This window comes from Priestia flexa NBRC 15715, from assembly GCF_001591565.1.
Lineage (GTDB): Bacteria > Bacillota > Bacilli > Bacillales > Bacillaceae_H > Priestia > Priestia flexa.
This window is the reverse complement of sequence record NZ_BCVD01000016.1, coordinates 1-44,169: the sequence shown is the minus strand read 5'-3', so window position 1 is coordinate 44,169 and position 44,169 is coordinate 1. Positions and strand designations below refer to the sequence as shown.

At 38.6% G+C, this 44,169-nt stretch carries 41 protein-coding genes, 1 other RNA gene and 2 other annotated features; of the genes, 5 read left to right on the top strand and 37 right to left on the bottom strand.

The genetic code is table 11. The annotated features are described in order from the left end of the window. Nucleotides 1–14: 14 nt before the first annotated feature. The 4 genes from BFL01S_RS04665 to BFL01S_RS04650 form a co-directional block, all read right to left on the bottom strand. The gene (locus tag BFL01S_RS04665) at nucleotides 15–1,148 is read right to left on the bottom strand and encodes a bifunctional cystathionine gamma-lyase/homocysteine desulfhydrase (protein ID WP_025911690.1); all 1,134 of its coding nucleotides are present in this window, start codon (nucleotides 1,146–1,148) and stop codon (nucleotides 15–17) included. 3 nt (nucleotides 1,149–1,151) lie between these two features. Then, a complete protein-coding gene (locus BFL01S_RS04660) occupies nucleotides 1,152–2,075 on the bottom strand; it encodes a PLP-dependent cysteine synthase family protein (RefSeq protein WP_025911691.1) in 924 nt (307 codons plus the stop codon). A gap of 118 nt (nucleotides 2,076–2,193) precedes the next feature. Continuing rightward, complete coding sequence (gene mtnN, locus BFL01S_RS04655; RefSeq protein WP_025911693.1) at nucleotides 2,194–2,889, bottom strand: 5'-methylthioadenosine/S-adenosylhomocysteine nucleosidase; 696 nt, start codon at nucleotides 2,887–2,889, stop codon at nucleotides 2,194–2,196. An 18-nt stretch (nucleotides 2,890–2,907) separates the two neighbouring features. Then, a complete protein-coding gene (locus tag BFL01S_RS04650; protein ID WP_061785001.1) occupies nucleotides 2,908–3,549 on the bottom strand; it encodes a class I SAM-dependent DNA methyltransferase in 642 nt (213 codons plus the stop codon). Between the two features lie 223 nt (nucleotides 3,550–3,772). Here BFL01S_RS04650 and BFL01S_RS04645 point away from each other — a divergent pair, with 223 nt between their 5' ends. Next, complete coding sequence (locus BFL01S_RS04645; protein WP_025911695.1) at nucleotides 3,773–3,988, top strand: YrzA family protein; 216 nt, start codon at nucleotides 3,773–3,775, stop codon at nucleotides 3,986–3,988. Between the two features lie 20 nt (nucleotides 3,989–4,008). On the opposite strand, the gene BFL01S_RS04640 is transcribed toward BFL01S_RS04645, so the two are convergent. The 20 genes from BFL01S_RS04640 to cymR all read right to left on the bottom strand — a co-directional run bounded on the left by BFL01S_RS04640 (nucleotide 4,009) and on the right by cymR (nucleotide 24,287). Next, nucleotides 4,009–4,638, bottom strand: coding sequence for a YrrS family protein (locus tag BFL01S_RS04640; protein ID WP_061785000.1), 630 nt, complete (start codon nucleotides 4,636–4,638; stop codon nucleotides 4,009–4,011). 114 nt (nucleotides 4,639–4,752) lie between these two features. Continuing rightward, nucleotides 4,753–6,510, bottom strand: coding sequence for a peptidoglycan D,D-transpeptidase FtsI family protein (locus BFL01S_RS04635; protein ID WP_061784999.1), 1,758 nt, complete (start codon nucleotides 6,508–6,510; stop codon nucleotides 4,753–4,755). Between the two features lie 166 nt (nucleotides 6,511–6,676). Then, nucleotides 6,677–7,153, bottom strand: a complete 477-nt coding sequence (gene greA, locus BFL01S_RS04630) for a transcription elongation factor GreA (protein WP_061784998.1) — start codon at nucleotides 7,151–7,153, stop codon at nucleotides 6,677–6,679. 213 nt (nucleotides 7,154–7,366) lie between these two features. Continuing rightward, entirely contained in the window at nucleotides 7,367–8,002 is a 636-nt protein-coding gene (gene udk, locus BFL01S_RS04625) for a uridine kinase (protein WP_025911705.1), read from the bottom strand. Nucleotides 8,003–8,009: 7 nt separating this feature from the next. Continuing rightward, nucleotides 8,010–9,272, bottom strand: a complete 1,263-nt coding sequence (locus tag BFL01S_RS04620) for a peptidase U32 family protein (RefSeq protein WP_035321382.1) — start codon at nucleotides 9,270–9,272, stop codon at nucleotides 8,010–8,012. 56 nt (nucleotides 9,273–9,328) lie between these two features. Next, a complete protein-coding gene (locus BFL01S_RS04615) occupies nucleotides 9,329–10,258 on the bottom strand; it encodes a peptidase U32 family protein (protein ID WP_025911708.1) in 930 nt (309 codons plus the stop codon). A gap of 2 nt (nucleotides 10,259–10,260) precedes the next feature. Further along, the gene (locus BFL01S_RS04610) at nucleotides 10,261–10,911 is read right to left on the bottom strand and encodes an O-methyltransferase (RefSeq protein ID WP_061784997.1); all 651 of its coding nucleotides are present in this window, start codon (nucleotides 10,909–10,911) and stop codon (nucleotides 10,261–10,263) included. A gap of 318 nt (nucleotides 10,912–11,229) precedes the next feature. Continuing rightward, on the bottom strand, nucleotides 11,230–12,330 hold the full coding sequence (gene mltG / locus BFL01S_RS04605) for an endolytic transglycosylase MltG (RefSeq protein WP_061784996.1): 1,101 nt from the start codon (nucleotides 12,328–12,330) through the stop codon (nucleotides 11,230–11,232). A 186-nt stretch (nucleotides 12,331–12,516) separates the two neighbouring features. Further along, nucleotides 12,517–12,810, bottom strand: coding sequence for a DUF1292 domain-containing protein (locus BFL01S_RS04600; protein ID WP_256993314.1), 294 nt, complete (start codon nucleotides 12,808–12,810; stop codon nucleotides 12,517–12,519). Between the two features lie 115 nt (nucleotides 12,811–12,925). Beyond that, nucleotides 12,926–13,342: a Holliday junction resolvase RuvX gene (ruvX, locus tag BFL01S_RS04595; RefSeq protein WP_025911713.1), complete on the bottom strand. Its 417-nt coding sequence runs from the start codon at nucleotides 13,340–13,342 to the stop codon at nucleotides 12,926–12,928. Next, the gene (locus tag BFL01S_RS04590) at nucleotides 13,343–13,612 is read right to left on the bottom strand and encodes an IreB family regulatory phosphoprotein (RefSeq protein WP_025911714.1); all 270 of its coding nucleotides are present in this window, start codon (nucleotides 13,610–13,612) and stop codon (nucleotides 13,343–13,345) included. Nucleotides 13,613–13,696: 84 nt separating this feature from the next. After that, the gene (gene alaS, locus BFL01S_RS04585) at nucleotides 13,697–16,330 is read right to left on the bottom strand and encodes an alanine--tRNA ligase (RefSeq protein WP_061784995.1); all 2,634 of its coding nucleotides are present in this window, start codon (nucleotides 16,328–16,330) and stop codon (nucleotides 13,697–13,699) included. 133 nt (nucleotides 16,331–16,463) lie between these two features. After that, nucleotides 16,464–16,677, bottom strand: a binding site (T-box leader). Between the two features lie 51 nt (nucleotides 16,678–16,728). Beyond that, complete coding sequence (locus BFL01S_RS04580) at nucleotides 16,729–17,793, bottom strand: AI-2E family transporter (protein WP_373688727.1); 1,065 nt, start codon at nucleotides 17,791–17,793, stop codon at nucleotides 16,729–16,731. 127 nt (nucleotides 17,794–17,920) lie between these two features. Continuing rightward, nucleotides 17,921–18,055 (bottom strand): YrzQ family protein, encoded by a 135-nt coding sequence (locus BFL01S_RS19865; RefSeq protein ID WP_076512682.1) that lies wholly within the window; start codon nucleotides 18,053–18,055, stop codon nucleotides 17,921–17,923. Between the two features lie 21 nt (nucleotides 18,056–18,076). Beyond that, on the bottom strand, nucleotides 18,077–18,268 hold the full coding sequence (locus tag BFL01S_RS04575; RefSeq protein WP_025911719.1) for a YrzR-like zinc ribbon domain: 192 nt from the start codon (nucleotides 18,266–18,268) through the stop codon (nucleotides 18,077–18,079). Between the two features lie 129 nt (nucleotides 18,269–18,397). Further along, nucleotides 18,398–20,761, bottom strand: coding sequence for an SF1B family DNA helicase RecD2 (recD2, locus tag BFL01S_RS04570; protein ID WP_061784994.1), 2,364 nt, complete (start codon nucleotides 20,759–20,761; stop codon nucleotides 18,398–18,400). Between the two features lie 28 nt (nucleotides 20,762–20,789). Further along, nucleotides 20,790–21,449 (bottom strand): tetratricopeptide repeat protein, encoded by a 660-nt coding sequence (locus BFL01S_RS04565; protein ID WP_025911721.1) that lies wholly within the window; start codon nucleotides 21,447–21,449, stop codon nucleotides 20,790–20,792. A gap of 111 nt (nucleotides 21,450–21,560) precedes the next feature. Continuing rightward, the gene (mnmA, locus tag BFL01S_RS04560; protein ID WP_061784993.1) at nucleotides 21,561–22,673 is read right to left on the bottom strand and encodes a tRNA 2-thiouridine(34) synthase MnmA; all 1,113 of its coding nucleotides are present in this window, start codon (nucleotides 22,671–22,673) and stop codon (nucleotides 21,561–21,563) included. 28 nt (nucleotides 22,674–22,701) lie between these two features. Continuing rightward, nucleotides 22,702–23,844 (bottom strand): cysteine desulfurase family protein, encoded by a 1,143-nt coding sequence (locus BFL01S_RS04555; protein ID WP_061784992.1) that lies wholly within the window; start codon nucleotides 23,842–23,844, stop codon nucleotides 22,702–22,704. 26 nt (nucleotides 23,845–23,870) lie between these two features. After that, nucleotides 23,871–24,287, bottom strand: coding sequence for a cysteine metabolism transcriptional regulator CymR (cymR, locus tag BFL01S_RS04550; protein WP_025911725.1), 417 nt, complete (start codon nucleotides 24,285–24,287; stop codon nucleotides 23,871–23,873). 201 nt (nucleotides 24,288–24,488) lie between these two features. Between cymR and BFL01S_RS04545 the strand changes: the two genes are divergently transcribed. Continuing rightward, complete coding sequence (locus BFL01S_RS04545; protein ID WP_061784991.1) at nucleotides 24,489–25,754, top strand: replication-associated recombination protein A; 1,266 nt, start codon at nucleotides 24,489–24,491, stop codon at nucleotides 25,752–25,754. Between the two features lie 81 nt (nucleotides 25,755–25,835). Here BFL01S_RS04545 and BFL01S_RS04540 read toward each other — a convergent pair whose 3' ends face one another. The 5 genes from BFL01S_RS04540 to BFL01S_RS04520 form a co-directional block, all read right to left on the bottom strand. Further along, the gene (locus tag BFL01S_RS04540) at nucleotides 25,836–26,603 is read right to left on the bottom strand and encodes a tRNA threonylcarbamoyladenosine dehydratase (protein WP_025911728.1); all 768 of its coding nucleotides are present in this window, start codon (nucleotides 26,601–26,603) and stop codon (nucleotides 25,836–25,838) included. Nucleotides 26,604–26,808: 205 nt separating this feature from the next. Further along, nucleotides 26,809–26,988: non-coding RNA, 6S RNA (gene ssrS, locus BFL01S_RS04535), on the bottom strand. Between the two features lie 46 nt (nucleotides 26,989–27,034). Beyond that, complete coding sequence (aspS, locus tag BFL01S_RS04530) at nucleotides 27,035–28,813, bottom strand: aspartate--tRNA ligase (RefSeq protein WP_025911729.1); 1,779 nt, start codon at nucleotides 28,811–28,813, stop codon at nucleotides 27,035–27,037. 12 nt (nucleotides 28,814–28,825) lie between these two features. Next, on the bottom strand, nucleotides 28,826–30,094 hold the full coding sequence (gene hisS / locus BFL01S_RS04525; protein ID WP_061784990.1) for a histidine--tRNA ligase: 1,269 nt from the start codon (nucleotides 30,092–30,094) through the stop codon (nucleotides 28,826–28,828). Nucleotides 30,095–30,161: 67 nt separating this feature from the next. Beyond that, nucleotides 30,162–30,394 (bottom strand) — a binding site (T-box leader). Between the two features lie 130 nt (nucleotides 30,395–30,524). Then, nucleotides 30,525–30,701, bottom strand: a complete 177-nt coding sequence (locus BFL01S_RS04520) for a hypothetical protein (protein ID WP_035321387.1) — start codon at nucleotides 30,699–30,701, stop codon at nucleotides 30,525–30,527. Nucleotides 30,702–30,782: 81 nt separating this feature from the next. Between BFL01S_RS04520 and BFL01S_RS04515 the strand changes: the two genes are divergently transcribed. Then, on the top strand, nucleotides 30,783–31,736 hold the full coding sequence (locus tag BFL01S_RS04515; protein WP_025911731.1) for an N-acetylmuramoyl-L-alanine amidase family protein: 954 nt from the start codon (nucleotides 30,783–30,785) through the stop codon (nucleotides 31,734–31,736). 47 nt (nucleotides 31,737–31,783) lie between these two features. Here BFL01S_RS04515 and dtd read toward each other — a convergent pair whose 3' ends face one another. From dtd to BFL01S_RS04480, 7 genes are all read right to left on the bottom strand, one after another. Then, complete coding sequence (dtd, locus tag BFL01S_RS04510) at nucleotides 31,784–32,230, bottom strand: D-aminoacyl-tRNA deacylase (RefSeq protein WP_025911732.1); 447 nt, start codon at nucleotides 32,228–32,230, stop codon at nucleotides 31,784–31,786. A gap of 16 nt (nucleotides 32,231–32,246) precedes the next feature. Beyond that, nucleotides 32,247–34,445: a RelA/SpoT family protein gene (locus BFL01S_RS04505; protein ID WP_061784989.1), complete on the bottom strand. Its 2,199-nt coding sequence runs from the start codon at nucleotides 34,443–34,445 to the stop codon at nucleotides 32,247–32,249. 193 nt (nucleotides 34,446–34,638) lie between these two features. After that, nucleotides 34,639–35,151 carry an adenine phosphoribosyltransferase gene (locus BFL01S_RS04500; RefSeq protein WP_025911735.1) on the bottom strand — a complete coding sequence of 171 codons (513 nt, stop codon included), beginning with the start codon at nucleotides 35,149–35,151 and terminating at the stop codon, nucleotides 34,639–34,641. A gap of 15 nt (nucleotides 35,152–35,166) precedes the next feature. Continuing rightward, the gene (gene recJ, locus BFL01S_RS04495; RefSeq protein WP_025911737.1) at nucleotides 35,167–37,509 is read right to left on the bottom strand and encodes a single-stranded-DNA-specific exonuclease RecJ; all 2,343 of its coding nucleotides are present in this window, start codon (nucleotides 37,507–37,509) and stop codon (nucleotides 35,167–35,169) included. Between the two features lie 71 nt (nucleotides 37,510–37,580). Continuing rightward, nucleotides 37,581–38,474 (bottom strand): cation diffusion facilitator family transporter, encoded by an 894-nt coding sequence (locus BFL01S_RS04490; RefSeq protein ID WP_025911738.1) that lies wholly within the window; start codon nucleotides 38,472–38,474, stop codon nucleotides 37,581–37,583. 136 nt (nucleotides 38,475–38,610) lie between these two features. Further along, on the bottom strand, nucleotides 38,611–40,845 hold the full coding sequence (gene secDF, locus BFL01S_RS04485; RefSeq protein WP_061784988.1) for a protein translocase subunit SecDF: 2,235 nt from the start codon (nucleotides 40,843–40,845) through the stop codon (nucleotides 38,611–38,613). 113 nt (nucleotides 40,846–40,958) lie between these two features. Continuing rightward, nucleotides 40,959–41,252 carry a post-transcriptional regulator gene (locus tag BFL01S_RS04480; protein ID WP_025911741.1) on the bottom strand — a complete coding sequence of 98 codons (294 nt, stop codon included), beginning with the start codon at nucleotides 41,250–41,252 and terminating at the stop codon, nucleotides 40,959–40,961. Nucleotides 41,253–41,401: 149 nt separating this feature from the next. On the opposite strand from BFL01S_RS04480, the gene spoVB reads away from it, so the two are divergent. After that, nucleotides 41,402–42,952, top strand: a complete 1,551-nt coding sequence (spoVB, locus tag BFL01S_RS04475; protein WP_025911743.1) for a stage V sporulation protein B — start codon at nucleotides 41,402–41,404, stop codon at nucleotides 42,950–42,952. 28 nt (nucleotides 42,953–42,980) lie between these two features. On the opposite strand, the gene BFL01S_RS04470 is transcribed toward spoVB, so the two are convergent. After that, complete coding sequence (locus BFL01S_RS04470; protein WP_061784987.1) at nucleotides 42,981–43,640, bottom strand: DUF421 domain-containing protein; 660 nt, start codon at nucleotides 43,638–43,640, stop codon at nucleotides 42,981–42,983. A 143-nt stretch (nucleotides 43,641–43,783) separates the two neighbouring features. On the opposite strand from BFL01S_RS04470, the gene BFL01S_RS04465 reads away from it, so the two are divergent. Then, nucleotides 43,784–44,167, top strand: coding sequence for a TIGR04086 family membrane protein (locus tag BFL01S_RS04465; RefSeq protein WP_025911747.1), 384 nt, complete (start codon nucleotides 43,784–43,786; stop codon nucleotides 44,165–44,167). Nucleotides 44,168–44,169: the final 2 nt, after the last annotated feature.

Sequence of the window (44,169 nt, the reverse complement as noted above, 5' to 3'; positions counted from 1 at the left end):
TGTCTCAGTCTCTTTTATTTTAAACCATTTGACAAATCTTCAATTAAATCTTCTACATCTTCAAGACCTACTGATATACGTACTAGTCCATCCGTTATTCCTAATTCTCTGCGACGATCAGCTGGAATAGAAGCATGCGTCATTTTAGCAGGTAAAGAAATTAAGCTTTCCACCGCTCCTAAACTTTCAGCTAATGTGAAGTATTTTACCGTGGTTAATAGCTTATTAGCCTGCTCCTCACTACCTACATCAAACGATACCATACCACCAAATCCTCTTCCTTGCTGTTTGGCAACTGCGTGGTTCGGATGATTTTCAAGGCCTGGATAGTAAATTTTTTGTACCGCTGGATGATTGCTTAAATAGTCGACAATTTTCTTTGTATTTGCTTCATGCTCCTCCATACGAATCCCTAACGTTTTCATTCCTCTCATGAGTAACCATGAATCTTGTGGGCCTAAGATACCTCCAGTTGAATTTTGAATAAAATGAAGCTCTTCTGCAAGTTCTTTCGAATTTACAACTGCCAATCCTGCCACAACATCACTGTGGCCTCCTAAATATTTCGTTGCGCTATGGAGAACAATATCCGCTCCTTGCTCAATTGGATTTTGCCAGTATGGCGTGCTAAATGTGTTATCGACAATCGTTACTAAATCATGTTTTTTCGCTACTTGTGCAGCTTCCGAAATATCGGTGATTTTCAATAGCGGGTTTGTTGGTGTTTCAATGTACAGTGCTTTTGTATTTTCTTTGATTTCTTTTTCGATGTTTGTAACATCACTTGTATCAACAAATGTCGCTTCAATGCCAATGCGATTTAACACTTTCGTAATCACGCGATACGTACCGCCATATACATCATCCGTTAAAATAACATGGTCACCGCTGTTAAACAACATCATAACCGCTGTAACTGCAGCCATCCCCGACCCAAAAGCAAATCCCGCTTCTCCTCCTTCGAGGTCTTTAATTAGTTCTTCTAGAGCATGCCTTGTTGGATTCCCTGTACGTGAGTATTCATAACCTTTGTGTTTCCCAACTTCTTCTTGCTTGTACGTGCTCACTTGATAAATGGGAACTGAGACTGCTCCAGTATGTTGATCTCCCGCAATTCCACCATGAATAAGCTGTGTTTTACGCTTCATTATCTAAATACCTCCATCATAAATTTTTTTACTTAAATATCGTTCACTGCTGTCTGGAAAAATAGTAAGGATATTTGTACCAGGCTTAGCTTTTTGTGCTTCTTTTAATGCAGCCATAAAAGCAGCTCCTGATGAACTCCCTACTAAAAGCCCTTCCTTTGCCGCTAACTCTTGGACAGCTTTAAATGCTAAATCATCTTCAATGGTGTGAATGTCATCAAAGTAGCTTGTATTGATATAATCCGGTACAAATTCCATCCCAATGCCTTCTGTTTTGTGAGGACCTGCTTGACCGCCATTCAAAATTGAACCTTCAGGCTCAACAATCACTGTTTTTATTAATGGATTTTGTTCTTTTAAATATTGAGCAGTTCCCATGAATGTGCCACCTGTGCCTGCTCCTGCCACAAATATATCGATATGACCATCCAGCTGTTCATATACCTCTGGACCTAGCGTTTTGTAATACGTTAACGGATTATCAGCGTTTGCAAACTGCTGCGGGCAATATGCGTTTGGAATAGTTTCGATAAGCTCCTTCGCTTTTTGAATAGCTCCTTTCATTCCCTCACTCGTAGGCGTGTGAACAACCTTTGCACCAAGGGCTTTCATAAGCTCTTGTTTTTCAATGCTAAACTTTTCAGGGATACATACAACAACGTTTAAATTGTATGGAATAGCTGCTAAAGCAAGCCCGATTCCCGTATTTCCTGCAGTTGGTTCAACTATTGTCCCACCATCAGTAACTTTTCCTGTAGCTAGGGCTCTTTCAATCAGCTCTTTTCCAAGACGATCTTTAATACTTCCTCCCGGGTTAAAGTATTCAAGCTTCGCAAACAATCGTACATCTTTAGGAAGCGCGAATTTTGTAATTTCAACGATGGGAGTTTTTCCAATTAACTCATGGATACTTTTTACGACTTCCATGATGCCAACACCTCTTTAGCAAAAGTTTCCATCTATAGTTAACTCATCTGTTTAGTGTGAATTAAATCCCAATAGTACCAATACTATAAAATAGTATTGGTACTATTGGACAGATTTATTATTTTAATTTTGATAAAAAGTTTAATACTAAGTTTGTAGAGTTTACAGCTGCCTTTTCAAGGAACTGATCAAACGATACATCTGATTCTTTACCCGCAATATCAGATAATGCACGAATGATAACGAAAGGAACTTTAAACTGGTGACAAACCTGAGCTACTGCAGCAGCTTCCATTTCAGCTGCCATTAGTTCTGGGAATTTGCTTCTTACAAACTCAACGCGAACTGGATCATTCATAAATGAGTCACCCGTTGCAATTAAACCTTTGGCTACTTTCATATCCGTTACTTCTTGTGCACTTTGTTCTGCAATCTCAACAAGTTTTTTATCAGCTTGATATGCAGCAGGTAAATTTGGAACTTGACCGTACTCATAGCCAAATGCTGTTACATCAACATCATGATGACGTACTTCCGATGAAATAATTGCATCTCCAACATTTAGATCTGGATGAAAGCCGCCAGCAGACCCTGTATTAATCACATAGTCAGGCTGAAATCTTTCCAGTAAGATTGCTGTTGATAATGCAGCATTTACTTTTCCAATACCTGACTTTAACAGTACTACATCAATTTCATTGATTGTACCAGTTGAATATTCGCAGCCTGCAATGACTGTTTCTTCTCTGTTTTCTACCTTGTCTCGGAGAATCGTTACTTCTTCCTCCATAGCACCAATGATTGCTACTTTCATTATACGAACCTCTTTCTGTTATTGTTTCGTTGCCTCCACAATCCAAACGAAATGATTGAAGCGTTCAAAAGTTGCTTCAAATCCATTTTGTTCAAAAAGATTTTTTAAGACTGGAATCGTTGTATAATACTCTCTTTCTAAGTCTTCCGCTAAGTTAAAGAATTTATGTTGCTTAGCATATTCAATTGTTTCTTGAAACGACTCGTTTGTTTCAAACATCGTGTCAGCAAACACTATTTTACCATCTGTTTGTAGAAGGTTGCTATAGTTTCTAATCGCAAGCTCTTTTTCTTTATCTGTTAAGTGATGAAAAGCATAAGTACTAACAATTGTATCAACCTGCTCTTTTGGGGCAGGAAACGCTAAGAAGTCGCCATCAGATAAAGTAACCGATTCACCTAGCTTTCCTGCCGCAAGCTTTCGCATTGGACTTGAAGGCTCAATTCCTGTCACTGCTAGACTCTTTTCCAGTAGCTTTTTCGTTAAGTTTCCGGTTCCTACACCGAATTCAATTACGCTTCCCGATGAACGATTTGCAACTGCTTGTAAAATACCTTCATAGTTTCGAAAAACTTCTTCATATTCTTGATCATGTCCTTCAACAGTCGAATCATAGTTTTCTGCCCACTTTTCAAAGATGTTTAAAAACTCTCTACCCATCTTATCTCACCCTCATGTTTAATTTTGTTACTATCTAAGTTATTTTTTCACAATAAAAAATTGTTGTTATTTAACGATTTTATCTTTTCCTTATAATTCTTATAGATATAGTATGATTTAAAGTATTAATTGTTCTTAAGTTATCATAATAAATTTATTTCGGCAAGAATTCCTGCTAAAATAAAGTTTGGTAAATATGGGATGAAGAAGGTGAAGCGAGACGATGAATTTTCAGTTTGATATGATTGAAGACAAAATTGAGTTTTTCGAATCACATGACTTAAAAGATTTAGAGAAACAAATTAATGATAAAGTTGAACAAAATAAAGCCATCTTATTAGGAGTTCAAAGCGTTTCTCATCAAATGGCAGTAGACTATGAACAAGGTAAGAAGCTTTATTCTGCGGTTGTTCATTTCAAACTAAAAAAGCAGCGCTAATGAAAGCGCCGCTTTTTTTATTAAGATAATTTTTCAACAACAGTTGGTTTCCAACCTTCGTTTTCTATCCATTCAATTTCCACTCGATACTTTACCGAGCCTTCACCTTTAGGACTAACTGTTGCCACTGCTTTTTCAGGAGCACCATTGTTGCCTAAACGCCATACTGTCATATCGTTTGGATTAACGCCTACTCCAGCTCCAACTGCTGCAAGCATTTCATTCCAATCAGTTGAACCTTTTTCATACGTAGCTGCTGGCTTTTCACCTTGCTCTGTACCTACAGGCTCCCAGGATGGGTCTACAGTTCGGCTTTCAACACCTGGCTCAGGATTTTCTTCCACTTCTACATCAGAAGACTCCTCTTGCTCTGTTGCTTCATCATCTGTTGCGTTTTCATCTGCTTCTTCATCACTTGCAGGTTCCTCTGTGTTTTCTTCAGGAGTATTTTTCTCCGTATCATTATTGTTTTCTGACTTTGGTGTTTGCTCTGTGTTTTGTTCTGGAGATGTCTCGTCTGATCCTCCTCCAAGAATAAGTGAGCCACCGATAAAGACAATCAATACCGCAACTACGGCAATTAACACATTATATAATCGGTTAACCTTTTTTTCTTTGTTTTGATGTCTTGAAGAACGATTGTTATTCATTGCTACAACTTCCTCCAACTTTTATAATGTTCTATTTTACCATGTGTTTGGAAATTCATGAAGCACATACCTTCATTTGAAGCATTTTTGTAATATTTTTTACATACTTTTTAGTTATTGATGATTTAAATCATACATCTCTTTAACAATATCATAAAAAATCTGATTTGTAGACGATATTGTACTTTTTGTATTCAAATCAACAACTACTAGGGCATACTTAGGTTTATCAGCAGGAAAGTATCCAGCGAACCACTTATTAACGATTTCATTTTCTACATCAATTTCAGCAGTACCAGACTTTCCTGCTACTGAATAAGGAAGATCTTGAAAACGTCTTCCCGTGCCATCCTCACTTTGGACAACTTGGCTTAGTAACTTTTGAAGTTCTTTAACCGTTGGCTTTTTTATACTTTCACCAGACAACTTTTTGTTTTTAAACGTGTAAAGCGAAGTATTGTTTTTATACTGAATTTCATCCACTACTTTTACTTGTCGCTTTTCTCCACCTCTAGCAATCGTAGCCATCATATTGGCAACTGCTAGAGGAGTAAGCTTCACATCTAGCTGACCGATAGCAGTTTGAGAAATGGCGTTGGGAACGCGTTTATTGGCATCCTTCTTCCACACTGTTCCCTTTCCTTCTTGAAGCTGTGTAAAATGATCAAAGTGAAACACATCTCCGCTCCACCCTACCGGGTCCGTTACGCCTAATTTTCGGGCATATTGGTCCAATGAATCAGGTTTTTTCTCACTCATTTGCTTAGCTAGCTGTGCAAACGTCTTATTACAGCTTTGTGCAAAGCTCTCTTCAAAGGATAACATTCCTTTTTGATGATCATTCTCTAACGATTCGTCATATATGCTTTGATTGCAATTAAACGTCATATTCGGAGTAAGAATCCCTTCTTCTACTGCAGCTGCTGCTGTGACGGTTTTAAACACAGATCCAGGGACTTGTGGCATTAGCATACGGTTATAGAGCCCCTTGTTCTTTTCTTCGTACGGATGAGTTTGATTGATATTAGGTCTACTAGCCATGGCTAATATGTTGCTCTTTTCGATATCTAATAGTACTACGCCGCCTTCTTTTAAGTTATATTTTTCTAATAGCTCTTCTACCTTTTCTTGAATTGTCAAATCCAGAGTCGTTTTCACATTTACAGGATAAAAAGGATTAGCATCTCCCGTATACTTAACATCAATTCCAAACATCGGACCTCCAAACCGATCGACGTGATATAACAACTTCGACTCTTGCTGTGGTAGAAGAAATTCGTCAAATGTTTTTTGCATGCCCGTAATGCCAATTGGCGTAGTTGCCTTTAATTCCCCACTTTTCAATTTATCTTCATATTGTGCTACGATTTTCTCCTGACTTTGTCTTACTAATCCAATTACATGCTCTGCAATAGGTACGGGACGCTCATCCTTTAACGGTACCCCAAAAACTCCAGGTATCTTTAATTCATTCACTTGCTTTAACTGATCAATTGTTAGATGATCTCCAACAGCTACCGGAGACTTCGTATCTTTTAGCTTTGTAACCATCTCTACTGTCGAAATCCCCGTAATAGTAGACACCTGTTGCATGGGCCATTGCATTTCATTTAAAAACGGAAACAGCACAAGGCGATTATTCGTAACGGATGTAAGTGATTGACCGTTGCGGTCTATAAATTTACCTCTTCCATCATCTACCACCATTTCTTGTGTGCGCTGATGAACGCTTTCTTCAATTAAATTAACATTATGATTTGAAAATGATTCTGTACTAATAAGCTGTATTTGAACGAGTCTGCCAATAAGTAAAAAAATTAACAACATAATAATAATCAAAATCGATTGCATTCGTTTTCGAACTACTCTCAATGTCGATACACCTCACTCTGTATCATTGTCGCCGACGTAGCTTTTTTTCAAACGAATACAACAGATAAAATTCAGAATTAAACTTCTTTTTTCTAAAAATAGAAAAAAGAAGCGCCAACGAACGGTTTCGTTGGCGCTTCTTTCTAACGAGCTAATTCATTTACATTTATTTTACAGTAACGATTTTAACAGCCATTTCTCCACCTGGAGTTTGAACTGTTACTTCATCTCCAACCTGTTTGCCCATTAGGCTTTTAGCAATTGGAGAGTCATTTGAAATTTTACCTTCAAATGGATCTGCTTCTGCACTACCTACAATTGTATACGTTTCCTCGTCTCCGTCTGGTAGTTCAATAAACGTCACAGATTTACCTAGAGATACAATTGAAGAGTTCTCTACATCTTCTTCAATAATTTTCGCATTGCGAATCATGTTTTCTAGCGTTGTAATGCGCCCTTCAACGAAAGCCTGTTCATCCTTTGCTGAATCATACTCAGAGTTCTCTGATAAGTCACCAAAACTACGAGCAATCTTAATGCGCTCTACTACTTCTTTACGCTTTACCGTCTTCAGATATTCTAATTCTTGTTCTAATTTTAGCTTTCCTTCTTCCGTCATTGGAAACACTTTTTCTTGTGCCATAACCCTTCACTCCTTTATAAAATCGAAATACATTAGTGCCTTATACAGTGTTTTCTGTATGTACTAAAAGGTTTCATATTCTAAAATCTCAGTGAATAGAGAAATGACAGCTTCAAATTAGAAGCTGCTCGTTTCTCTACTATATGTGAAGACCTTGTTTATAGAATATGACGATTTTATTTTCAAAAAAATCCCTGTATCTATGCTATGTTATTATAAAATCGCATTTTGTTCAAGAATTGTTTGGATTTTCGTTACCATCAAATCAATTGCTACGTGATTTTGACCGCCTTCTGGGATAATAATATCAGCGTATCGCTTAGTTGGTTCAATAAACTGATTATGCATTGGACGTACCACTGAAATATATTGATCGACTACGGATTCTAGCGTACGCTCACGCTCGTTAATATCTCGCAACATTCTGCGGATAATACGCAAATCAGCATCGGTATCAACATATAGTTTAATATCCATTAAGTTACGCAGACGCTTGTCCTCAAGCACTAAGATACCCTCTAAGATAATAACATCCTTTGGGTCTTCTACAATAACTTCTTGAGAGCGAGTATGAATAGTATAATCATATACAGGTTTTTCAATGCTCTCATAATTTAATAATTTCTGCAAGTGCTCAATTAAAAGGTCATTATCAAACGCTAAAGGATGATCATAGTTCGTCTGTAAGCGTTGTTCAAATGGCAGGTTACTTTGATCTTTATAATAATAATCTTGCTCTAGAAGCATAATTGAATGACCTTTAAAATATTCATAAATTGCTTTTGTAACAGTTGTTTTTCCAGAGCCAGATCCACCAGCAATACCGATTACAACGGGCTTTTTCCCCATCTTCTTATTAAATCCCCTTTCGCATCATGTTGTAAGAAAACAATGGTTTGTCTACCTTAAACGTTACAATTTGTAGCGGATGACGAGCAGCGTCTAGCTCATTGCCTTTTTCATCCCAAATTGTGCCGACTACTTGTGTAAAGTTTTCGATTCCTGGTCCAAAGAACTCCACTTCATCTCCAGGCTTAAAGTGGTTTCGCTGCTGAAGTGTTACCATGCTTGTTTCCTCATCATAGTCTAACACTAATCCAGCAAAATCAAATGTTGTTTTCTTACCGTGAATGCCAAACATTTGCTCATCTACTCCTGGCACACCTTCAAAGAAAGCAGGAGCAGTATCACGATTAGCACATTTATCAAGCTCATCTAACCACTCTTTTTGAATCACAAAGTTTTCTGGATCTGCACAATAGGCATCAATGACTTTGCGATAGACGCTTACAACGGTTGCGATATAGTGGATTGATTTCATACGGCCTTCAATTTTTAAGCTGTCGATACCTAGCTCAATCATTTTTGGAATTGATTGAATTAAGTTTAAATCTTTTGGGCTCATTGCAAACGGACTATCTGACTCATTGAATAAAGGAACTTCTGTTGATTCGCCTTCTAATTTAAATAAGTCATAGTCCCAGCGACATGACTGACAGCAGCCACCGCGGTTTGAATCCCGAGCTGTCATATGATTACTCAACGTGCATCGACCAGAGTAAGCAATACACATAGCTCCGTGAATAAATGTTTCAATTTCAATATCTACTTTTTCTTTCATTTCACGGATTTCTTCAGCACTCGTTTCACGCGCCAATACCACACGTTCTAAGCCTTCTTCTTTCCAGAACTGAACAGCACGCCAGTTTGAAAGCGACTGCTGAGTACTTAAATGTACTTCTAGCTTTGGGGCAACTCGGCGGCATGTTTCAATAATTAACGGATCTGCTACAATGATTCCAGCTACGCCAGCCGTCTGTAATCCCATTAAATATTCATCTAAGCCATCCATGTTTTCATTATGAGCAAAGATATTTGTTGTTACATAAATACGTGCTCCATATTTTTTTGCAAATTCTACTCCCTCAGCCATTTCTTCTAATGAAAAGTTACCTGCATTTGAGCGAAGACCGAACTCTTTTCCACCGATAAAGACCGCATCAGCACCATAATGTACTGCTACTTTTAACTTTTCAAGATTGCCTGCTGGAGCTAACAACTCGGGCTTTTTCGTAATAACACGTTTCCCATTAACAACCGTATCAATTTGCACAGCCATAGTTAGTACCTCCTAATTGTCTACTTTTTCGATTTTTCTTTCCATTCTCATGACACTTAGTAAACAGTTTCTTTAAAGAAGAATCCTGTATCAAGAGGACGATTTGCTGGTTGCATTGCTTCAATTTCTTCTAAAAGCTCGTCTTTTATCTCTTCATACTCTTCACGATTTTCTACGCATAAATCAATGGCTTTGCGATACTTCTTCGTTACTTCAATAATGTATTCTGCGCTCTTTAGCACACCATCAATTTTAAAAACGTCAACTTGTGCATCAATCATTTCTGCAAGCTCGTCGATAATACAAATATCGTTTGGACTCATGATATGTGTACCGTTCTCATCTTCGTAAATTGGATATTTGTTATCGCGTTCTTTATCAAATAAAAACATGTCTTGTTCAAGCTTTCGATTTCCAACTTCCATTACTTTACCTTGATATTCAAAATAGTTACCTAATAAAGAGCGCTTCGATTGAAACATACATGTCATTCCATGAACCTGTACTTCCACTTCTACTTCTGCATTCTCTTTAATATCAATGATACTGTCCATGCTAAGTTCACGAGCTAACACCGCACGCTTAGCACCTTTTCGTCCCCAGTAATTACATGTATACCAGTTGGTTGCAGTCGTCTCTGTATTCCAGTGAAGCTTCATTTTCGGAGCAACTGCGCGAGCAGCCATTAATACTGCTGGGTCTCCAAAGACAATGGCATCTACGCCTGCTTCTTGTAAAAACAAGATATATTCATCTAATTCTGCTACTGTATCATTATGAAATAGCGCGTTCATAGCTACATAAACTTTTGTATGATGAGCGTGTGCAATATTAACTGCCTCTACGATATCCTCACGCTTAAAGTCTCCTGCAAGTCGTAACCCATATCGCTGTTCACCAATTACAAATGCGTTTGCACCGGCTTCTATTAATGGTTTAATATTTGAAACAGCAGTTGGTGTTACTAATAGTTCAGGTTTTTTCATTGTCAATCACCTCTTTTTATACTAATTGCAATTCCATCCCCAATTGGTAAAATGGTGGTTTGGAAATCTGGATGTTTCATTAGCCATACGTTGTATGCATCAATTTTTTTAATTAAACTTCGCTTACGGCGCGTTTCAATCTGCGATAAATCGGTTCCTACGTGCCCCTTGAATAAAATATTATCTGAAATGATAATACCTTTTTTATTTACTAATGGTGCATAATGCTCAAAGAAGCGCTGATATTGTCCTTTGGCAGCATCAATAAATACGGCATCGTAAGGGCCATTTTGTTCAATGTCTGCTTGAAGTTCTAAAGCATCTCCAAACAAGGTTTTAATCTGCTCTTTCTTTTCAGCTCGATTAATGAAGAACTGAGCTTGTTTATACCGATCTTCATTACGTTCCACCGTAACGATTTTAGCATTTGGTAATGCTTCAGCCATACGAATAGCAGAATAGCCGATGGCTGTCCCAATTTCTAATATATGTGCTGGCTGATGAAGGCGAAGAATTTGAAGCAATGCTTCAATTCCGATGAGTTCCATAATTGGTACTACATGTTCTTTTGCATAGTTCTCCATCTCTTCAACAAGCTCTGTACGCTTAGGAATAAGGTTTTCTACATACTGTTCAACATTTTGTAAAAGCAAAACACTTCCTCCGTTCAAAGAAGTATGTTTGACGTTAGTCAAAAGCGGTTATATATAGTTTGACTCACTAAATAAACGTGACTAAAGCTCAAAAAAAACCTTAGCTAACATGTACTAACGCACAAAATATACAACTAGTCTATTATAAGTGGTTTTTTTCTGAACGTAAACCCGATATATTTTAACATAAAAGTAGAGCAGATGCCAAAAAGTCGAATCAATTTTTTAAAGCTATCCACACAATTTTATAACTAAAACCCCCTTTATCTTTAAAAGTAAAGGGGGTTTTAAACGCTTAATTAACGGTTACTATTGCTTTTATTTCTTATCTTCTTCACGAGGCCCTGTGATATGAGTCGCTTTTTCTTGGTTATGCTCATCAAGTGTTTTGGTAAAGATGACTTCTCCATCTTTATTCGCTAAGAAATAGAGGTAATCGGTATCAGCGGGTTCCAAAGCTGCTTTAATAGACATTAAGCCTGAGTTTGCAATCGGTCCTGGTGTAAGTCCTTTCTCTCGGTACGTATTGTAAGGCGAGTCTACTTCTAAATCTTTATAGTAGACTCGCTCACGATGCTCACCTAAAGCATATAACACCGTTGGATCCGTCTGTAATGGCATATCCTCTTCAATACGATTATAAAACACGCTTGCGATTTTCTCACGATCCACCTGTTCCGTTGCTTCTTCTTCAATTAAAGAAGCCATCGTTAAAAGCTTATGAGCCGTATATTTTTTGCTCTTCATTTCCTTTTGATATTGAGCTAAAACGCCGTTCGTTTTACCAATCATTTTATCTAAAATGACTTCAAGCGAAACAGTTGAATCATAGTGATCGTAAGTAGCAGGATATAAATACCCTTCTAAAGGATGCTTAATGTCCTTATTAAACACTTCATCCGTCACAAGATCTGGGTATTTCTTCTTCATCTTCTCAATAAAAGCAGGGTCATCTAAAGTATTCATTACTTCTTCTTCCGTGTAGTTTGTTCGATTTGCAATAATTGTAGCAATTTCATCAAGCTGACGGCCTTCTGGAATTGCTAAGCGAACATCCGGATTCTTCGATACATCTCCTGTTTCCATCATATCGACCATCTCACTTAAGCTCATGGAAGGAGAGAAAGTGTATGTTCCAGCCTGAAATCCTGATACGCTAGACATTTTAATATAGTATCGAAAAGCACTTTCACTTTTAATTAGATTTTCTTCTTTTAACAACGTTCCAATCGACCGGACTGAAGAACCTTGCGGAATCGTTATATTTACTTTTTTACTACTGTTTTTATCAACGGGTTGTACAAATGATTGAGCATAAAAAACGCCTCCACCAATAAGTACGGCTAAAAGAATTATTGTCACAATGATAATTTTTTTTCGTTTATTTTTTTTAGGTGTAAAAAAAGATTGGTGCGACAAGTTGCATCCTCCTCTCATACGCACGCACTATTATACTACAATTTATCTCATTTTTCGTCATTATCATACAAGACCGCCTATAAAAGCAAGTGAAAAGACATGTCCTCATTAGGATAGACAGTAAAGATTTAAATTATTTGAAAAATAAACCATAAAAAAAGTTGGTAGCTCTCGCCACCAACTTTTTTATTCGCCTTCTTCTTCGTCAAGGAATGTGTTAACCATTTCCTCAACCATATCCCATTCTTCTTCTGTCTCGATTGGTTGAAGTTCACCATCTTCACCATTTTCGCTTGGTGTGAAAGCAGACGCATGAATTTCAATTTCTTCATCGTCATTTTCATCTGCACCAATTGGATAATAAATTACATAAGATTTACCATATTCTTCAGAATCAAATGTGAATAAAATCTCACATAATTGCTCGTTACCACTTTCGTCTACGATTGTAATTTTTCCTTCTTCTGTCATGTTCGACACCTCATTTTCCAGCTAGTTACTAGCAATTTTATGGCAAGTTGAAAGCCCTAGCTTCTTATCAAATTAGACTCTTTTTATCGAGGATAACCGTGCAGAAGCTAAGCTACAATCAACTTTATTGTTTGCTGTCTAAGTATCCTTGAAGAATCATAACAGCCGCCATCTTATCAATGACTTTTTTACGCTTTTTACGACTAACATCAGCTGAAAGTAAAACACGCTCTGCAGCCATTGTCGATAAGCGTTCATCCCACATCATCGTTTCGATGTTTAGATCCTTCTTTAGTTCCTCTGCAAATTGAAGACAAGCTTCACCGCGAGGACCAATTGTGCCATTCATATTTTTTGGTAGGCCAACAATGACTTTTTCAACTGAATATTCATCAATTAATTGCTGTAATCGAGGATAAGACTCCTTCATTTGCTCATCGGCAATTTTAATCGTCTCAATCCCTTGGGCTGTCCAGCCCATTTCATCGCTTACAGCTACGCCAATTGTCTTCGTGCCAACATCTAATCCTAATACGCGCATTTATGAATCCTTTCGATGCTGTTGTAAATAAGATTTCACAAGTTCTTCAATGAGCTCGTCTCTCTCTAATTGGCGAATTGTGTTTCGCGCATCATTATGACGAGGAATGTAAGCAGGATCTCCTGATAGCAAATATCCAACGATTTGGTTAATCGGGTTATATCCTTTTTCTTTCAATGCCTCATAAACCGTAAATAAAACCTCATGGACGCTTGTTTCAGCTGGCTCATCTTGAAAATTGAATTGCATTGTTTTATCAAATGAACTCATTTTCCCACCTCACTCGTTTAATTTGTGAGCACATTATGAATCATGTTAAGTCTTACTTCTATTGTACACCAAGAAAGAGGAGAATTAAACGGATTTAACCCATTCTTCTACAATCTTCAATGCATTTTCAATTTGGTTCGGATCTTTTCCACCTGCTTGAGCCATATCTGGACGACCACCGCCGCCACCGCCACAAATTGTTGCCACTTCTTTTACAATCTTACCTGCATGATGACCGTTTGCAATTAAATCTTTTGTCACTCCTGCAACGATATTTACTTTTTCACCTTGAGGTGCAGCTAGTACAATAACTGCTGAGCCAAGCTTTTGCTTTAAGTCATCTACCATTGAACGAAGGTTGTTCATATCCGTTGCGTTTACTTTTTCTGCTAAGACGCTCACACCGTTTACGTCTTTCACGCGGTCGATTAGATTGCCTGCCTCAATATTCCCTAGCTTCGTTGCTAATGACTCATTTTCACGATGAAGTTGGCGAATTTCTTCTAGTAAGCCTTCCACACGACCAACAAGATCTCGAGGGTTCGCTTTTGCTTTTGCTGCTGCTTCTTTTAACAGTGTTACTTGGTCATTCATCAACTGATAAGCTGCTTTTCCAGTTACGGCTTCAATACGGCGTGTTCCAGCTCCAATTCCTGATTCTGATACAATCTTAAATAAGCCGATTTCAGACGTATTAGCAACGTGGCAACCACCACAAAGCTCTAAGCTATAGCTTCCAACCTGAACAACGCGAACGATATCGCCATACTTCTCACCAAACAGCGCCATTGCACCCATTGCTTTTGCTTCATCAATTGCTTTATTTTCAATATTTACGGAAATGTTTTCCCAAATTTTTTCGTTTACAATCGTTTCAATCTTTTCAATTTCTTCCGCTGTTATTTGTCCAAAATGAGAGAAATCAAAACGTAAGCGATCTGGAGTTACTAATGAACCAGCTTGGTTAACATGCATTCCTAACGTATCTTTTAATGCTTGGTGAAGCAGGTGAGTTGCCGTATGGTTTTTCACGATTGCATCACGCTTTTTCCCGTTAATTGTCGCTGTGTAAGTTTCGCCCTTTACAAGCTCTCCGCTTCTTACTTCTACAGTGTGCACGTTCTGGCCATTCGGTGCCTTTTGCACATCTTTAACTGCTGCAACAGATGTGGCATTTGAGATTTCACCTTGGTCAGCAATTTGTCCACCGCTCTCAGCATAGAATGGCGTTTGCTTTAAAATAACCTGTGCTTCTTGACCTTCCGTTACTTTATCAACAAGTTCTCCATGTAAGATAATAGCTTCAATGAACGTTTCCACTTCGTCTTTATCGTAGCCGACAAACTCACTTTCAACTGTTAACTCGCCTAATACCCCACCTTGAACTTGCATAGAGCTAGAATCTTGGCGAGCTGCTCTTGCACGCTCACGTTGACCTTCCATCTCGCTTTCAAATCCGTCATGATCTATTTTCATCTTTTCATCTTCTGCATATTCTTCCGTTAACTCAACTGGGAAGCCATATGTATCATATAATCGGAATACATCTTCACCAGAAATTGTATCACTGCCTTGGTCTTTTGCTTTTTTAATCATTGTTGCTAAAATAGCAAGACCCTCGTTTAACGTTTCGTGAAAACGCTCTTCCTCGTTTTTCACAACGCGCTGAATGAAGTCTGTTTTGTCTTTCACTTCTGGGTAGAAATCAACCATAATCTCACCCACAACAGGTACTAGCTCGTACATAAACGGACGATTGATGCCTAGTTTTTTTGCATAGCGTACAGCACGACGTAATAAACGGCGCAGTACATATCCACGACCTTCATTGGATGGAAGAGCTCCGTCTCCAACAGCAAATGTCACCGTACGAATATGGTCAGCAATTACTTTAAATGCAACGTCTTTTTCATCTTCTGTGCGGTATTTAGCACCTGAGATGTTTTCAGTTGCTTCAATAATTGGCATGAATAAGTCTGTATCAAAGTTTGTCGGTACATCTTGAATAACCGACACCATACGCTCTAGTCCCATTCCTGTATCAATGTTCTTCTTTGGTAGTGGTGTATAGGTATGATCAGGGTTATGGTTAAATTGAGAAAATACTAAATTCCAGATTTCTAAATAGCGCTCGTTTTCTCCACCAGGGTATAGCTCAGGGTCAGTTAAGTCGTTTCCATAAGCTTCACCACGGTCATAAAAAATCTCTGTATTCGGTCCACTTGGCCCTTCACCAATATCCCAGAAGTTACCTTCTAAACGAATAATGCGCTCTTTTGGAACTCCAATTTTTTCGTTCCAAAGCTTGAATGCTTCTTCATCTTCTGGGTGAATAGTGACAGATAATTTTTCAGGATCAAAGCCAATCCATTTATCGCTCGTTAAGAACTCCCAAGCCCAGTCGATTGCTTCTTCTTTAAAATATTCACCGATTGAAAAGTTACCTAACATTTCAAAGAACGTATGGTGACGCGCTGTTTTACCAACGTTTTCAATATCATTTGTACGAATTGATTTTTGAGCATTACAAATACGTGGGTTTTGTGGAATAACGCGTCCGTCAAAGTATTTCTTTAGCGTCGCAACACCACTGTTAATCCATAAAAGAGATGGATCTTCATGAGGTACAAGAGAAGCGCTCGGCTCTACATCATGACCTTTTTCTTTAAAGAAATCTAAGTACATTTGACGCACTTGTGCAGATGTTAACTTTTTCATGATTGGTTCCTCCTTTAGAACTCTTCATTATTTATAGACAAAAACATAATGACCTAAAAGCAGCTTGCTTCATTACGCACAATACAATAGGGAGTTTTAGAAATTTGCACACAAAAAAACTCTCATCCCAAAAAGCAGGGACGAGAGTTTAGCTCGCGGTACCACCCTGATTATGAACATGTTAGAATGTTCATCACCTTCATCGCATTAACGCTGCTAAAACGGCAGGGTTTTCCTGCACTCAGGACTAGCATTCAGCTATTCTTTGTATCGCACCTCTTTCAGCCTTGGAAGTGCTTCTCTTATATACCAGTGTACAGCTTACTTGGTTCCTTCATTGTATTGTTTACTATGTAACGTTTTCTATGGCGATATTATGACAAATTCGGGTTGCTTTGTCAATGTTTCAAGGTATGCCCTCGCACATGTAAAATCGAAATTTTTACAATAGCTAAAATAGGAACAGCAATAATTAGCCCAAACACCCCTCCAAATTCTCCCCCAAGCAAAAGCGCTAAGATAATAAAAAGAGGGTGGATATGCAAGCTTTTCCCTACGATTAGAGGAGATAGAATATTCCCTTCTAGAAATTGAAGTACAAAGATAATGACGACAACAATTAATACGAGCTTCACAGAAACTGTCATGGAGAGAATTGCCGCTGGTACTGCTCCAATAATGGGACCGAAATACGGAATAATATTCGTAATGCCTATGATTATCCCAAGCAAAAGCGCATACGGTACGTTAAAAAACCAAAATGCAGTCGTAGCAATAGCGCCTATGATGAGACAAACAAAAAACTGTCCTCTAAGGTAGCTTCCCAATGACAAGTTTACATCATGTAAAAAATGCTTCCCTTCTTCATGCCATTTCTTTGGCACAATATATGCGACAGCTTTTCGAACAAGGCCGAAGTCTTTTAGCAAGTAAAACACAATAAACGGAATAATAATGAGAATTAAAAATGAATTGACAATGGACTTAACCCCCTCCATCACTCGCAATAACCATGTGTTAACAGTTTGCTCTAAATCAACGATACTCTGCTCAATTTTTTCATGAACTCCGTTTGGTAGCGTTGAGGTACGATCATGAATTTCATGCACCCATCCCTTATACATCTCCGTAAGCTCAGGCAGCTGTTCATTTAATTCTTTTAGCTGAATAACGAAAAGAGGAAACCCTTTATAAATACCATAACCTATTCCACCAAAGAAAATGAGATAAATTAGTAAAATGGCAAGAGGTCGTGGAACACCTTTTTCATGCGTTTTCTCTACAATTGGATGAAGTAAATATGTAATAAAGGCAGCAATAAAAAAAGGCAGCATTGCTTTAAAAAACATCTCAAGAAATGGTAGCCAAACAAACTTTATTTTAAATAAAAGTAAAATACAAAGCAGTGCTAGCAAAAAAATCCCCAAACGATAAAACCATTTAATCGGTACCTCTTTCACAATAAACTCCTCCTCATCTTTATTTTTCAACAAAGAAAAGAGTTTATTCATGATGTTTTTTTAGATAACTTCCCATGAGAAAAAGCCCTTGCTAAGCAAGAGCTTTTTTGTAAAGAGACCAACAATGATTTTAGTGCATTGCTTTCATAACACGCTTGCGCATTTTTTTCATATTGCGCTTTGTGAACATCTCTCGGTCACCTGCCATTTTGAACGCATATGCCCCTAGACCAAAAGCAACTACTGACGGAATAATTCGATTCATCGCAAAGCCCCCCTAAATGAGTTAAAAATTCATTGTACGCTCATCCTCTGAAAACAAATCATCCAATGAGCTTAACGTGCCATCCTCTTCTACTTGGTGGGTATTAATTTGTCCTTTTGAAATCGTCATCTCAATAAAACAATTCCAGCAATAATATTGATTAACCCCAATTTTACCAACATCAATACTTTTACAGTTTGGACACTTTAACAAAGTGAACACCTCTTTTATACGTTCGTTTATAAAACGTATTCTGTCCACTTTTTACCATGTCCATACCTAAACACCAGGCTAGGAGGAGGGAATTAAGCAATGCTTAATTCTTTTGTAGGTTGCGATATCTTACATAAAATCATACGGCGTAAGGTTTTCCATGCCAATATTTGCATCTTTCATAAATGGCACCTCAGGATCTTCTAACTCATCAACTAATTGCTCTTTGAGAAGGGCTTGTAGATTGGTCTGTCGAATGCTGTCTTCGTTACGATTTACGCCAATTTGAAACGCTTCTTCTTCACCACATAAGATCAAGAACTGCTTGCTCCGCGTAACGGCAGTATAAAGCAGGTTCCGTCGGAGCATGCGATAATAACTTTTCACAATAGGCAACACCACAATCGGAAACTCGCTTCCTTGTGATTTATGAATAGAGCAGCAGTACGCATGCGTAATCTGATTAAAGTCTTGTTTCGTATAGGTTACTTCATTTCCTTCGAATGAAATAACAAGCATATCCTGCTTTTCCGTGTTTTCCTTTGCGAAAAAAACAGACACAATCTCACCCATATCTCCATTAAAAACATTACTATCAGGTTGATTTACAAGCTGAAGTACCTTATCGCCTACACGATATGTTACATCTCCGTGCTTTAACTCTCTCCGCTGTTGAGAGGCTGGATTAAATAATTCTTGCAGTACTTCATTCATTTTATCAATCCCCGCTGGACCTTTATACATTGGAGCCAGCACTTGAATATCTTTAGCCGTATAGCCTTTTTTTACAGCATTGCCGCACACTTGTTTGACAACATCTGTAATTTGCGCTCCGTAACAACGAATAAAGGAACGATCGCCTTGCTGATTAGTCAAATCGGATGGAAGACGTCCTTTTTTAATTTCATGAGCCAAATCAATGATAGATGAGCCTTCTTCTTGGCGATATACATCTGTTAATCGTACGGTAGGAACAGCTTCAGAATGTAATAAATCTTTCAACACCTGACCAGGACCAACTGAAGGTAATTGATCTTCATCACCTACAAGCACTACTTGGATGCTAGCTGGAAGTGATTTAAAGAGCTGGTGAGCAAGCCATAAATCTACCATAGAGACCTCGTCCACAATCAGTAACTTACCATTGATTGGATTTTCTTCATTGTGGTCAAACCCTTCTTGTCCATTCCACTTTAAAAGTCTGTGGATTGTCACCGCTGGCAGTCCAGTAGCCTCGCTCATCCGTTTAGCAGCTCGACCTGTAGGAGCGACAAGCAGCACTGGAAATCCTTCGTCTTTTTTATAATCCCCTGGATTTAGCGAACAGCCATGAAGCTCTGCATAAAGTTCAACAATTCCCTTTATAACTGTTGTTTTACCGGTACCTGGTCCTCCTGTAAGCAAAAGCATTGGGGATAAAAGCGCTTTTTGAATTCCTTCTCTTTGCGAAGGTGCATACTGCACGCCTAGACGCTCTTCTAACTCCCCTAGAGCTAGAAGAAATTCTGATTCAGGAAATTGCTCTTCATACTCTGTTTGAGCCATTAGCTTACCAATCGCTTTAACGACTCCTTTTTCAGCATAAAAAAGCGGTGGGAAGTACATTTTATCGTCATCAATAATAATTTTTTTCTCTTCTTTTAGTGCATCAATCTCTCGTATAATATCCATTTCTGATAACGGTTCTTGACGACTTTTTTGTAACAGCTCTCCCGTTTTCTGATACAATTGCTCTGCTTTCACGTAGACGTGTCCCATTTGATTGCATTCATGCTCGATAACGTATAAAATTCCAGCTCGAAGCCGGTTAGGATGGTTGGTTGCTAACCCTAGCTTCCTTCCTAATTCATCCGCTCGGTTAAAGCCGATTCCTTGAACATCTTCAACAAGCTGATAGGGGTTTGTTTGAATCACTTCTAGCGCCTCTTGTTTATAAGCTTGGAAAATTTTCATGGAAAGCTGCGGACCAAATCCCAAATCTGTCAGCTTAACCATTACTTCTTCTAACCCCTGGTGCTCTCGCAGCTGAACGATTAGCTTTTCTGCTTTATCAGCAGATAGCCTAGACACCTTTTTCAATACCGCAGGGTCTTGTAGCATTCGATAAATTGCACGTTCACCAAGTGCTTCTACAATATTTTCTGCGGTTTTTTTACCAATACCGTTAAAGAGATCACTTGATAAGTACTGAATGACCCCTTGTTTTGACTGGGGAAGCTCTTTTTTAAATTGCTCTACTTGAAACTGAAGGCCAAATTTCGGATGCTCTTTAAAGTTTCCAATAAAAGTGTAAAGTTCATCTTCGTTCAAACGGGGGAAATATCCCGTAACAATCGCTTCTTTATCGTCCATGGATACATTTGTTTCTTTTATTCTAATTCTTGTTACGTTATACAAATTTTCTTCATTATGAAAGACCGTGACAATTGCCGTGCCTTTTATGTACGTTTTTTCTTCATCGGGTTGTAAAGGGTTTAGAACTTCCTCACTCATACTATTCCCCCATTTTTACATTCACTTCTTAGTGTTCCATCATTGAAAGAACATTTTTACCATTTGCTGCCATATGATGATCTGGCTGGATTTGTAGCGCTTGATCAAACATTGAGATAGCCTTATCCTTATCATCTTTCATCGCATAAGCTACTCCTAAATTGTAGTAAGCATCAGCATGCTCCTCGTCTTCTTGGACAACGCGCAGTAACTCCTCTACCGCTTCATCTACCATTTCTAGCTGAGCTAAACAAAGTCCAAGCTGAAATCTTGCTTCTGTATCGTGTTCATTAAGCTCTACTGCTCGTTTTAAATATGGTAGAGCATACGTTATTTGTTCTAAATGAAATAGTGTTAAACCGAGCATAAAATGCACATCTGACGAATTTAAGCCCTTTTTAATAGCTAGATCAAAATAATGCTTCGCTTGTTCTAACTGTTCAAGGTTAAAATATACGTTGCCAGCACCGTAGTAAGCCGTTGCTGTTTCCTCATCAATTTCAATGGCACGTTCATAAAATTTTAGCGCACGATCTGTTTCGCTAACCGCGGCTAAAAGGTTACCAAAGTTCACGTATACAACCGGGTCTTTGGGATTTTCTTCGATTGCTTCTGAAAATGTTTTTGCTGCTTCTTCAAATTTTCCATCTTGCATATATTGAATACCTAATTGATTTTTATCTGTCATTTTTCACTCCACCGTTGTTTTTTATTAGTTTATCCGATTACTAGTAGTATATCATAACAAAACCCCCGCTCTACAGAGCCGAGGTTTTGTTAAAAAGCCCTTGGATTCGTATTATACGTACCAAAGCTGCTCTTCATCTTTATATACATTATCAATTGTAGCTCCACCTAGACACTCTTCACCGTTATAGAATACGACAGCTTGTCCTGGCGTTACGGCACGAACTGGGTTCTTAAAAAGAACTTTAACCGTATTTTCATCTAGCTTCTCAACTGTTACTTCATTATCTTCTTGGCGGTAACGGAATTTAGCTGTGCAAGAAAGCGGTTCGTTCCATTCACGATCGCTTACCCAGCTAACGTTAGTTGCCGTAATAGAAGTTGAGTATAACAGCTCATTATGAAATCCTTGGTCGACATAAAGAACGTTTTTCTCTAGATCTTTACCAACAGCAAACCAAGGTTCTCCGCTTCCACCAATTCCAAGTCCGTGACGTTGGCCGATTGTATAATACATCAGGCCGTCATGGTTTCCTTTTACTTCACCATCTAACGTTTGCATAAGACCAGGCTGAGCTGGAAGGTACTGACTTAAAAACTGTTTAAAATTACGTTCTCCAATAAAACAAATGCCTGTGCTATCTTTCTTAGTAGCTGTCGCAAGTCCCGCTTCTTTCGCAATCTCACGCACTTTGGATTTTTCAATTCCTCCAAGTGGGAACATAACTTTTGATAGCTGTTCTTGACCAAGCTGGTTTAAGAAATACGTTTGGTCTTTATTATTGTCTACTCCTCGAAGCATTTTGTACTCGCCATCACGATACGCCACTTGCGCGTAGTGCCCTGTTGCTAAATAGTCTGCACCAAGCGTCATCGCATGTTCTAAAAATGCTTTAAATTTAATTTCTTTATTACACATAACATCAGGATTTGGCGTACGCCCTGCTTTGTACTCATCAAGGAAATACGTAAATACTTTATCCCAATATTGTTTTTCAAAGTTGACTGCATAGTAAGGTATACCGATTTGATTACATACGCGAATGACGTCATTGTAATCTTCTGTTGCTGTACATACGCCATTTTCATCCGTATCATCCCAGTTTTTCATGAAGATTCCAACTACATCATAACCTTGTTGTTTTAATAACAGAGCAGCGACTGAAGAGTCTACTCCTCCACTCATTCCAACAACAACACGCGTATCTTTTGGTGCTTTCGTCAACTTAGTCACCTCCAATAAACGTGTTCTTTTATTTTGCCAATCGCTTTACGATTGTTGCTGTTTTACGAGCTAATTCTTCTATTTGCTCCATTGTATTACCCAACCCAAAACTGAAGCGAATTGATGAAGTAATACGGTTAGAGTCCTTGCCAAACATGGCAACAAGTACGTGAGACGGATCTACAGCTCCTGCTGTACAAGCTGATCCGCTTGATGCAGCAATACCTGCTAAATCCAAATTCACAAGCATAGATTCAACGTTTACACCTTTGAAAGAAAGATTTAGTATATGTGGTAAAGAATACTCGACATTTCCGTTTATATCAAACGATACTTGCTCTTCTTCCAATACCTGTATCATTCGTTCTTTAAACTGCTTATATTGAGCTGCACGTTCTTTTAATGATTCTTGCGCAATGCGAACAGCTTGTTCAAATCCGACAATGCTTGCCATGTTCTCTGTACCTGCTCTGCGCTTTCTCTCTTGCTCTCCTCCAAATAAAAGTGGCGAAAGCGTAACGTGTGGAGCAGCATATAAAAAGCCAATCCCTTTTGGTCCGTTAACTTTATGAGAAGAAACGGAGAGAAGATCGACACCTAATTGTTGCACATTTAATGAAATTAATCCATAAACTTGCACTGCATCCGTATGGAAATAAGCACCATATTCTTTTAACAAGGCACCAATTTCTGAAATTGGCTGGATTGTGCCAACCTCATTGTTGCCGTACATAACTGAAACTAAAATCGTTCTATCCGTTAAGGACCTCTTAATATCTTCAACCGACACACGTCCAGTTTCATCAACCGGTAGATACGTCACTTCAAAACCTTGTTCTTCTAGAAACTGACAAGTATGCAACACAGCATGATGCTCAATAGATGTCGTAATAATATGATTGCCACGATGTTTATTCGCAAGCGCAACACCAATCAGCGCCATGTTGTCTGCTTCCGTTCCACCGCTCGTGAAGATAATGTCATTTTCACGTGCTCCAATACTGCTGGCAATTGTTTGACGCGCTTCATCCAAATATCTGCGACTTTCTCGTCCGTAGTGATGAATGCTTGACGGATTCCCAAAATGCTCATGCATAAACGTCGTCATTTTTTCAACAACTGCTGGGTGTACAGGAGACGTTGCTGCATGGTCTACATAAATACGCTCCAACTAAAAACTCCTCCTAACTCAACCAATTAAATATAAAACATATATGATTCTTCTTCATCACCTGAATGATTCGCTAAATCTTCAAGCGTTGTGCTATCTAACACTTCTTTAACTGCATCACGAATGCGAATCCACAGCTCTCTTTTAGCTGGCTCTTCGTCTTCCAATCCTTCTACTGGACTAATTGGTCCTTCCAGTACCGAAATAATGTCTCCTGCTGTAATATTGGTAGGTTCATGTGCTAAAATATAGCCACCGTACGCACCTCTGACGCTTTTTACAAGACCTGCATTACGAAGAGGCGAAATTAATTGCTCAAGATAATGTTCCGATAAGTCATGGTTTTGAGCGATTGTTTTTAATGAAATGGGACCTTCACCAAAGCGTTTTGCCAGTGCAATCATAATTGTTAAACCGTAGCGTCCTTTTGTCGAGATTTTCATTTTCTCCACTCCTTCTCATATCCATAAGGTGTTTATAATAGGTCGTTCATTATTCATTATTTCAAATTTAAATAGTCTATTTAAAAACGTTATACTGTTGACATTATATCATACTATCCCTATGAGAGAAATTTCAACACTTTTTTAGATATGATACAGTAAAATCAAACTATATATTTAATTCTAAAAGGAGGTCACTGCATGAATAATAACCCGCTTGCATTTCGCATGCGTCCTAAAGATATCAATGAAATTATTGGACAGCAGCATCTTGTTGGAAAAGACAAAATGATTTATCGAATGGTCAAAGCCAACCACCTAAGCTCAATGATTCTATACGGTCCGCCCGGTGTAGGGAAAACATCTATTGCTACAGCTATTGCTAAAACAACCAAAACAGCTTTTCGACAGCTAAATGCGGTTGTGAATAATAAAAAAGATATGGAAATTGTCGCCGAGGAAGCAAAAATGTCCGGGAAAGTAATTTTACTACTAGACGAAGTACATCGACTAGATAAAGGAAAACAAGACTTTTTACTTCCTTATCTAGAAAACGGACTCATTACGTTAATTGGTGCTACAACAAGCAACCCTTATCACGCTATTAACCCCGCAATTCGAAGCCGGTGTCAAATCTTTGAACTAAAATCGTTAGAGCCAGATGATATTGAACAAGCGCTGAACCGAGCACTGCATGATAAAGAACGCGGATATGGAAATCAAAATGTTCAGGTTGATCGTGATGCAATGCTTCATTTTACAACAAGCTGTAACGGTGATGTTCGTTCCGCGCTAAATGCCCTTGAGCTTGCTATTTTATCTACGGATGAAAATGAGGAAGGCGTCATCCATATCACGCTTGACATTGCCGAGCAGTGCTTGCAACAAAAATACTTTTCACACGATAAAGATGGAGATGCTCATTACGACGTACTTTCAGCATTTCAAAAATCCATTCGTGGAAGCGACGTAAACGCTGCGCTTCATTATTTAGGGAGACTGATTGAAGCTGGTGATTTAGTGAGTATTAACAGACGACTTTTAGTCATTGCGTACGAAGATGTTGGACTAGCAAGCCCTCAAGCCGGTGCAAGAACACTGTCTGCCATTGAATCAGCTGAGAGGCTAGGCTTTCCAGAAGCTCGTATACCATTAGCCAACGCTGTTATTGAACTTTGTTTATCTCCAAAGTCCAACTCAGCTTACAAAGCGCTTGACGCTGCTATTGCTGATATTAAAAAAGGTTTATCCGGGGACGTCCCAAACCATTTAAAAGACGGTCATTATAAAGGAGCAGCTAAGCTAGGGAGAGCACAGAATTATCAATACCCTCACGACTTTGAAAACGGCTGGGTTAAACAGCAATACCTTCCTGATAAAATAAAGAATAAACGCTATTATGAGCCAAAGAGAACAGGAAAATTCGAACAAGCATTGGCACAGGTTTATAAAAATTTATCTCCATGAAAAAAGCCCCAAAGAGGCAGTGCCTTAAAAAAGATAAAGGTAAACTTTATTTTTTAAGGCACTGCCTACTGGGGCTTTTTATTACTTATCGTCGCCAACACGCTTAATTGTTACGTCTGCTAGCAGTTCATTAATGACGTGTCCAGCCATGATTAAACCTGCAACAGAGGGAACAAATGCATTTGATGATGGTGGCATTTTGGCTTTGCGAATTTCCGCTGCATCGTTTCCTACTTCTTTACGGATTTCTTCACGAATGACGATTGGTCTTTCATCAGAAAAGACAACGTTAATTCCTTTGCGAACTCCTTCTTTACGAAGTCGCGTACGCACGACTTTCGCAATTGGGTCCGTATGAGTTTTTGAAATATCAGCAATTTTAAAGCGCGTTGGATCCATTTTATTAGCAGCGCCCATGCTTGAGATTATCGGGATATTTCGCTTTAAACACTCTTTCATTAAATGAATTTTATACGAAATAGTATCAGAAGCATCAACCACAAAATCAGGTTCATAGCTAAAAAACTGCTCATATGTTTCTTCTGTATAAAACATTTTTAACGAGATGACTTCACACTCAGGATTAATATCAAGAATTCGATCGCGCATTAAATCTGCCTTAGGTTTACCTACTGTTGATAATAAAGCATGAATTTGACGATTTACGTTTGTGATATCCACATCGTCTTTATCAACCAAAATTAATCGTCCAACACCTGAACGAGCAAGCGCCTCTGCCGAAAACGAACCAACGCCTCCAATTCCTAAAATAGCTACTGTACTCCCTTTTAAAGTTGCTAAGCCATCTTTCCCAATCGCTAGTTCATTACGTGAAAATTGATGCAACATTGTTTCAACACTCCGCCTTTCTATTTCAACACTTTTTAGTAGTGTATACTTTTCAAGTTTTTCTATCATCGCAAATGCTTGCATAATGATTTTATACGAATTAGACTATAACACACTTTTCTTCAAAAGCAAGCATGTCTATCGGTTTACGTATTAAAACTCATAAAAAAACCTTCTCTATACGACAGAGAAGGTTTTTATGTAGGCTAGTCCCAATAATGCCGTCTTAATGCTTTCGTTTTGAACCCGCTCTCGGCAGGTGGGTACTCTGTTTTACACACTGTAAGTCCTTAGAAAAGGCATGTACGCTGTATAAAAACTCCGAGTTCCCAAGCAACAAATTGTTCGGTCAAAACTGTTGTAAAGACGAACATATCAGGACTCTATTGTTCTTGAAAGTATCTTATCACAGAAGATTTTGTTTTGCAATATTATGCTTCTGTTTTTGCTTTTCGAATATCTAGATTTAGTTCCTCAAGCTGAGCTTCGCTTACTTCACCCGGTGCGTTTGTTAGTAGACAGCTTGCACTTGCTGTTTTCGGGAATGCAATCGTATCACGAAGGTTCGTACGTCCAGCAAGCAGCATAACAAGACGATCAAGTCCTAATGCAATTCCACCGTGAGGAGGTGTACCGTATTCAAATGCTTCAAGTAAGAAACCAAATTGTTCATGCGCTTCTTCAAGCGTAAAGCCAAGCGTTTTAAACATTTGTTCTTGAATGTCACGCTCATAAATACGCAGTGATCCACCACCAAGCTCATAGCCGTTTAGAACAAGATCATACGCTTGAGCGCGAACGGCACCTGGATTCGTTTCTAACTGTGGTAAGTCTTCACGAACCGGCATTGTAAACGGATGGTGAGCTGCATAGTAACGACCTTCTTCTTCATCATGCTCAAGAAGTGGCCAATCTGTTACCCACAGGAAGTTAAATAGTGACTCATCAATTAGGCCAAGCTCTTTAGCCAGCTTTAATCGGAGCGCACCTAATGCATCTGCCACTACTGATTTTTTATCTGCAACAAATAATAATAAATCGCCTTCTTCAACCTGTAGCGTGCTCATAAACTGCGCTTGTTCTTCTTCGTTAAAGAATTTACTAATTGGTCCTTTCAGTCCTTCAGCTTCAACTTTTAGCCATGCAAGACCTTTCGCACCGTAAATCTTCACAAAATCTGTTAACGCATCGATATCTTTACGAGAATAATTCCCCGCAGCTCCTTTAACGTTAATTGCTTTAACTTGCCCACCGCTTTCTACCGCGGCACTGAACACTTTAAACCCGCAATCTTTTACAAGCTCAGATAAATCGACAAGCTCCATAGCAAAGCGCGTATCTGGCTTATCAGAACCAAAGCGACTCATTGCTTCATCATAAGAAATGCGTGGAAAAGGTGTTTGAATATCTAATCCTTTTACATTTTTCATCACTTTTGACATCATTTCTTCTGTCAATGTCATGATTTCTTCTTGCGTTAAGAAAGAAGTTTCAATATCGACTTGCGTAAATTCAGGTTGACGATCAGCACGTAAATCTTCATCACGGAAGCATCGCGCAATCTGATAGTAGCGCTCTACGCCGCTTACCATTAACAGCTGTTTAAAGATTTGTGGCGACTGCGGAAGCGCGTAAAATTCACCTGGGTGCACGCGGCTTGGTACAAGATAATCACGAGCACCTTCTGGCGTACTTTTTGTTAGAATTGGTGTTTCTACATCTAAGAAGTCGTTATCATCTAAGAAATTACGAATTGTTTTTGTAACGTCACTTCTCATCTTTAACGTTGAAAACATTTCTGGACGACGAAGATCTAAATAACGATATTTTAAACGAACATCTTCTGATACATCCGTTTGATCATTAAGAGCAAATGGAGGCGTCTTTGCTTCATTTAATACCGTAATACGCTCAGCGTGAATTTCGATTTTACCTGTTTTTAAGTTCGGGTTAATCGTTCCTTCTTGTCTGCCGACTACTTTCCCCTCAACTTGTAATACATACTCGTTACGAACGTTTTCTGCAATTTCAAGCGCTTCTTGTGATACCTCAGGGTTAAATACGACTTGTACTAAGCCTCCTCGATCACGTAAATCGATAAAGATTAACCCTCCTAAATCACGGCGTTTTTGCACCCAACCTTTTAACAATACTTTTTCACCAATGGCCGTTTCCGTTACGTCACCACAGTAATATGAACGTTTTGTCATGACTGTTCCTCCTTAAGCTTTGTTCTCTAAGTAAGCTACTAGCTCTTCTAACTTCACTTCTTCTTGCTCGCCTAGTGCCATATCTTTGACGTTGGCTACGCCTTTAGCTAATTCATCATCACCAAGGACCACTACGTATTTTGCTTCCAAACGATCTGCTGATTTGAATTGACCTTTTACTTTTTTATCTTGATAATCTTTTTCTGCTACAAATCCTGCTTTTCGTAGTTTATTAACAAGCGCGACTGATTTTGCTTTTGCTGCATCACCAAGTGTTACAACATAGCAATCAATGCCTTTTTCAACTGGAAGCTCAATGTTTTCAGCTTCTAATGCTGACAATAAGCGCTCAATACTTAAAGCAAACCCAATTCCTGGCGTTTCAGGTCCACCAATTTCTTGAATAAGTCCGTTATAACGTCCTCCGCCACATAGCGTAGTGATAGCACCAAATCCATCTGCTTCACTCATTAACTCAAACGCTGTGTGATTGTAGTAATCTAATCCGCGAACTAACGTTGGGTCAACGACATACTCAATATCTAAATCTGTTAAGTATTGCTGTACGCTTTCGAAGTACTCTTTTGAATAGTCATTTAAATACTCTAAGATAGACGGCGCTGTGTTCATAAGCTCATGGTCACGATCTTTCTTACAATCTAAAATGCGAAGTGGGTTTTTGTGCAAACGATTTTGACAATCGCTACAAAACTCACCGATACGCGGAGAGAAATGATCAATTAGCGCTTGGCGATGCGCTTGACGACTTTCCGTATCTCCCAGGCTGTTTACAACTAGCTTTAGCTTTTTTAAACCTAGCGATTGGTAAAAATTCATTAATAACGCTAACACTTCTGCATCAATAGCTGGATCGTTTACTCCAAGAGCTTCAACACCAAACTGAACGAATTGGCGGAAGCGCCCTGCTTGCGGTCTTTCATATCGGAACATGGGACCAATATAGAAAAGCTTCGTTGGTTGATTTGGATTTCCAAACATTTTATGCGTTACGTAAGAACGTCCAACAGCAGCAGTTCCTTCCGGACGAAGCGTTAAGCTTCTATCCCCTCGGTCTTTGAAGGTATACATTTCTTTTTGAACAATATCAGTTGTTTCTCCCACACCACGCTGAAATAACTCCGTATGCTCAAACATTGGTGTACGAATTTCTTTGTAGTTAAATGCACGACAGATTTCACGAGCTTTTTGCTCCACAAACTGCCAGTATTCTACTTTTCCTGGTAAGATATCTTGAGTTCCTCTTGGTATTTGAACTGACATAAAGCGTCATATGCCTCCTATAACTTCATTTTCTATAACAAAAAAACTCTCATCTCTACTAGCAACTAGTAGGGACGAGAGTTTAAATCACGTGGTACCACCCTAATTGAAGCATACATGCTGTACACTTCCACTCATTCGTTAACGTACGAAACCGTTCAGCTCCTACTAACCGTGCTTTCAGAGCGAAACCTCCGAAGTGTTCATTCATTGAGTCATCATGTAAAATGCTTTCAGCCCAAGGCATTTTTTCTCTCTCCATGTGTCATCTCAATTACTTTTCTTCATCATAGGTTCTATTCATATAAAATTAAGCTATGTAATAGCCTTTCGTTAAAATATAGCAATTGTTTACTATATTACGAATGAAATGAACAGTTGTCAAGAACTTCACGGCCATAAATTATTGGTAAGTTGGAAACGAAATGAATTATGAGCGGTTTAGCTGTTTCCTAAGCTTTTGCACATCTCGAAGCGACAAACCAAATTCAGACGCTAATTCAATTGACGAAGCATCCTTTTCTTTATCTACGAAGTCGTGGAACTGCATGCCGAAAAGCGACTGATTTTGTTGAAAGGAATGCTCTCCTTTATCACTAAATTTCATGTACGTATCCCTTCTTTCTAAGTGCTTTCACACTAAATATGCTCTTTATAGCATTGCCAAAAAAGTCGACATCTTTCATAAATGAAAGGATTTTTTTTCACAACCTCGAATTACTTAGTCTGTGATAAAGGAGGGATACGTATCGCTTTTTTTCGTTCATCTAAACTTTATTTCTTGTTGTCTGTTATCATACTCGTTTGTCTCTCTTCCTTCGATGAGCCAGAATCTCCGAGTTTTTCACCTAGAATCGTTACAGCCGATACCTTACATGTTCGAACAGGACCAGGTTTAGCTTTTTCCATTTCAGCAACACTTAAGCAAAATGATCGGGTTAGCGTTATAGATCAGCAGGGAAATTGGCTTTTTGTACAATTTCAAGACCTTGAAGGCTGGATTTCTAAACCACATACAGCGTTATTAGACTTTAACAACCTCTCTCCACAGCAGCAAATTGAGCTAAAATCTACACCTGTTATCCAAAACGCACCTACAGATTATTTAAAAGGGAAAACCATCATTTTAGATCCCGGACACGGTGGGAAAGATAAAGGGGCCATAGGTACACAAGGTACGTATGAAAAGGACTTAACGCTCCGAACTGCTCGTTTCGTACAAGAAGAGCTTCAAAACGATGGTGCCACCGTAAAATTAACAAGAACAGACGATTCATATGTAGAGCTGTCCAATCGTATTCTAGCTTCAAACAGCGCTGATTTATATATTAGCATTCATTATAACAGCGTTGCTAACCCTGACTTAACAGGACTCATCACGTACTTTTACCATGATAACCAAGACTCTATTCTAGCTGGCTCTGTCCACGCTTCACTTGTCCATCACAGTGACTTAAAGGACAAAGGAGTGCGTTTTGGAGACTACTACGTGCTGCGTGAAAATAAGCGCCCAAGCATTTTATTAGAGCTAGGTTTTTTAAGTAATAAGCGTGAGGAAACCTACATTAATTCCGTTGGGTATCAGCGAAGAGTCGCTCACCAAGTAGCCGTAGGAATTCAGCAATACTTCAAGCAACAATAGAAAAAGCGCCTGTTTGCACATGGTGCAACAGACGCTTTTTTAATCATTTATTTATCTTTGCTTTCAATAATTAACGTAACAGGCCCATCATTGGTGAAGCTAACGTCCATCATTGCTCCAAACGAGCCGGTTTGAACACGAACTCCCTTTTTTTCTAGCTGCTCGTTAAAATAATTATACAGCGTAAGCGCTTTGTCTGGCTTTGCCGCTCCCATAAAATTTGGGCGTCTTCCTTTTCGACAATCACCATATAACGTAAACTGCGAAACAGATAGAATTTCACCTTCAATATCGAGCAATGAGTGATTCATTTTTCCTGTTTCGTCTTCAAACACTCGTAGGTTGACTATTTTATCTGCAAGGTAATCCGCATCTTTCATTTCATCTTCATGCGTAACTCCTACTAAGAGCATAAAGCCTTTGCTAATTTCACCAACGACTTCACCTTCAACGGTAACATTTGCTTCTTTTGCACGCTGCACTACAACTTTCATTCTTCACGTACCTTTCTTAATGCATAATACGACGAACCGAATAGATATCACGAATTTGCTTAATTCGTTCAACAACTTTATGAAGATGACTAATGTTATGAATAGAGATTGACATATTAATGGTTGCCATTTTATTTCGATCCGATCGACCAGAGACGGCTGAAATATTGGTTTTTGTTTCATTGACAGCTTGAAGCACTTCGTTTAACAAGCCGCGACGATCATAACCAGATATCTCAATCTCGACGTTAAATTCTTTACCTTCTTTAATATGCGTTTCCCACTCAACTGGAATTAAACGATTTTCCGAATCCTCCGTATGGACATTTAAACAGTCTGCGCGGTGAACAGATACTCCCCGACCCTTTGTAATGAATCCCACAATCTCATCACCAGGAACTGGATTACAGCATTTCGATAAACGAATAAGCATATTTTCAACACCTGGTACAATAACACCAGAGTCTTTGCGCTTATGCTGACGTACACGCTTCGCTGCCGTATCTCGAGCCAGATCATCTACCTGCACTTCCTGCTCTTGATCACGCTGCTTTCGCCATTTCTCTGTCAAACGATTCGCAACCTGAGCAGCAGTTAAACCGTTATATCCAATTGCTGCATACATATCATCTTCATTTGAGAAGTTAAACTTTTCGGCTACTCGTTTAATATTATCGGTTGTTAATACTTCTTTTACGTCAAATTCCATTTGACGAATTTCTTTTTCAACAAGCTCTTTGCCTTTTTCAATATTTTCATCTCGGCTTTGCTTCTTAAAGAACTGACGTATCTTGTTTTTTGCCTGAGATGTTTGAGCAAGCTTCAGCCAATCTTTACTTGGTCCATAGGAATGCTTAGATGTTAAAATTTCAATGATATCTCCCGTTTTTAGACGATAATCCAGCGTGACCATCTTTCCATTGACTTTCGCACCGATTGTTTTATTCCCAATTTCTGAGTGAATGCGATATGCAAAGTCAATCGGAACTGAACCAGACGGTAATTCAATCACATCGCCTTTTGGCGTAAAAATATAGACCATGTCCGAAAATAAGTCAATTTTCAATGATTCCATGAACTCTTCTGCATCATTAGCGTCATTTTGGAACTCTAAAATTTCGCGGAACCAAGTCAACTTCTCTTCGAAAGATGCATGTTCCGTTGACTTGCCTTCTTTATAAGCCCAATGTGCAGCAATTCCATACTCTGCAATTTGATGCATATCAAAAGTACGAATCTGAACTTCCAAGGGATCGCCTTTTGGGCCAATAACAGTTGTATGAAGAGACTGATACATATTTTGCTTTGGCATTGCAATATAATCTTTAAAGCGGCCAGGCATTGGTTTCCAACAGGTGTGGATAATACCAAGTACCGCATAGCAATCTTTAATGCTGTCTACAATAATACGCACTGCAAGCAAATCATAGATTTCATTAAACTGCTTATTTTGAAGGGCCATTTTGCGATAGATTGAATAGATATGCTTTGGTCTACCTGAAATCTCAACTTTAATCGACACATCATCAACGTTCTCGCGTACTTCATCAATAACTTCTTCTAAGTACTGTTCGCGCTCTGCTCGCTTTTTCTTCATCAAGTTTACAATTCGATAATACTGCTGCGGATTTAAATAGCGCAGAGCTGTGTCTTCAAGCTCCCACTTAATCTTTGAAATCCCCAAGCGATGAGCAAGCGGTGCAAAAATCTCCAGCGTTTCGTTTGAAATGCGGCGCTGTTTCTCTTGTGGTAAATGCTTTAATGTACGCATATTATGCAAACGGTCGGCTAACTTAATTAAAATAACGCGAATATTTTGTGCCATTGCAACAAACATTTTGCGATGGTTTTCTGCCTGCTGCTCTTCTTTTGATTTATATTTAATTTTCCTAAGTTTTGTAACACCGTCTACTAACATTGAAACTTCTGAGTTGAAAGCTTTCTCTAAATCTTTTAGCGTTATCTCTGTATCTTCAACGACATCGTGTAAGAATCCAGCTGCAATTGTGGCTGGATCCATGTCAAGATCAACTAAAATCCCTGCAACCTGTATAGGATGAATGATATACGGTTCTCCTGATTTACGATATTGCTCTTTATGTGCTTCTTTTGCAAAATCATATGCTGCTTGAACAAACGCAACATCCTCTTCATCCAAATACCGTCTCGAATTATCAATGACCTGTTCTGCTGTTAGGACTTGCTCATTTGCCATGAAATCACCTTTATCAACTAGCATTTTTATTAATTCATATTGTAACTATTATCATGAAAATTAATAGAGATGTAAAGTCTTTGGTAATAATTTATCAAATAAAGTCACATTTCAATCTTTTGCTTTCTTCGTATTAAACAAAAAAGCGCCTAATTCATTTAGGCACTTCTCTGTTTGATTATAAATCCGTTCATTAGTACGTCATTAATGTAAATACGTCGTATCCTTCTAGCTTTTCGCGTCCATCTAAGTATGATAACTCAATAAGGAACGCAATGCCAGCAACTACTCCGCCTAGTTCTTCAACTAGTTTAATTGTTGCTTCAATTGTTCCACCTGTTGCTAATAAGTCGTCTGTAATTAATACGCGTTGCCCTGGCTTAATTGCATCTTTATGGATTGTTAATACGTCTTTTCCATATTCTAAGCCATAATCAACTTTAATTACCTCACGAGGTAATTTACCTTCTTTACGAACTGGTGCAAAGCCCACACCTAGCGCATACGCAACTGGACAACCAACGATAAACCCACGTGCTTCAGGCCCAACGATGATATCAATTTCTTTATCTTTTGCATACTTCATGATTTCATCTGTCGCTGCACGATACGCTTCACCATTATCCATTAATGTTGAGATATCTTTAAACTTAATACCTGGTTTTGGCCAGTCAGGTACAATTGTAATATAATCTTTAAAATTCATTCTAATGTTGCCTCCTCATTCATCCGCACTTGCAAGAAGCTTCTCAAACTCACTTTTTAACTGTGCATATGAACTATAAATAAAGTTTTTTTCCATTTCAATTTGTTGCTGTTTCTTGCGATAAGTCACAGACTCTATTAAATCACGTTTAGGACTATTTTTCACTAGCGAAATTAGACCATTGTTTATTGTAACAAATTCTAGTTCGAAAAACACCTGGCAGATAAAATCAATTGTATCTTTTGTCCAGCCTTTATGAATGGCAATCTCTTCTTTATAGTGTTTTAAATCAAACGGGCTTCTTTTAGCCAGCAGTCCATAAAACCACTTAAAATGTTCACGAGTCGGAATCGTATCAAAATAACTATCATTTTCTGTTACGAACATCGCATAAATTCGAGCCGGCTTTCCTTCAGCAAATAAGAGATTTAACCTCTCTTTTGAATCTGGTAAATCTAAAAGAATCATTTGTTTATCAGCTGAATTATATAGACTAGCTTGTTCATCTGTCGAAATCTCAACGACTTGATCCATCGGCAAAATCGCTGCATGCTTTTGAACGGTTTGTTGATTAAACGTCACGATATCCATTTCTTTCGTGAAAATTTCTTGAAAGAATCTCTTCATATCAAATGAATTACGATAATCAAAAAGCTGCCATTCACTCACTGCTACATCTTCAATCATGAGCTGTGGCTTGCGTATATTATTCCATTCGTTAATTGAAAGCTCACCGACTAACGATACTTTGGCTAACGGAGAGACTTCATCTAATACATGTCCTAAACCAAACCCTACGACGTCAATTGATAGCCCATTATCTTCTACAACAAGCTTTAAATGGTTTTTATCACTGCCGATTTTACGCATTGATGTTGGCGTAACACGCTCAACAAGCACCTTCGGCTTGGGGTTATGCATGCCAAAAGGAGCGAGTGTTTGGAGCTCTTCAATACCAGCGATTGTAATATCCTCAACTTTGCATATCGTATCAATCGAGGTAATCGGAATGAAGTCTTGTTCAGTTAGCACTTCTCGCGCTTGTTCATTTAAACGCTGGCGCAGTAGCTCAACATTCTTCGCTTCAAGCGTCATCCCTGCAGCCATCGGGTGGCCCCCGAAATGCGGTAAAATATCACGACTCTTTGATAAGTTTGCAAATAAATCAAATCCAGCAATGCTTCTTGCCGACCCTTTTGCTAAGCCGGTTTCGTGATCCAGACTTAACACAATAGTTGGACGATAGAACTTTTCAACCAACCGAGAAGCTACGATTCCAACAACTCCTGCGTTCCACCCTTCACCTTCAATAATTAAGACTGCATTTTCACTAGGCGGATATAGGCTTTCTACAGTATCGATTGCTTCTTGCGTAATTTCATTTACAATCTGTTGGCGCTCTTTATTTAAAGCATCAATTTCTTTTGCTAACTCGATTGCTTCTTCATAATGAGCAGACATAAGTAAATCGACTGCCGGGTTCGCATCTTGAAGACGACCTACAGCATTAATTCTTGGAGCAAGGGCAAAACCAATTGTGTCTTCCGTAATGTCTTCTTTCTTCACACTGCACACTTTTAATAGCGCTTCAACTCCAGGTCGAGTTGAACTTTTTAAATAGCGTAAGCCCTTTTTCGCTATTAGTCGATTTTCTCCTACTAGCGGCACCAAATCAGCAATTGTACCAATGACAGCTAGCTCCAATAAATGTTCAGGAGCTTCACCGAGCAAAGCGTGAGCTAATTTAAACGCTACTCCAACTCCAGCTAGCTCTTTGAATGGATAGCCTCCACCTGGAAGTTTAGGATGGATAATCGCATAGGCTTCCGGAATTTCTGGACCTGGTTCATGGTGGTCTGTAATGATTAAATCAAACCCTATCTCAGCTGCTAGCTTTGCCTCTTTAACAGCGGAAATTCCAGTATCTACTGTAATAACTAATCCATATCCTTCATCACCAATCTGTCTAAATGCCTGTTCGTTTGGGCCGTAGCCTTCTGTAAAACGATTGGGTATATAAAAATCAACTTGCGCTCCGAGTTGACCTAAAACAGAAAGCATAACGGACGTACTGCTTACACCGTCAGCATCATAATCCCCATATATCATAATACGTTCATTGTTTTCAATCGCTTGACGAATGCGCGCAACCGTTTCTTCCATACCTTCTAAAAGAAATGGGTCATGAAAAGATTCATCCTCAATATGTAAAAACTGTGAGGCTTCTTCTACTGTTTGAATTCCTCGATTAATAAGCAGTGAAGCAACAAGAGGTGTAATATTGAGTTTCTTTGCAAATTCATCAACAAGTGGATCATCTATATGTTTTACATTCCAACGCTTCTTTGACTGTAGCATATCTCATCTCACCCCTTAACCCACATAATTATACTAAAGGCAACCCAAACGGGCAATGAGTGAGCTTAATCTTAACTTTCTGAATATGGGTTAATATGAACAAATACACCTTGAATATTCGGTTCTTCCAGTAACTTCTCTTTTACTACTTTTCCAATTTGATGGCCCTTTTTCACCGTGATAAACGGATCGACTGAAATACGCAAATCAACAATAACATAGTAACCATGCTCTCTTGCATGAAGCGTGTCAATTCGTTCAACACCTTCAACGCCTAACACGATCTCTTTTAAATGTGCGATATCTTCCTCATGAAGAACATGATCCAACGTATTGTGAAAAGCCTCTGCTCCTAGTGTCCAAGCTGTTTTTAACACAAGTACAGAAACAATTAATCCTGCGAGAGGATCCGCATACACTAACCACTCTATCCCAATTTCATCGCCAATAAGAGAAGCTCCAATACCTACAAGCGCTGCAAAAGAAGAGAACACGTCCACTCGATGATCATGAGCATTAATCATAACAGCGTCACTTTTTATTTTCTTTCCAATACGGTATGTGTAGCGGTACAATCCTTCTTTAATAATGATAGCCGCAACTAGAGCATAGACAGCAAAAATTTTAGGAGGCTCTATCCGATTAAAAAATGCTTGAAAAGAAGAAGTTAAAATTTCAATTCCTACAATGGCTAAAAGAACGGCTACGATAATAGCAGCGATTGATTCAGCTTTTCCATGTCCATAAGGATGATCTTCATCAGGTGGCTGCTTTGCAATTTTCACACCAATAAAAACCACAAGTGAGCCTGCAACATCTGAAACAGAATTGGCGGCGTCGGCTATGAGTGCTCGACTGTTTGCCATGACGCCTACAATCGATTTCATGATAGCCAAGACAATATTACCAACCATCCCTACCATCGCAGCAGTTTGTGCTTCTTTAAACCGCTGTTCATTGTCCATTTTTTCACACCCTTTCTAGAACGACATTATTCATTAGCGTACCCAAAATTCTCTTGTACTACTAAGCTTATGATGTGAATTGAAAGGGCAGACACAGAAAAAGTGCACGGAATAATCCGTGCACTTTTTCATTCATTTATTCTGTTTCGTTTTCAACGACTCTCTTACGTTCTAGCTGCTTGCCTTTCCATACAAGCCACAGCTGAGAGGCAATGAAAATCGATGAGTACGTACCTGCAATTAATCCTACTAGTAGAGCGATAGAGAAGTTTAGAATTGAGTCACTTCCAAAAATCAACAGTGCTGCTACAGCAATAATTACCGTAATAATCGTATTCAACGATCGAGTTAGGGTCTCACGCAAACTTAAGTTCACGATAAACTTTAAGTCCTCAAACGTTTTTGATTTGAACTTCTTCATATTCTCTCGAATGCGGTCAAACGTTACAATCGTATCGTTGATTGAATAACCAACGATTGTTAAGATTGCCGCAATGAATGTCAAATCAACCTCAAGACGAGTTAAACTGAAGAAAGCAATGATGAAAAAGGCATCATGTAGTAAGGCTACAATGGCAGCTAATCCCATATACAGCTCAAATCGGAACCCTACATAAATAATAATTCCAATAGAAGCAATTAATACGGCAATCATTGCATTGCGTGCTAGCTCTTTTCCGACAGTCGGAGACACTGTACTTACGTTAGGTTCTGAGCCATACTTTCCACTGAAGTAATCCTTTAAATCAGCAATTTCCTTTTGTGAAAGTACACCTACAAAGCTGGCAACTCCCGTCTTTTTATCATCACCCGTGATAATCACATCGTCTGACTCTAATCCAATTGAAGACATGTCCTTTTCTACCTGTTCTTGAGTTAAAGCTTTATCACTTGCTACTTCAACTCGCGTTCCGCTTGCAAAATCAATTCCTAGGTTAAGCTTGAAGATAAGCAAGGCAATAACTCCGGCTACAACAAGGATGCTTGATAAAGCAAAGAAGCGTTTTCTGTATTTAACAAAATCAAATCTGTCCCAAGCGGTTGGTAAAACTGTTTGACCATCGTCTTTGCTTAAATCATGAATTTCAGATTTTTTCACACCGAATAAGTGAGGTTTTTTATTTAACCAACGGCTGTTAACTAGTAGAGCTAGCAACAATCTCGTTCCATATACAGCTGTCACAAAGCTCAGTACAATCCCAATCATTAACGTTGTCGCAAATCCTTGAACAGAACTTGTTCCATAGATAAACAGCACAACAGCTGCTAACATTGTTGTTAAGTTTGCATCGAAAATCGTTGCAATGGAACGGCGATTTCCTGCTTTAAAAGCAGACATTACAGATCGACCTGTCCTTAATTCATCTTTAATTCGCTCGTATGTAATGATATTAGCATCCACTGCCATCCCGACTCCAAGAATTAAAGCTGCTATCCCTGGAAGAGTAAGAACAACATGCATAAGATCGAATACTAAAAGGTTTAAATATACGTAAAAGCTTAGCGTAATTACCGCGATAAGCCCTGGTAGACGGTAGAATGCAATCATGAAAAGGAAGATGATAGCAATTCCAATTGCTCCGGCAAACATGGTCATATCGAGAGCTTTCTCACCAAATTGAGCCCCGACAGATGTTGAATAAATTTCATCCAATTTAACAGGCAAAGAGCCTGCATTTAATAGATCTGATAATTCTGTAGCACTTTTAACTGTAAAGTTACCACCCGTAATCGATACTTCTTTTTGAGAGAAAACTTGATTTACAGTTGCTGCAGATAAAAACTTAGGATTTTGCTTAGCTGCTTCTGCCTTATAGGAATCTTTTCCTTCCTCAAAATCTAACCAGATGACCAATAAATTATTGGGTGCCATATCTAGCACTTTCTTTGTTACTTCTTTAAACTTATCCGCATCTTTTAGCTTTAACGAAACGCTCGGCTGATTGTTTTCATCAAACGATTGTTTTGCACCATTCTGAGCAAGGTCAGAACCATCCATTAAGATATTGTCATTTACATCACGGAAGGTTAAATTTGCTTCAGTTGATAATAGCTCACGCGCTTGTGACTGATCCGTAACACCAGCCAACTGTACGCGAATGCGATCATCTCCTTCAATTTGAATACTAGGCTCGCTTACACCGAGCACATTCACACGCTGATTTAGCGCTTCAACGGTGCTTTTAAGTGCACTGTTATCGATGACATCACCTTTCTTAGCAGGTTTTACATCATATAAAATTTCAAACCCACCTTGAAGATCAAGGCCAAGCTTAATATCTTTTGCAATACCTGTAACCGTTGTTCCGATTGTACCAAATATTAAAAGTACTAAGAGGAAAAAGGTAACGATACGTCCTCTTTTAACCATGAATAAGAAATCCTCCTTCTTATGTAAAACACATGAGCTGATCGCTGTAAAATACCAACTTAATTATCTTCGATAACTAGGGGTCTGTCAAATGACGAACCATAAAATTTGCATTACTTTAATAATTCTTTCCAATCTTCATTGTCACTAACAGTTTCGAACATATTTGATTTATAAGATTCAATTGTTACATAGCTCATTACATCAGTAATCTTAACAGTCAACACGTCACTAACAACCTGATGCAACGAAAATTCTTGACGCTTTTTCCACTTCTTTTGGTTCAAATACCCCCACAATTCTGCTTCCGTTACGTCTTCGTAACCAATTAAATGAAATTCTTCTAGCTTACTCTCAATTACTGGTTGAATGATTGTCTTTTGCTCATCTGATATTATCGAATTCATGTTCACGACTCCTTTTCTCACACGCATGCAAAATATATAAGCCAGCAAGCTCTCTGTTATTTCTTTGATTCCTTGTCATGCTTGGACACATTCCCTGCATATATTGGATTACATCAATTATAATTTGTCCAAGAAGGCAGTGAGGATCTATGTCTAAATTTTTGCAAGGTACTATTATTTTAATTATAGCTGGATTGATTACAAGAGTTCTCGGATTCATTAACCGCGTTGTTATTGCAAGAATGATTGGGAACGAAGGTGTTGGCCTATACATGATGGCTGTTCCTACTCTTGTACTCGTTATTACGTTAACGCAGTTAGGTTTGCCTGTAGCCATTTCAAAGCTAGTTGCAGAAGCACAGGCACTCGGTGACAAACGAAAAATTAAAAAGATTCTGGTTGTTTCTTTAAGCATCACGTGTACATTGAGTTTTATATTTACGCTCAGTTTAATAGTATTCGCTCCTATTATCGCAAAAACCTTTTTTACAGATGAGCGTACCTTATATCCACTATTAGCGGTTATTCCTGTTATTCCAATTATCGCTATTTCATCGGTTATTCGCGGCTATTTCCAAGGTCTTCAGCAAATGAAACCCGCTGCTTATTCGCAGGTCATTGAACAAGTCGTTCGTATCACTTTAATCGCTGTATGTACAAAGGCATTCTTACCTTATGGAATTGAATATGCCGCTGCTGGCGCTATGCTCTCTTCGGTATTTGGAGAATTGGCATCTCTATTTTATATGTTCTATATGTTTAAACGAAAAAAGAAGTTAACCGTTCGTCGTAACTTTTTTCAATCACTTCGTGCTGGCAAAGATACCTTTTATGACTTGATGAGAATCGCTGTTCCCACTACAGGGAGTCGTATGATTGGTTCAGTTTCTTGGTTTTTAGAACCAATTGTTGTAGCCAAGAGCCTAGCGATTGCTGGAGTAGCAACCACCGTCGCTACTCAGCAGTACGGAGAATTAACGGGCTTTGCACTTCCATTATTAATGCTACCGTCCTTTATTACCGTTTCTCTTTCAACTGCACTAGTACCTGCTATCAGTGAATCCTATGCAAAGAACCATATGAAACAAATTCAGTATAGACTTCACCAAGCGCTGCGCCTATCGTTTATAACAGGGGGACTTGCCGTTGTCGTATTATACGTATTCGCTAACCCCATAATGGAATTGATGTACGGATCAGATAAAGCAGCTATCTTTGTTAAAGTCATGGCACCCTTTTTTATCTTCTCTTACTTTCAAGGACCCCTTCAGGCCGTCCTTCAAGCTTTAGACTTAGCTAAAGCCGCCATGATTAACAGTTTCATTGGCGCAGCTGTGAAAACCGCATTGATTTTTTTATTAGCTTCTCAGCCTACTCTCGGCATTATGGGCGCCGGACTTTCTATTGTAGTTGGCACTATGCTCGTCACTCTTCTTCATTTATCAACCGTTACGAAACAAATTATGTATAAGCTACAAATCATGGATTATGTAAAAAGCTGTATCGTCATGTTAGCTGCTGGATGGGTGGGACAGTATGCGTTTACACATTTTTTTGCCAACCTTCCACTTGTACTACAAACATTAGTCTCTATAATGCTAACAAGCCTGTTATACGTTATTCTTTTATTACTATTCAAGCTTATTACGAAAGAAGAGCTCAACCGCTTTTCAATTCTACGACTGTTTAAAAAGAAATAAAGAAGATGAGCAACCATACTCATCTTCTTTATTTTGGTTCGTCCACTTTATCTACAAAAAAGGTGCCATTATTGTAGGTACAATATGAAATATTCTTTATTTCTTGATAACCTAGCTTTTTTAATTCTTGGCGAAGCCATAGCGTTGTACGGTGATCGAGTGCTAAATGTTCTTCTTGGACTACGCCATCAATAATGTAAGGCAGATTTAAGCTTTCTTTTCCAAAAGGAGCGGTATTATTCTTTTTTTCAAAAACAGAAAGCTTGCCAGAAGGTTCTAAAATAGCAAATTCAACGTCAGCAATATCCTTCACATTTTTATCACGAAGCTGTATGAGTAAATCGTTAAAGTTATAGCGCTGCTTTTTCATTTCCTTTTCACGAATTTCGCCATTTTGAATAATAACCGTCGGCTGACCGTCTAAGAAGTTGCGCATGCGATTACTTTTGAGTGACCAAAGAGCCAACCCAATTTGAATCACAAGTAAGGTGATCATCGGAACTAAGCTATGATGCAATGGATCATTTGTATTTTCAATTGCCACTACCGCTAGCTCTGCTAGCATAATAAACACGACAAGGTCTAAAATACTGAGCTCGCCAATTTCACGCTTACCCATTAGTCTAAAGATGACTAATACGATAAAATATAACAAAATAGTACGAAAAACCATTGTTACGATCTCCATATAAAAACCTCCGCACTTTGACATTCCTGACTAGTTTTCGTTTAAACACAAAAAATAGACGGATTTTTTTGCGTCTATTTCTTCCATTTTGTGAATATGCTCGTACTAAGATTGCAGTTTGACATATAAGGGGGTTTTTAGTAATGGAAGCAAAAAGAATGAGCAGTGCTATCTTTTTTGGAGTAATGATCATCTTTATCATCGGTTTTGTCATCAGCCTTTTGTTAGCACTTTTGTTAAAGTTTTCGTCTGTTACTGAACAAGCTTTGCAACTATGGATTGCTATTTTATCCTTTTTGGCAGTCTTTATTGGTGGATTTATGTCAGGTGGAAAAAGTGGCTCAAAGGGTTGGATGATTGGTGGAGCAACTGGTCTTATCTACTCTGTTCTTATGCTTATGCTACAATTTCTTGGATACAACGAGCTCTTTTCAGCTCAGCAGCTTTTATTTCACGGTGGGTTTTTACTGGTAGCCATGCTCGGCGGTGTGATTGGGGTCAATTTATCAGGCTCTAGAACAGCATAAAA

Coding starts and splice junctions, on each gene's coding strand:
- udk (WP_025911705.1), bottom strand. CDS start 8,002: ATGGGGAAAAAGCCCGTTGTAATCGGTATTGCTGGTGGATCTGGCTCT.
- cymR (WP_025911725.1), bottom strand. CDS start 24,287: ATGAAAATCTCGACAAAAGGACGCTACGGTTTAACAATTATGATTGCA.
- BFL01S_RS04640 (WP_061785000.1), bottom strand. CDS start 4,638: ATGAATAACAATCGTTCTTCAAGACATCAAAACAAAGAAAAAAAGGTT.
- aspS (WP_025911729.1), bottom strand. CDS start 28,813: ATGACAAAACGTTCATATTACTGTGGTGACGTAACGGAAACGGCCATT.
- BFL01S_RS04590 (WP_025911714.1), bottom strand. CDS start 13,612: ATGAGTTCATTTGATAAAACAATGCAATTCAATTTTCAAGATGAGCCA.
- BFL01S_RS04660 (WP_025911691.1), bottom strand. CDS start 2,075: ATGGAAGTCGTAAAAAGTATCCATGAGTTAATTGGAAAAACTCCCATC.
- BFL01S_RS04515 (WP_025911731.1), top strand. CDS start 30,783: ATGAAAGGATTTTTTTTCACAACCTCGAATTACTTAGTCTGTGATAAA.
- recD2 (WP_061784994.1), bottom strand. CDS start 20,761: ATGAGTGAGGAAGTTCTAAACCCTTTACAACCCGATGAAGAAAAAACG.
- BFL01S_RS04480 (WP_025911741.1), bottom strand. CDS start 41,252: ATGAATTCGATAATATCAGATGAGCAAAAGACAATCATTCAACCAGTA.
- secDF (WP_061784988.1), bottom strand. CDS start 40,845: ATGGTTAAAAGAGGACGTATCGTTACCTTTTTCCTCTTAGTACTTTTA.
- spoVB (WP_025911743.1), top strand. CDS start 41,402: ATGTCTAAATTTTTGCAAGGTACTATTATTTTAATTATAGCTGGATTG.
- BFL01S_RS04665 (WP_025911690.1), bottom strand. CDS start 1,148: ATGAAGCGTAAAACACAGCTTATTCATGGTGGAATTGCGGGAGATCAA.
- BFL01S_RS04650 (WP_061785001.1), bottom strand. CDS start 3,549: ATGGGTAGAGAGTTTTTAAACATCTTTGAAAAGTGGGCAGAAAACTAT.
- BFL01S_RS04565 (WP_025911721.1), bottom strand. CDS start 21,449: ATGACAGATAAAAATCAATTAGGTATTCAATATATGCAAGATGGAAAA.
- BFL01S_RS04500 (WP_025911735.1), bottom strand. CDS start 35,151: ATGAATTTTAAAGATTATATTACAATTGTACCTGACTGGCCAAAACCA.
- ruvX (WP_025911713.1), bottom strand. CDS start 13,342: ATGCGCGTATTAGGATTAGATGTTGGCACGAAGACAATTGGCGTAGCT.
- BFL01S_RS04465 (WP_025911747.1), top strand. CDS start 43,784: ATGGAAGCAAAAAGAATGAGCAGTGCTATCTTTTTTGGAGTAATGATC.
- recJ (WP_025911737.1), bottom strand. CDS start 37,509: ATGCTACAGTCAAAGAAGCGTTGGAATGTAAAACATATAGATGATCCA.
- BFL01S_RS04490 (WP_025911738.1), bottom strand. CDS start 38,474: ATGGACAATGAACAGCGGTTTAAAGAAGCACAAACTGCTGCGATGGTA.
- BFL01S_RS04545 (WP_061784991.1), top strand. CDS start 24,489: ATGAATAATAACCCGCTTGCATTTCGCATGCGTCCTAAAGATATCAAT.
- dtd (WP_025911732.1), bottom strand. CDS start 32,230: ATGAAAGTTGTAGTGCAGCGTGCAAAAGAAGCAAATGTTACCGTTGAA.
- hisS (WP_061784990.1), bottom strand. CDS start 30,094: ATGTCAGTTCAAATACCAAGAGGAACTCAAGATATCTTACCAGGAAAA.
- BFL01S_RS04505 (WP_061784989.1), bottom strand. CDS start 34,445: ATGGCAAATGAGCAAGTCCTAACAGCAGAACAGGTCATTGATAATTCG.
- BFL01S_RS04645 (WP_025911695.1), top strand. CDS start 3,773: ATGAATTTTCAGTTTGATATGATTGAAGACAAAATTGAGTTTTTCGAA.
- greA (WP_061784998.1), bottom strand. CDS start 7,153: ATGGCACAAGAAAAAGTGTTTCCAATGACGGAAGAAGGAAAGCTAAAA.
- BFL01S_RS04540 (WP_025911728.1), bottom strand. CDS start 26,603: ATGTTGCATCAATTTTCACGTAATGAACTAGCGATTGGGAAAGATGGC.
- mtnN (WP_025911693.1), bottom strand. CDS start 2,889: ATGAAAGTAGCAATCATTGGTGCTATGGAGGAAGAAGTAACGATTCTC.
- BFL01S_RS04620 (WP_035321382.1), bottom strand. CDS start 9,272: ATGGCTGTGCAAATTGATACGGTTGTTAATGGGAAACGTGTTATTACG.
- BFL01S_RS19865 (WP_076512682.1), bottom strand. CDS start 18,055: ATGAATCGAATTATTCCGTCAGTAGTTGCTTTTGGTCTAGGGGCATAT.
- BFL01S_RS04615 (WP_025911708.1), bottom strand. CDS start 10,258: ATGAAAAAACCTGAACTATTAGTAACACCAACTGCTGTTTCAAATATT.
- BFL01S_RS04470 (WP_061784987.1), bottom strand. CDS start 43,640: ATGGAGATCGTAACAATGGTTTTTCGTACTATTTTGTTATATTTTATC.
- alaS (WP_061784995.1), bottom strand. CDS start 16,330: ATGAAAAAGTTAACATCTGCACAAGTGCGTCAAATGTACTTAGATTTC.
- BFL01S_RS04520 (WP_035321387.1), bottom strand. CDS start 30,701: ATGAAATTTAGTGATAAAGGAGAGCATTCCTTTCAACAAAATCAGTCG.